Origin of the sequence: Veillonella sp. (assembly GCF_032470285.1) — a bacterium.
Taxonomy (GTDB): Bacteria; Bacillota; Negativicutes; order Veillonellales; family Veillonellaceae; genus Veillonella.
Window position 1 is genome coordinate 1 of record NZ_JAWEKP010000004.1, and the last position, 57,671, is coordinate 57,671.

At 40.2% G+C, this 57,671-nt stretch carries 51 protein-coding genes and 1 other annotated feature (1 of these 52 running past the window's edge); of the genes, 46 read left to right on the forward strand and 5 right to left on the reverse strand.

What is annotated here, in order from left to right:
* The first annotated feature begins 326 nt into the window (after positions 1 to 326).
* The 17 genes from E7B10_RS05615 to E7B10_RS05695 all read left to right on the forward strand — a co-directional run bounded on the left by E7B10_RS05615 (position 327) and on the right by E7B10_RS05695 (position 23,851).
* Positions 327 to 1,217, forward strand: coding sequence for a pirin family protein (locus tag E7B10_RS05615; protein ID WP_316055531.1), 891 nt, complete (start codon positions 327 to 329; stop codon positions 1,215 to 1,217).
* A 124-nt stretch (positions 1,218 to 1,341) separates the two neighbouring features.
* Complete coding sequence (locus tag E7B10_RS05620; RefSeq protein ID WP_012863665.1) at positions 1,342 to 1,713, forward strand: CGGC domain-containing protein; 372 nt, start codon at positions 1,342 to 1,344, stop codon at positions 1,711 to 1,713.
* Positions 1,714 to 1,897: 184 nt separating this feature from the next.
* On the forward strand, positions 1,898 to 3,070 hold the full coding sequence (locus tag E7B10_RS05625) for a M48 family metallopeptidase (protein ID WP_316055532.1): 1,173 nt from the start codon (positions 1,898 to 1,900) through the stop codon (positions 3,068 to 3,070).
* Positions 3,071 to 3,724: 654 nt separating this feature from the next.
* Positions 3,725 to 4,336 (forward strand): MotA/TolQ/ExbB proton channel family protein, encoded by a 612-nt coding sequence (locus tag E7B10_RS05630; protein ID WP_004694376.1) that lies wholly within the window; start codon positions 3,725 to 3,727, stop codon positions 4,334 to 4,336.
* On the forward strand, positions 4,333 to 4,737 hold the full coding sequence (locus tag E7B10_RS05635) for a biopolymer transporter ExbD (protein ID WP_012863667.1): 405 nt from the start codon (positions 4,333 to 4,335) through the stop codon (positions 4,735 to 4,737). The genes E7B10_RS05630 and E7B10_RS05635 overlap by 4 nt, the downstream gene beginning before the upstream one ends.
* 4 nt (positions 4,738 to 4,741) lie before the next feature.
* A complete protein-coding gene (locus E7B10_RS05640; RefSeq protein ID WP_316055533.1) occupies positions 4,742 to 5,488 on the forward strand; it encodes an energy transducer TonB in 747 nt (248 codons plus the stop codon).
* 177 nt (positions 5,489 to 5,665) lie between these two features.
* Positions 5,666 to 7,612: a TonB-dependent receptor gene (locus E7B10_RS05645; protein WP_316055534.1), complete on the forward strand. Its 1,947-nt coding sequence runs from the start codon at positions 5,666 to 5,668 to the stop codon at positions 7,610 to 7,612.
* A 143-nt stretch (positions 7,613 to 7,755) separates the two neighbouring features.
* Complete coding sequence (locus E7B10_RS05650) at positions 7,756 to 9,738, forward strand: TonB-dependent siderophore receptor (RefSeq protein ID WP_278452077.1); 1,983 nt, start codon at positions 7,756 to 7,758, stop codon at positions 9,736 to 9,738.
* Positions 9,739 to 9,781: 43 nt separating this feature from the next.
* Complete coding sequence (locus E7B10_RS05655; protein WP_278452078.1) at positions 9,782 to 10,735, forward strand: ABC transporter substrate-binding protein; 954 nt, start codon at positions 9,782 to 9,784, stop codon at positions 10,733 to 10,735.
* Positions 10,728 to 11,765, forward strand: a complete 1,038-nt coding sequence (locus E7B10_RS05660; RefSeq protein ID WP_278452079.1) for an iron ABC transporter permease — start codon at positions 10,728 to 10,730, stop codon at positions 11,763 to 11,765. Before E7B10_RS05655 ends, E7B10_RS05660 begins: the two co-directional genes overlap by 8 nt.
* Positions 11,765 to 12,610: an ABC transporter ATP-binding protein gene (locus E7B10_RS05665; protein WP_278452080.1), complete on the forward strand. Its 846-nt coding sequence runs from the start codon at positions 11,765 to 11,767 to the stop codon at positions 12,608 to 12,610. Before E7B10_RS05660 ends, E7B10_RS05665 begins: the two co-directional genes overlap by 1 nt.
* Before the next feature lie 97 nt (positions 12,611 to 12,707).
* Positions 12,708 to 13,637: an ATP-binding protein gene (locus tag E7B10_RS05670; RefSeq protein WP_008715104.1), complete on the forward strand. Its 930-nt coding sequence runs from the start codon at positions 12,708 to 12,710 to the stop codon at positions 13,635 to 13,637.
* 2 nt (positions 13,638 to 13,639) lie between these two features.
* Positions 13,640 to 15,661: a VWA domain-containing protein gene (locus E7B10_RS05675; protein WP_278470892.1), complete on the forward strand. Its 2,022-nt coding sequence runs from the start codon at positions 13,640 to 13,642 to the stop codon at positions 15,659 to 15,661.
* Between the two features lie 3 nt (positions 15,662 to 15,664).
* Positions 15,665 to 19,288 (forward strand): cobaltochelatase subunit CobN, encoded by a 3,624-nt coding sequence (cobN, locus tag E7B10_RS05680; RefSeq protein ID WP_316055535.1) that lies wholly within the window; start codon positions 15,665 to 15,667, stop codon positions 19,286 to 19,288.
* 1 nt (position 19,289) lies between these two features.
* A complete protein-coding gene (locus tag E7B10_RS05685) occupies positions 19,290 to 20,201 on the forward strand; it encodes an ABC transporter substrate-binding protein (RefSeq protein WP_287531503.1) in 912 nt (303 codons plus the stop codon).
* A 22-nt stretch (positions 20,202 to 20,223) separates the two neighbouring features.
* Positions 20,224 to 22,092, forward strand: coding sequence for a TonB-dependent receptor (locus tag E7B10_RS05690; protein ID WP_316055536.1), 1,869 nt, complete (start codon positions 20,224 to 20,226; stop codon positions 22,090 to 22,092).
* 436 nt (positions 22,093 to 22,528) lie between these two features.
* Positions 22,529 to 23,851, forward strand: a complete 1,323-nt coding sequence (locus E7B10_RS05695) for a pyridoxal phosphate-dependent aminotransferase (protein WP_004694339.1) — start codon at positions 22,529 to 22,531, stop codon at positions 23,849 to 23,851.
* Positions 23,852 to 24,021: 170 nt separating this feature from the next.
* Here E7B10_RS05695 and E7B10_RS05700 read toward each other — a convergent pair whose 3' ends face one another.
* Entirely contained in the window at positions 24,022 to 24,483 is a 462-nt protein-coding gene (locus E7B10_RS05700) for a helix-turn-helix domain-containing protein (protein ID WP_316055537.1), read from the reverse strand.
* A gap of 388 nt (positions 24,484 to 24,871) precedes the next feature.
* Here E7B10_RS05700 and E7B10_RS05705 point away from each other — a divergent pair, with 388 nt between their 5' ends.
* The 16 genes from E7B10_RS05705 to E7B10_RS05780 all read left to right on the forward strand — a co-directional run bounded on the left by E7B10_RS05705 (position 24,872) and on the right by E7B10_RS05780 (position 40,479).
* Positions 24,872 to 26,179: an FAD-dependent oxidoreductase gene (locus E7B10_RS05705; protein ID WP_316055538.1), complete on the forward strand. Its 1,308-nt coding sequence runs from the start codon at positions 24,872 to 24,874 to the stop codon at positions 26,177 to 26,179.
* Entirely contained in the window at positions 26,176 to 26,454 is a 279-nt protein-coding gene (locus E7B10_RS05710; protein ID WP_024061030.1) for a ferredoxin family protein, read from the forward strand. Before E7B10_RS05705 ends, E7B10_RS05710 begins: the two co-directional genes overlap by 4 nt.
* A 4-nt stretch (positions 26,455 to 26,458) precedes the next feature.
* Positions 26,459 to 27,448, forward strand: coding sequence for an electron transfer flavoprotein subunit beta/FixA family protein (locus tag E7B10_RS05715; protein WP_278452018.1), 990 nt, complete (start codon positions 26,459 to 26,461; stop codon positions 27,446 to 27,448).
* Positions 27,448 to 28,449 carry an electron transfer flavoprotein subunit alpha/FixB family protein gene (locus E7B10_RS05720; protein ID WP_024061032.1) on the forward strand — a complete coding sequence of 334 codons (1,002 nt, stop codon included), beginning with the start codon at positions 27,448 to 27,450 and terminating at the stop codon, positions 28,447 to 28,449. The genes E7B10_RS05715 and E7B10_RS05720 overlap by 1 nt, the downstream gene beginning before the upstream one ends.
* Before the next feature lie 486 nt (positions 28,450 to 28,935).
* Positions 28,936 to 29,694, forward strand: coding sequence for an SDR family NAD(P)-dependent oxidoreductase (locus E7B10_RS05725; protein ID WP_004694327.1), 759 nt, complete (start codon positions 28,936 to 28,938; stop codon positions 29,692 to 29,694).
* A gap of 112 nt (positions 29,695 to 29,806) precedes the next feature.
* The gene (locus tag E7B10_RS05730) at positions 29,807 to 30,568 is read left to right on the forward strand and encodes an SDR family oxidoreductase (RefSeq protein ID WP_118091135.1); all 762 of its coding nucleotides are present in this window, start codon (positions 29,807 to 29,809) and stop codon (positions 30,566 to 30,568) included.
* Positions 30,569 to 30,835: 267 nt separating this feature from the next.
* Positions 30,836 to 31,423, forward strand: a complete 588-nt coding sequence (locus E7B10_RS05735) for a hypothetical protein (RefSeq protein WP_155086496.1) — start codon at positions 30,836 to 30,838, stop codon at positions 31,421 to 31,423.
* Positions 31,424 to 31,667: 244 nt separating this feature from the next.
* Positions 31,668 to 32,618 (forward strand): ABC transporter permease, encoded by a 951-nt coding sequence (locus E7B10_RS05740; protein WP_038150418.1) that lies wholly within the window; start codon positions 31,668 to 31,670, stop codon positions 32,616 to 32,618.
* Complete coding sequence (locus tag E7B10_RS05745; protein WP_004697655.1) at positions 32,611 to 33,420, forward strand: ABC transporter permease; 810 nt, start codon at positions 32,611 to 32,613, stop codon at positions 33,418 to 33,420. The genes E7B10_RS05740 and E7B10_RS05745 overlap by 8 nt, the downstream gene beginning before the upstream one ends.
* Before the next feature lie 66 nt (positions 33,421 to 33,486).
* Positions 33,487 to 35,010 carry an ABC transporter substrate-binding protein gene (locus E7B10_RS05750; RefSeq protein WP_004697952.1) on the forward strand — a complete coding sequence of 508 codons (1,524 nt, stop codon included), beginning with the start codon at positions 33,487 to 33,489 and terminating at the stop codon, positions 35,008 to 35,010.
* On the forward strand, positions 35,003 to 35,770 hold the full coding sequence (locus E7B10_RS05755) for an ABC transporter ATP-binding protein (RefSeq protein ID WP_004697863.1): 768 nt from the start codon (positions 35,003 to 35,005) through the stop codon (positions 35,768 to 35,770). The genes E7B10_RS05750 and E7B10_RS05755 overlap by 8 nt, the downstream gene beginning before the upstream one ends.
* A 1-nt stretch (position 35,771) precedes the next feature.
* Entirely contained in the window at positions 35,772 to 36,512 is a 741-nt protein-coding gene (locus E7B10_RS05760) for an ABC transporter ATP-binding protein (RefSeq protein ID WP_004697689.1), read from the forward strand.
* A 322-nt stretch (positions 36,513 to 36,834) separates the two neighbouring features.
* Entirely contained in the window at positions 36,835 to 37,038 is a 204-nt protein-coding gene (locus E7B10_RS05765) for a hypothetical protein (protein WP_316055539.1), read from the forward strand.
* A gap of 347 nt (positions 37,039 to 37,385) precedes the next feature.
* On the forward strand, positions 37,386 to 38,966 hold the full coding sequence (locus tag E7B10_RS05770) for an ATP-dependent endonuclease (protein WP_004697820.1): 1,581 nt from the start codon (positions 37,386 to 37,388) through the stop codon (positions 38,964 to 38,966).
* Complete coding sequence (locus tag E7B10_RS05775; protein WP_004697927.1) at positions 38,951 to 39,937, forward strand: hypothetical protein; 987 nt, start codon at positions 38,951 to 38,953, stop codon at positions 39,935 to 39,937. Before E7B10_RS05770 ends, E7B10_RS05775 begins: the two co-directional genes overlap by 16 nt.
* A 68-nt stretch (positions 39,938 to 40,005) precedes the next feature.
* Complete coding sequence (locus E7B10_RS05780; RefSeq protein WP_004697861.1) at positions 40,006 to 40,479, forward strand: hypothetical protein; 474 nt, start codon at positions 40,006 to 40,008, stop codon at positions 40,477 to 40,479.
* Positions 40,480 to 40,543: 64 nt separating this feature from the next.
* Here E7B10_RS05780 and E7B10_RS05785 read toward each other — a convergent pair whose 3' ends face one another.
* The 3 genes from E7B10_RS05785 to E7B10_RS05795 form a co-directional block, all read right to left on the reverse strand.
* The gene (locus tag E7B10_RS05785; RefSeq protein ID WP_004697802.1) at positions 40,544 to 40,891 is read right to left on the reverse strand and encodes a hypothetical protein; all 348 of its coding nucleotides are present in this window, start codon (positions 40,889 to 40,891) and stop codon (positions 40,544 to 40,546) included.
* Positions 40,892 to 41,116: 225 nt separating this feature from the next.
* Entirely contained in the window at positions 41,117 to 41,389 is a 273-nt protein-coding gene (locus E7B10_RS05790) for a type II toxin-antitoxin system YafQ family toxin (RefSeq protein WP_004697643.1), read from the reverse strand.
* Positions 41,390 to 41,395: 6 nt separating this feature from the next.
* Positions 41,396 to 41,677 (reverse strand): type II toxin-antitoxin system RelB/DinJ family antitoxin, encoded by a 282-nt coding sequence (locus E7B10_RS05795; RefSeq protein ID WP_316055540.1) that lies wholly within the window; start codon positions 41,675 to 41,677, stop codon positions 41,396 to 41,398.
* Between the two features lie 192 nt (positions 41,678 to 41,869).
* Between E7B10_RS05795 and E7B10_RS05800 the strand changes: the two genes are divergently transcribed.
* Complete coding sequence (locus E7B10_RS05800) at positions 41,870 to 42,499, forward strand: hypothetical protein (protein ID WP_004697902.1); 630 nt, start codon at positions 41,870 to 41,872, stop codon at positions 42,497 to 42,499.
* A gap of 306 nt (positions 42,500 to 42,805) precedes the next feature.
* On the opposite strand, the gene E7B10_RS05805 is transcribed toward E7B10_RS05800, so the two are convergent.
* Positions 42,806 to 43,321, reverse strand: coding sequence for a DUF308 domain-containing protein (locus E7B10_RS05805; protein ID WP_004697874.1), 516 nt, complete (start codon positions 43,319 to 43,321; stop codon positions 42,806 to 42,808).
* Positions 43,322 to 43,477: 156 nt separating this feature from the next.
* Positions 43,478 to 43,681, forward strand: a binding site (T-box leader).
* Between the two features lie 154 nt (positions 43,682 to 43,835).
* On the opposite strand from E7B10_RS05805, the gene E7B10_RS05810 reads away from it, so the two are divergent.
* The 12 genes from E7B10_RS05810 to E7B10_RS05865 all read left to right on the forward strand — a co-directional run.
* Complete coding sequence (locus E7B10_RS05810; RefSeq protein WP_038150391.1) at positions 43,836 to 45,374, forward strand: 2-isopropylmalate synthase; 1,539 nt, start codon at positions 43,836 to 43,838, stop codon at positions 45,372 to 45,374.
* 1 nt (position 45,375) lies between these two features.
* Positions 45,376 to 46,635, forward strand: coding sequence for a 3-isopropylmalate dehydratase large subunit (leuC, locus tag E7B10_RS05815; RefSeq protein ID WP_278604357.1), 1,260 nt, complete (start codon positions 45,376 to 45,378; stop codon positions 46,633 to 46,635).
* A 1-nt stretch (position 46,636) separates the two neighbouring features.
* Complete coding sequence (locus tag E7B10_RS05820) at positions 46,637 to 47,128, forward strand: 3-isopropylmalate dehydratase small subunit (protein WP_008603290.1); 492 nt, start codon at positions 46,637 to 46,639, stop codon at positions 47,126 to 47,128.
* A 286-nt stretch (positions 47,129 to 47,414) separates the two neighbouring features.
* Positions 47,415 to 48,485: a 3-isopropylmalate dehydrogenase gene (leuB, locus tag E7B10_RS05825; protein WP_287510547.1), complete on the forward strand. Its 1,071-nt coding sequence runs from the start codon at positions 47,415 to 47,417 to the stop codon at positions 48,483 to 48,485.
* A 231-nt stretch (positions 48,486 to 48,716) separates the two neighbouring features.
* A complete protein-coding gene (locus E7B10_RS05830; RefSeq protein ID WP_287510545.1) occupies positions 48,717 to 49,256 on the forward strand; it encodes a hypothetical protein in 540 nt (179 codons plus the stop codon).
* 309 nt (positions 49,257 to 49,565) lie between these two features.
* On the forward strand, positions 49,566 to 50,753 hold the full coding sequence (locus E7B10_RS05835) for a flavodoxin domain-containing protein (RefSeq protein ID WP_287510544.1): 1,188 nt from the start codon (positions 49,566 to 49,568) through the stop codon (positions 50,751 to 50,753).
* Between the two features lie 736 nt (positions 50,754 to 51,489).
* Entirely contained in the window at positions 51,490 to 53,220 is a 1,731-nt protein-coding gene (locus E7B10_RS05840; protein ID WP_021147569.1) for an S-layer homology domain-containing protein, read from the forward strand.
* Positions 53,221 to 53,632: 412 nt separating this feature from the next.
* The gene (locus E7B10_RS05845; RefSeq protein ID WP_004694271.1) at positions 53,633 to 54,118 is read left to right on the forward strand and encodes a GNAT family N-acetyltransferase; all 486 of its coding nucleotides are present in this window, start codon (positions 53,633 to 53,635) and stop codon (positions 54,116 to 54,118) included.
* Positions 54,119 to 54,326: 208 nt separating this feature from the next.
* On the forward strand, positions 54,327 to 55,076 hold the full coding sequence (locus E7B10_RS05850; protein ID WP_004694268.1) for a DUF969 domain-containing protein: 750 nt from the start codon (positions 54,327 to 54,329) through the stop codon (positions 55,074 to 55,076).
* Between the two features lies 1 nt (position 55,077).
* Positions 55,078 to 56,007 (forward strand): DUF979 domain-containing protein, encoded by a 930-nt coding sequence (locus E7B10_RS05855; protein WP_004697680.1) that lies wholly within the window; start codon positions 55,078 to 55,080, stop codon positions 56,005 to 56,007.
* A 112-nt stretch (positions 56,008 to 56,119) separates the two neighbouring features.
* A complete protein-coding gene (gene pcp, locus E7B10_RS05860; RefSeq protein ID WP_004694263.1) occupies positions 56,120 to 56,773 on the forward strand; it encodes a pyroglutamyl-peptidase I in 654 nt (217 codons plus the stop codon).
* 264 nt (positions 56,774 to 57,037) lie between these two features.
* Positions 57,038 to 57,671: the 5' portion of a glutathione S-transferase C-terminal domain-containing protein gene (locus E7B10_RS05865; RefSeq protein WP_118091124.1), read on the forward strand. 482 nt of this gene lie beyond the right edge of the window; the window shows 634 of its 1,116 coding nt (coding positions 1-634); its start codon is at positions 57,038 to 57,040; its stop codon lies beyond the right edge, outside the window.

Below are 57,671 nucleotides of genomic sequence, written 5' to 3' on the forward strand. Positions count from 1 at the left end.
GCTGATTAACGAAAAGAAAAAGGTCTACCGAATGGTAGGCCTTTTTCTTTTTGCTCATCTTCGACTAGCTAACCCTGCTAGAACCGTCTCCAGCCAAGGGTGTACAAGTTAAATCTATCTGTATTAATCAATTTTGCAGCACATATCATCAATGGTATTATCGAACCGTAAATTAGTTGAGTAGCTCGAAACTTATGTAAATTACTATTCTAATAGCCCACCCTTGACATATCGAAAAAAATAGATATAATAGTATTGAAATATATGAGCATTTATTCATATATAATACAACTATTATGGATCCTGTTCGATTAAGAGGTGATAGAATGAATCCTGTAAGAACAATTGAAAGAATTATTAAAGCTCCTGATATTCATTGGGTAGGCAATGGATTTAGAGTACGTCAGTACTTCCCTGATGGCGATGAGTCACCTATGCTTGATCGTATGTCTCCATTTTTGTTACTCGACTATAACGAGCCATATTATTTTGAGGCCAGTCCTTTTGATACAGGTGTCACTCCACATCCCCATAAAGGCTTTGAAACGGTAACATTTTCTTTTTCCGGCTCCATTGAACATAAAGATGCAGCTGGTAATAGTGGTGTTATTCACTCTGGTGATGTGCAATGGATGACTGCAGCTAGTGGTGTTTTGCACAAAGAATTTCATGAAAAAGAATATGCAAAGCGGGGACGTTTGTTCCATGCTTTACAATTATGGGTAAATCTACCTGAACGTCATAAAAACGATGTACCTGCATATCAATATATACCTGCTACCACAATGGGGCGGTATCAATCTCTTGATGAAACAATCGATGCCATCGTTTACACCGGTGCTTTCAGACATATAACAGGTCCTGCTAAATCCCATACACCGATGAATATTTACAAAATAAAACTTCAACCTAATTCATGGATCTCTATTTCTGAGAATATGACTTGGAATACAGGCTTCCTTGTGATTAATGGTACAGGTAGTGCCAATGGTGAAAGCATAGAATTTGCAGACTTTGTACTTTTCAACAATGATGGAGAGCGCTTTGAGGTAGAGTCTGGTGATGAAGGCCTTGAAATCTTCGTTCTCGCTGGAGAACCCCTCAATGAACCAGTGGTAAAACAAGGGTCATTTGTTATGACAAATAAAACAGAGCTTCTCCTCGCTTATGGAGAATACAAAAACGGTAAATTTGGCCGCGAAGAAGCTATTATGTAATATAACACCTTGATTTATAATGGCGTACATCAGGGTATTTCTTGTAAGTAATGTATCCTGAGACACATTATTTTATATTGATTATGGTATAATGATTGCGTACAATGTTTTGACAGGAGGTTTTATGTCTAAAAAAATTGCGGTCCTCGTAAATGAGGATACAATGCAACGCTGTTCTTGTGGCGGTTGTTTGAAAGCATTTATGAATAAAGCGGATTCCTTTGAGCGTTATGCTGATGAGGATATTGAGTTGGTGGGGTTCACACATAGTGGTGGGGATCTAGCTAAGAAGATTGAGTCTTTTAAGAAAAAAGGTGTTACTACGGTACATCTTTCTACATGTACGCGTGGTAAGAATGAAAATTATGAAAGCATCGCAGAGCAGTGTGCTGAGGCAGGCTTTGATGTAGTAGGCTATACACATGGTGGCGCTGTTTCTAAAGATGGTAAAGAAGCGGTAGTACTTTCAGCTAAACCAGTAACGACAGATCAATAGTTAGCAATGTTTGAATTAACCATAATAGATTGCACCATCTTATGATAGATGAATGATTGTTCCATTATTCATTCTATATTTATCATGAAGTAATATTATATAGGTAGTGTGGAAATTCTGGCGTTTTCTTACATTCTATATTGTTTTATTATATAGCTATATCATTGTTTAAGAGGTTGAGAGAATGAATAAGAAACTTACAGCGGCTACTTTATCTATTGCTATGGCAGTGACAATGGCACCTACTATGATGCAAACGGCTTCTGTTAATGCTGCTTCTGCTGCGGTACAATCTTTAGCTGGTGGTGCTATTGCTATGGCTTACGTATCTACTGCATTAAATAAAATGGATAATTCTGCAGAGGGGCAACAGGAGAGTTTGGCACGCACAAAAGAGAAAACTGGTTACTTAAACGATAGTGCCGCCCAAGAGCGTGTAAATCGAATTATGAAGACATTAGAGGCTACACCTAGTGTAAAACGTTCCTACGTTGTATATGCGAATCCTGATGAGGAGTTTAATGCGTTTGCCACACTTGGTCGCGTTATGTCCATTAACAAGGGTGCTCTAGATACGCTAGATGATGATCAATTGGCCTATGTAATGGCTCATGAAATCTCTCATGGCGAGCATAAAGATATTATTAATGGCGCTAAGAAGCAAATCGGTCTTTCTACAGCGGTCGGCATTGCTGCTGGCGGTAGTGAAGGTGCGGCTATTTTATCTAATGTGGCAGGTAACTACTTATCCAATCAAGTGTTTACGATGAGTCAAGAAAAAGCCGCTGATGAGTTAGGCTTTAAGATTTTAAGTGAGTCTCCATACAATGTGGGTGGTGCAGCTGGTTCTATGGCAGTACTGCGCAACAAAGTGGGGGAACACTACCGCGAAGGGCTTTCACAAGTGGTAGCACCTAATAACCATCCAAAGTTGTCCGATCGGGTGAACAATAATATTTCTCGTATGTACACATATTCTGGGAATCATGTAAACGTATCGAATGGTACTGTGTACGTAAACGGTGATAATATCTATACTCCAGCAGGTAGTGGCCGCTACACAGGCGAAGAGCGTGCTTATTACATGGCTGGTAAATTGGCACGATTGTATCATAACAATCAAGTGACACCAGGTTCTGCATCCTATAGTGGTGACACTGTAACGGTAGCTGGTCAATCCATTGTTTCTACGCCAAATGCAGACGTAGCATTGCAAGTGGCAACAAATCTTAACAATGCATTTGTAAAGCCTGCAGGTGCTGCTGTTAATGCGAAAAAACCAGTGAAGGTTAAACAAGAAAAACCTAAAAAGGTAAAAGAAAATAAAAAGATAAAAGCTGATAAAGCTAAAAAATAAATGAGAGTTATAAATAGCATATAATTTGCTTTAAGGATTTATGTTATTATAATCAGAATAATCAGAGGACTGAGCCCATGAAGGCTTAGTCCTCTTTTTATATGGATTGTAATTTTTATAGTTTGAGTATAAGTTTATATGTTAATAAGTTTATATGTTAATAAGTTTATAAGATGTATTGAGGGATATACGAGTAAGAAATAGACTGTAAAGATATTGTTGATCATAAGTATAATTATTATTCATGTGTAAATAAATTATATTCATAAAGCAATAATAGATTCATAAAAATACAGAGAATCTTTTGAGAATGGAAAGTGAATTGTAATGGGTTTATACCATGAAATATAAGAAATTATCTTGTTAAACATAGTTGTTATAGAAGGTTTTATTATATTTCTTGTAATATTTATGAATTATTTATGCGATAACTTAGTGTTGTCTATATATGGTGGATAGATGTATATTTAAGGTGGATGAAATATGTAGTTAGAATGGAATCCTATAGAAATACCATAACGGTAGGGGGTATAGGGTTATTGTACTTATACATGCTTTATAGGATAATGTCAATGTTGGTGGTTAATCTAATAATATAGATGACCATTTTTTTGTTAAATAATACGTAATTTTATACATTATATGGAGGCTATGATGGAGTATACAATTCACCTATTTAATGCAGGTGGTTTCGTTATGTATCCACTTGTACTATTCATGTTAGCAGCATGTACTATTTTATTTGAACGTATTCGTACGTACAGAAACATCAATCATGAGTTACAACAGTTGTCCGATAGCATTGATGCAGGTCGTAATAGTAATAATTGGTCTACTCTAGAAAATTCTATAAAAAATAGTGATGACGCATTGAGTAGATTCGTGTCTCCTATCGTGGAGTCTGTATATAGTGCGGAAGGTTTAGAGAACCGTTTACATGATGTGGTAGGTTACATGGATGAACGCTTAAAACGCGGTCTTAACTGGCTTAGCATGATGGTAACAATGGCTCCATTACTTGGACTTTTGGGGACTGTTGTTGGTATGATTCGATCCTTTGCAGCCGTTGGAGGTGATATTGGTGCGCCTACTGTTATCACAGGCGGCGTATCCGAAGCGTTGGTTGCCACTGCAACGGGGCTTTCAGTAGCTATCGTAGCATTAGCTATCCATAGTTGGTGTACAGATAAAGTAAATTCTGATATTGCAAAGTTAGAGCAAAAATTAGGTTCTATTATGGATTTATATATTAGGAGTCAACGATGAAACGTAGTTCAGTAGGCATACAAAAAGAACCTACCATCATGATTATACCTATGATTGATATCGTATTCTTCTTGCTCGTATTTTTTATGATGAGTACGCTATACATGAATACAGAGGAACAAATTCCTCTTAACTTACCAAAGGCCTCCTCTTCCTCTGCGAAGACGATTGAGCCTATCACAATTTCATTAACAGCTACACATAAAATGTATTTGAATGAACGTGAGATTGCCCCTGATCAATTGGGTAATGAAATTCAAGGGATTGTTGCAAAAGAACCTCAACAGGCATTTATTGTACGTGCCTCTGAGGATATTGCATATAAGGACGTTATCAATATTTTAGATAATCTTAAAATTAGTGGTGCTCGGTTTGTTAGCGTAGCTACAGAACGGAAGTGATTCTATGGTAGACAAACGATATGGAATTCCTTTCGTAGCTGCATTGGTATTAAATCTTGTATATTGGGGTGTTGTAGGTGATTGGTTTGGTCATATAAAACCTCCAGAAACACAAAAAAAAGACTTGGTTATCAACCTCGATATGGGGCAGCAAGAACCTCCTCAAGAAAAGAAGGATCCTGAGAAACTAAAGATTCACCCTGACGACAAACCCGTCGCAGGGGGCGGTAAAGCAGGTAGTGTGTTGCCTGATTTATCGGGAAAGCAGACAGAAGGCTTAAAAAATCTGAATCCTTACTTAGGTGGCAATGAGACGGCATCAGTCAATTTGAATGGTAATACTGATAATCCTGTTGGTAATCCAGGCAGTGGCAATGTACCAGGCCCTGGTGGTGGTAACGCTGGCAATGGTGGTAAAGCTAATGATGGGCCAGGCTCAGAAGGGGGAAATCCTGGTACTAGTAATACGGAAGGCACGGGTTACTTTGATGTTTCTGAATACCGAGCTAGCTTAGATGCTAATAAAGTAATGCCGCCACAAGCTGTTCGACGAGGTATTACCGGAGTAGTTACTATTAGAGTTTATTTTGATGGTGAAGGTAATTATGTAAGTGCTAGAATTGAAGAAAGCAGTGGCTCTAGTCTCCTAGATAATGATGCACTTGCACTTGCAGCTAGGTCAGGTGGTGCTATAAATACAACTGGCGAACCTAAATCAGATGTTTTTTATATAAGATATAGCTTTGAGTAGTGATTTGAATAGCTCGATTTAGTTGAAATTGAATCAATGAAAAGCAAATTTAATATGGAAAATATACTATGTAGGGGATATGAGGATACTCGTATCCCCTACACTAAATTGTCCGTTGTTGCAGTATTTAAGCTATAAATTAATAGATTTCAAATAGTTTTTAATAGAAGATATAGGATGATAAATGGAATGAATAAATATGTATATGCGGCCACAATGATAGGTTTATTTAGTGTGACTACTAATGGTTATACTGTAGATGTAACAACTAATCAAAGTCAAGAGGCGGCAAATATTATTAATATAACAGCTAATCGTACAGCGTTATTAGATTTAGATACACCAGTATCGACTTCTGTTATTACTCAAGAGGATATACAAAATAGCGGTGCTAAGACGGCTTTTGATGCGGTCGCTAATGTACCGGGTGTAACCATTAACTCCTTTAGTGCGTCTGGCGCAGATTTTGGTGGCATGGATAGCCGTACGAATATTCGTGGTCTCGATCGCGGTGCACTTGTTCTTGTAAACGGTGTACCTATGAACTTAAATGGTAAGAGCGGAATTGGCTCTATACCTACCAGTGCCATTGAGCGCATCGAAGTTGTAAAGGGGGCGGCCTCTACCTTATATGGCGCAGAAGCTTTAGGTGGCGTTATAAATATTATTACAAAAACGCCGTCAAAAGAGGGCGGTTCTGCTACGGTAGCTGTAGGTAATCGAGGCTCCAAGAGATTTGATATTTCTTATGGTACTGATCGATTCCTCGTTGGTATCGATAGAAAATACTGGGGGACTCAAGATCCATCTACACCGGTGCGGTATGACTATACGGGTCGCAAGGGTTATGATTACTACACTACGCGCAATAAAGGTAACTCCTTAGGTGTGTTCATGAGCGGTAAGCTTTCAGATAAGATAACCTTAAATTATACTCGCGCTGAAAGCCGTTCCTCCTTTGGTTTGATTAGTACAGAAAGAAATCCTGTGAGACAGGCTCGTCATTCTACGACATATCATTACAAGGATGACCGTAATAATGCATCTTTGATTTATAAGGATGATAATACGACGGGAACATTGTTTTATAATGACCGTACTATGCGTGGTGAAAGCCGTGTTCATAGTGCTAAACAGTTCAAGCCGACCGAAACCAGTTATGTAGCTCGTCAATATGGTATAGATGTACAACATGAATGGGACTTTAGAGGCGGTAAGGATTATTTGATTGCCGGTGTTACAGGTAAGCAAGAAACCTATCGTGCCACACAGGTCCCTGTGTATACACGGCCTCATCGTAATACCTATGCGGTGTACAGTAGCTATTCTCGTGAAATCAATCCCAAATGGACTGCTATTTTGGGCTTGCGTTATACAGCCATTAGTGATCCTATTAAGGACCAACATGTGTTAACGCCTCAGTTCCAATTGTTGCACACCATCAATAAAGCTTCCTCCATGTACTTAAATATAGGGAAAGCTTACACGATGCCTAGCTTAAGTGATTCATTCCGTAGCGTGAACCGCCAATACACAGCAGTAAGTGGTAAAAATCTTAAGCCTGAAGAGGGTTGGAACTATGAATTAGGTTATAAACGTCTTAATAAGAAGGATAGCTGGAAGGTGGATGTGTTCTATATGGATTTCAAGAACTTCTTCCAATGGCAACCTGATGTAAATGGTCGCCCAACCGTTCGCGTAAACGGTGGTAAATTCCACAATGTTGGGATTGAAGCTGAGTATAGTAGACATTTGTCAGATCGACTCAAAATGAGTGTAAGTGGTTCTTATTCTAATCCAAAACAAAAGGAAATGAATGAAACCTATTGGAAACAAGCGGCTCCTAAGTTACAGTTTACAACCGGCATTCATTATAAAAGCTCTACTTGGGATGCAGGCACATCTTTGAACTTTGTAACCAAACGTTTGCGCAATCGCGATGGTGGCTTGAACCCTAACATTGCTCTTTGGAATGCTTACGTTGGGTATCACTTTAATAAAGATGCTACATTACGCCTCGATGCACGCAATCTTTTGAATCGTCATAATGTGGTATCCAATGGAGATTATGAATATTGGGATGCACCATTCAATTATGAATTAAGTTATACACAAAAATTTTAATATGTATTAACGATACAATCCCCCGAGAATGCAGTAGTGGTAGGGGTATGGGTTTTGTGCGGTCCAAATAAATGTGTAATAATACAAATATGTAGTTTATATAATTGTGTGAATATATATATGTGTTAAGTGAGGCATTTGGTATGAGACAACAAATTAAGCATCGTATATCTATACTTGTAGGTTTAGCATTGATAGGATTGTCTGTGAATGGATATGCAGCAGAGGTAAGTGCTGATAAGACTCCCACTACAGCTGCATCAAGTGAAACTAATGGAGTATCTGAAATCCATACTATTAATGTAACAGCAAATCGCATGGCTCTTTTAGATTTAGATACGCCGGCTGCGATGGATGTTATTACTCAAAAGGACTTAGCTAATAGTGGTGCCAAAAATGCATTTGATGCGGTTAATATGGTACCCGGCATTACGTCTTTTTCCTATGGTGCATCTGGTCTTGAATATGGGGCTATGGATAGCCGTGTGAATATCCGTGGTCTTGAACGGGGCTCTTTGATTCTCATGAATGGGGTACCGATGAACCTCAATGGCAAGGGCGGACTTAGCTCTATTCCGACTAGCTCTATTGAACGCATTGAAGTATTAAAAGGTGCAGCGTCTGCTTTATATGGCGCTGATGCTATGAGTGGTGTTATCAATGTAATTACTAAGACTCCAAGTAAAGAAGGGGGCTCTGCTACGATAGGTTTTGGTAATATGGGTCGCCAAACTTATAAAATTAACTATGGCACGCCTCGCTTCTTAATTGGTGTGGAACGTAACTTCTTTGGTGCTCAAGATCCAGAAACCCCTATCCGCTCCGATATCGGTGCTTATGCTAGAGGCTATGAATATTATACAGCTCGTAACAAAGGGAATTCCTTAGGTGTATTTATGAGCGGTAAATTAAATGATAAGTTGACTTTGAACTTTAGCCGTTTTGAAGGTAATTCTTCCTTTGGACAGTTGAGTACGGAAACGAATCCTATTAAGCAAAAGCTTCACTCTACAACATATGCTTATAAAGATACTAAAAATAATGCGTCTTTAGTTTATAAAGATGGCAATACTACAGGTACAATCTTCTACAATGATAGAGATTTGTATGGTAAAAGTCGCATACATAGTAAAAAGACATATACGTTGAGTGATAACAACTATATTGCTCGACAATATGGTTTCGATGTGCAACATGAATGGGACTTCCGCGGTGGTAAGGATTATTTCATTGCAGGTGTACTTGGTAAACGAGAAACATATCGCACTAAATCTGGTCCATACTATGGAAATCCACATCGCAATAGTTATGCCATTTATGGTACATACTCCTATCAAATCAATCCTAAATGGACTAGTATTTTAGGCTTGCGTTATTCGGATATTAAAGATCCTGTAAAAAATCAGCGCGTATTAATTCCACAGTTCCAATTACAACATCGTATCAACAAGGAATCATCCATGTACATAAATGTTGGTAAAGCCTTTAGAATGCCGAACTTAAGCGATACTTTCAAGAAAATTAATAAAGGCTATGCCTCTGTTAGTGGACGTAATTTGAAACCTGAAGAAGGTTGGAATTACGAATTAGGCTATAAACACATTACTAACAAAGATAGCTGGAAAGTAGCGCTCTTCTATATGGACTTTAAAAACTTCTTCTCTTGGAAACCGGATAGCAATGGTAAAAACACGATTCGCGTAAATGGTGGTCGCTATAGAAATGTCGGTATCGAAGCCCAATATGGTCGTAAATTAACAGATCACTTAAAAATGACTGTGGGTGCATCGTATTCTAATCCAAAACAACGAGAAATCGATAAGACTTATTGGAAACAAGCTAACCCTAAATTGCAATTTACAGGGGGTATCCATTACAATAGCTCAACCTGGACTGCAGGTAGTAGCATCAACTTTGTCACAAAACGGATGAAGAACCGCGATGGCGGTACAAACCCAAATCTTATAGCTTGGAATGCATACGTAGGCTATCAGTTCAATGAAAACTCATCCTTGCGGCTAGATGCACGTAACTTGTTAAACCGTCATAATGTTATTTCCAACGGCGACTGGGAATACTGGGATGAACCATTTAATTACCAACTCAGCTATACTCAAAAATTCTAGTCTTTATGTAATCACTAATTAGAACTATACAAGGAGTATCATCATGAACAAGAAAATTGGATTTTTCATATGTTTGATGATACTCCTTTGTGTATGTATAGCGGGTTGTGGACCTCAATCGGAGGCAAATGTAACGCCATATACTCGTTATGTTGACAGTCATGATGGCGTTCAAGTTGCTGTTCCAGAGCATCCAAAACGGATTTTATCACTGTCTTCTGCGGTCGACACAATTTTATTAGGACTTATAGAACCAGAGCGTTTAGCAGGCATTAATAAATTGTCTACCTATGAGGAATATTCGCTAGAGGCAAAGCGCGCAAAGTTGGTAAAACCTGTGTTGAGCTCGTATCCTTTGGAGAAAATTATAGCCTTGAAACCGGATCTCGTTATAGCGCCAGATTATATATCGGCTGATGTTATCTATGGTTTACGGCACATGGGTATAGCCACTGTTGTGGTACCTACTCCTTCTACGGTGGACGGAGTGATTCAGAATGTGATGGAGATTGCTCATATTATCGGGGAAGATGAAAAGGGTAGCTTTTACAATCGGAAGATTCACCGTGAAATAGATGAAATAAAGCACCTAGCGGAATCTATTCCACTTGAGCAGCGCAAGACGGTTCTCTTTGTGTCATCTATGGACGGATACACGGGCACAGGAAGCCTTTTTGATGATATGTGTCACTATATGAGCATCTATAATGCACCTGATCGAATTGGTTTACCACCACGAATACCTTTTGGGGAGGAGCGTGTGCTAGCCATGAACCCAGACTATATTTTTATTCCATCCTATAAGGGAATGGACAAAAATTTGGCGGATAGATATTTAAAGAATCCGGCCTTTCAAAATCTACCTGCTATTAAGGAAAATCGAGTTAAACCCTTACCAGCAGCGTACCTGTATACAATGAATCAGCATATTGGTGAAGCGATGCTAGCCATTATGCATACTGTGTATCCTCAATTAGAAAGGAATTCTCATGACTAGACAGAAACAACGCATCATGGCCATAACTCTGATTGGGGTATTGCTATGTATTGTGAGTTTATTGGCACTCCATGTAGGGACCATTATGATCCCTATCGGAGGGGGCGTGCAAAGTATTTTAAATGGCATGGGCATACCTGTGAGCTTCACGGAGCCCATTACGGCTGAACAAGAGGCTGTACTGTGGTATATCCGCATGCCACGCCTTATCATTGGACTTCTCGTGGGAGGCGCCTTGGCATTGGCTGGTGCGGTTATGCAAGGGGTATTCTCCAATCCATTGGCAGATCCAGGTATTATGGGCGTATCCGCTGGGGCATCTCTCGGTGCGGTTATCGCCATTGCTCTTGGCGTAACATCCCTTAGTATGTTTTACATGCCTGCTTTTGCCTTCGTAGGGGCCTTTGTATCCGTTGGAATTACTATTTTGTTAACTTGGCGTAATAACAAGCTCGATACCACAACCTTGTTGCTGGCGGGTGTAGCTGTTAGTATGCTGCTCGGCGCTTTTACATCGGGCATCTTGACCATGATCAATGAGTACCGGTTGCGTGAATTCTTATTCTGGATGGTGGGGGGCCTAGATTTCCGCCGTTGGGATCACGTTTTGCTCGCCGTGGGTCCTATCATGACGGGCAGCGTTATATTGATGATGCTCGGTCGTCACTTGAATGTGCTCGTTCTGGGTGATACAGAGGCGCGTGCCTTAGGCTTGCCTGTTATGGCATATCGCATGGTATTCCTATTTCTAGCATCCGTAGTTACAGCTACCGCTGTATGTGTCAGCGGATCCATCGGCTTTGTAGGTCTTGTAGTACCTCATATTGTACGGCTTTTGGTTGGGCCGGATCATCGAATACTATTGCCTATGGCGGCTGTTGGAGGTGCCTTATTCCTCGTATTCTGCGATACATTAGGCCGCGTCATTGCTCAACCAATTGAGATTCGCGTTGGTATTATGACGGCTCTCTTAGGGGCACCGTATTTTCTTTATTTACTTCATCGCTTGCGTAGTAAAGGAGGGGCCTAATGAAACTAGATGTTCAATCTCTATCCGTCACATTAGGGGAAACCACCATTCTAAAGGATGCGTCCTTTTCTATTGATAGGGGTGAGTTTGTCGGCATTATCGGGCCTAATGGTTCTGGTAAAACGACGTTATTAAAAACCTTGCGTGGTCTCTATCCTACGTCTGGTGGCGATGTTTTGTGGGATGGTAAAAGCATCGCTTCTTTGAGCGACAAGGAAATCGCTCATCATGTGGCGTATATGCAACAGTCCGTAAATGTTTCCTTCGATTATGAAGCCATCGATATTGTGATGACCGCTCGTTATCCGTATCTTAAATGGTGGCAACAAGAGGGACCAGAAGATAAGGTTATCGTTGAACAGGCTATGAAAGAGGTCGGTGTTTATCATCTGCGTAATCGCTCCGTACAAAACCTGAGTGGCGGTGAGCGACAACGGGTATTCTTAGCAAAGGCATTAGCTCAACAAACAGAGGTCTTATTACTAGATGAGCCGACGGCTGCGCTCGATTTAGTGTATGCTGACGATATTTTCCATGAAGGCCGCCGATTATGTGACGAAGGCAAAACGATTTTAATCGTCGTTCATGACTTAGAGTTAGCTGCCAAATATTGCACCAAACTCGTTTTGGTGAGTGATGGTCACATCGTTGATGTAGGTGCACCTCGAGATGTATTGACGGCAGAAAATTTACGAAATGCGTTCCGTTTATCGGCTGCGGTCTATGACGATCCGTACTTTAAACAACAACGTATCTTTGTATTCCCAAAAGGAACTACAAAGATTGATGACTTCAAACAAACCGAAGTTACTTCAGAAATGTCTATTGATCCAAATCTGAAATAGTTAGAATGGATTACGATACTTAGCGTTTTCCTAGGGGTTATTGATTTATTATGTATGGTGATTATTTTGTATTGCGAATCTGAGTGAGGTTAGGTGTATGCTATATCCATTTACTGCTATTGTTGGTCAAGATGAAATGAAATTGGCCTTGTTGCTCAATGCCATAAACCCATCAATCGGCGGTGTGTTAATTGAAGGCGAAAAAGGCACTGCTAAGTCTACGGCTGTACGTGCGTTAGCGAATCTGTTACCTCCTATGGAAACAGGCGCATCAGCGATGTCTGTTGTTGAGCTACCTATCAATGCTACGGAAGATCGTGTTGTAGGATCCATAAATTTGGAAAAGGCATTACAAGAGGGGGTAAAAGCCTTTGAACCGGGTATTTTACATGCAGCCCATCAAAATATTCTCTACGTAGATGAGGTTAATCTATTAGATGACCACATTGTAGATATTTTGTTAGACGTGGCAGCTATGGGGGTGAATACGGTAGAACGGGAAGGGGTGAGCCACTCTCATCCATCTCGTTTTATCCTCGTAGGAACGATGAATCCTGAAGAAGGCGACCTTAGACCTCAGCTGTTAGACCGTTTCGGACTATCTGTTATGGTCTATGGAGAACAGGACCCGGCACAACGTATGGAGGTAATCAAGCGTCGCCTCGCCTTTGGCGACAATGCTGAAAGCTTTGTAGCGTCTTACAAGGAATCAGAACGTAGCCTGCACGAACGTTTATTACAAGCTCGTGAAGTATTGCCAGGCATCATCCCATCTGATGATGTGTTGTTGCAAATAGCGAGTATCAGCATAGGTGTCGGCGTTGATGGACATCGCCCAGACATTACGATGATGCATACGGCTCGTGCTCATGCAGCCTTTCACAGTCGCAACCAAATTACAGCGGAAGACCTCAAGGTGGCGGCACGATTAGCTTTAAAACATCGCTTACGTCGCTTGCCATTTGAAGAACAAGGTTACGATGAGGAGCGCATTGATACAGTGGTATCGGCAGTGCTTGAGGGCTAGTTATGGAAACATCTGTACAAGAGGCCCTCAAAATAGGCCTTGTAAACGACCAGATTCATACCATTGTTATTTCTGGAGGTACCGGTGTTGGTAAAAGCTATGTACTTCGTCAGTGCCTCGAGAAATGGCAAATTCCATATCGTTTGATACCTGTTTATATAGATACTTCACAACTACAAGAGTCCATCGATTTTGAAGCATCCCTTGCACAGGGTAAGATGGTTATGGCATCTGGCTTATTAGGTGATACGAGTAATCGATGCTGGGTTGTCGATGATGCTCACGTTCTGTCGCCTGAAGTCCGTCATACACTATTGGTAGAAGCGAAACTTCGTCAAATACTACTCATTATGACCGTAAACCATGAGGATGGAACCTTAGATGATGCGGAGTGGGAACTCGTAGATGTGCATGTATCTATGGACGCACCTACACTACAATCTAAAGTGAAGGTGTTACAACGAATGCGAGATGAAATTGAGCCTTCATCTGAGGATATATTAAGCCTAATAGATCCTAAACGAGTTCAATCTATATTTGTTTCTGATGCTATGCTTTCACTGGCTATATCCTATGCATTGCAAGCTCGAACCGTAGGTCATGATGCAGAATATGTATTGTTACAAGTTATGAAATCTCTAGCAGTTCTTGATGGCAGTTCTTACTGTAAGCCTTTACATGCAGAACAAGCAGCTCTTTATGTATTGCCGCACCGTATGAAGCGCAATGATATACCTGAATCTCAGACCTCACAAGGAGAGGAATCAAATAGTGCAAGTGATCAAAATCAGTCGCAGAAGAGTACGGAAACAACGGATGATTCCGATGGAGATAACTTGAATAACGCTGATTCCGGAGACTCCAAGTGTGATGAATCCAATTCTAACGAGCTAAACTCTAATGGACAGGACAATTCAAATGCTGATGGACATGACTCAAACGATATAGATTTTGATGATGGTAAATCAAGTGGGTCCAATGCTCTAGAAACATCGGATTCTACACAGAATGAGTCAGAGGATTCTGATTCAATGAATACTCAAGGTGACCTATCTAATAGAATATCTTCTTCATGTTTGCCAGATACTGTTGCCCGTATAGCTAACCAATTTTTTCAGTGGAAACTGCAATCTTCTAAAACAGTAGACCGTCAGTACCGTAAGGGTTCCGGTCGGCGCCTCATGACTAAAACAAAGGACATTAGAGGGCGCATGATTCGAGCCTATCAAGATGAACGTGCTTTAGAGGATTTAGCTTTAATTGATACATTACGTGCAGCCGCACCGTATCAACGATTGCGAGCCGTTGAAAGGGTAACGCCATTACAGGCAGATACCCCATTAAATGTGGTAGAGCGATCTGTTACATCGGAATGCTTATGTCAAAGGGCCCCACAAGCAGAGCGTCATGATTTAAAAGGGCTATCTATTGTAGTAAAACCCCAAGATTACCGCCGAAAAGCTCGTGAAAAGCGGATCGGTGCGTACCAGCTTTTTGTAGTGGATGCCAGTGGCTCTATGGCGGCACGACATCGCATGGAGGCGACAAAAGGTGCAATTTTGAGCCTATTGCGAGACTCCTATATTCACCGTGATTCGGTGGGACTCATTGCATTTCGCAAGGATTCAGCAGAGGTACTATTACCTTTCACTCGTAGCGTAGAGCGAGCAGAGCGATTGTTAGCAAAATTGCCAACAGGGGGAAAGACCCCTTTAGCTCAAGGTTTACGAGTAGCCTATACTATGTGCGATAGATTGTTGCGTGCCCATCGGGCGGAACGAATTCAGATTATATGTATCACCGATGGTCGAGCTACGTCGGGTGATTCTGAGGACCCTGTAGCGGAGTCCAAGCAATGGGCTCGTATCCTTGGCACTTTGCCTGTAGATTGTATCGTTATTGATACGGAAACGGGCTTTATCAAGCTCGGCCTAGCTAAGGAATTGTGTAAATTGATGAATGGCAGTTATTATGCCATGGATTCCATTACATCAGATAGTATTTTGAGCGTATCGCGGAGGTAGATCATGAGTCGTCTCATGTATATTTCTAATTTAGGAAAACAAATCCAATATATAGAAAAGGCTGTTGCGACCTATCCGGAACTCTTACAAGGCGAGGTAGACCTTTGCAATATGAAAAAGCCTCCTCAATGGGACGCTGACTTTGAAAGTCGCTTACGCGCTGCCGATGTAGTTCTGGTAACGAATATGGGGGTTGGTTTAGACTCGCCCTTCTTAGAACGTCTGGAACGCTGGTTATATGCACATCATCCTAAATACTGGATTGATGTAGTAGAACCTAAGAAAACAGATATTTTATATCGCAATTTGGATGAGGATAAACGGGTTCTTCTTGAAAGCTACCGCCGAACCAGTGGGGTCATGAATTATGTACGCTTAATCAACGGTGCTTTCAGTACAAAACCTACCTCTGAATGGGAAGAGCCAGATCCTATTCCTTGGCAAGCCATTATGGGTCGAGAAGGCAATATCTACGAAACCTATGATGAGTTTATGGATGCCGAAGGGCATCGAGATTGGCCATCTATAGCGGTCTACTTTTACCGTGACGAATGGATCATGGGGGATATTGAGTATCAACAGGCCTTATTTGAAGAGATTTACAAACATCAGTACAATCCGATTATCTTTTATGGTCAGTATGGCTCGAATCCGCGCGTAGGTATTCCGAATATGAAGCTGTCCATGAACCATCTTTTTGGGAAGGATGAATTCCCCTTTGATGTGCTCATAAATACTTGTAAATTTTCCTTTCAGTCCTTAGGGGCTCAAACCTTGGAGGAGTTAAAGCTACAGGATGTTCCTATCGTTCAGGGTTATACCATATACATGGATGAGAAATCTTGGGCCGAGAATCCACAAGGTGTAACACCTTTAGACGTGAATTTATCTATATCTCAGCCTGAGCTAGATGGGGTTATTCAAGGCGGTGTTGTGGCATGCCAAACCTATGATGAGCGTGGACACTATGTGTACTTGCCTGTGAAAGAACGCATCGCTGCTATTGTACAACGAGCTATTAAATGGTCTACATTGCTCCATATCCCTGTATCGGAGCGAAAAGTGGCCGTTATATTACATAACTATCCGCCTAAGAACTCCAACATTGGCTCTGCCGCAGGTCTTGATACACCTGAGTCGGTGCTACGGTTATTGCGAGATATGAAGGCGGAAGGTTATACCATCGACACGATGCCAGAAACAAGTGCAGACTTGATGGATGTGGTAACGTCTCATATGACGAATGACCGCTCCATGCTCACCGATGAACTACTAGCCTCTGCAGAAGGTCGCTTAAGTAGCGATGATTACAAATCATATTTTGCTACGCTGCCGGAAGATACGCAGGTGGCGATGATTAAATCTTGGGGCGAAGCCCCAGGGGATGTATTCGTCTACGATGATGACGTGATTATCCCAGGTTTCTCCAATGGCAATCTGTGGATTACGGTACAGCCACCCCGTGGATTTGGGGAGAATGTATCGGCCATTTATCACGATCCTTGCTTGCCTCCACCACATCAATACTTAGCGTTTTATCACTGGGTGCGCGATGTCTTTGAAGCTGATGCAGTTATCCATGTTGGTACCCATGGCTCTCTAGAATGGCTGCCCGGTAAAGGGGCTGGACTCAGCGCTAGTTGTTATCCGGAAATCGGCATTTCCAGTTTGCCAAATATTTACCCGTATTGGACAACCATTATTGGGGAAGGCATACAAGCCAAGCGGCGTAGTTCGGCTTGCTTAGTGGGTCACTTGTCGCCGCCGATGACGACAGCGGGCCTCTATGATGAGTTCGAAGAATTAGAGGCCTTACTCGATGAACATAGTCATTTTGAGCGGGAACATCCTGAAAGTGTCTCTACTCTAGGTGAAGTGATTCGAGAAAAGGCCATGGAGTGCCATCTCATCGATAAAGAACGAGGTTCTACCATGACGGTGGACGATATAATTACAGAGGTCCACGAAAAGCTGAGCGACTTGAAACATATGCAGATGCGCAATGGTTTGCACATCTTGGGGCAAGGTCCTGAAGGGGAAGCATTAGAAGAGTTTATTACTGCTATTGTAAGCACTCCTCAAGGTGAAATCGCGTCAGGCCTTGCCACCATCGCAGAAGAATTAGGTTATGATTGGTCTTATATGGCGGAACATGCTGGCGAAATTCATTTAGATGGTATACGATATAGTGTTACCATAGATCGAATTTGGAATGAATTGCGTAGCTTTGTAAGGCATGTGATCAATATACCAGATTATACAGTGCTCGAACGGTTAGAACCTTTGGCGAATGCGATCGTTCGAGAGTATATTCCAAAATTAGGTGACACCAAGAACGAGCTAACCTCTATTTCAAATGCCTTACAGGGCAGATATGTAGAGCCCGGTCCAGGTGGAGCCCCCTCGAGCGGTCAAGTCGACGTACTGCCTACGGGGCGTAACTTCTATGGTTTAGATGAAAGAGCTTTACCGACGAAGATAGCCTATCAATTAGGCATAGAGTTAGCAGATCAAGTTATCGCTGACTATATTTTGAATGAACAACGGTATCCTGAGACGATTGGCATCATCCTATGGGCTACTAGCAATTCTAGAAGTCATGGTCAGTGCTTGGGTGAGTTCCTTTACTTGTTAGGAGTTCGACCTAAATGGCAATCGGGCGGTCGCGTGTCAGGTTTAGAAGTGATTCCTTTAGAGGAATTGCAGCGCCCTCGCATCGATGTGATGGGCCGCATCAGTGGCCTCATTCGAGATATGATGCCTACTGCTATCGGCTGGCTCGACAAAGCCGTTGAAATGGTGGCAGAATTAGATGAGTCGTTGGAAGACAACTACGTGAAAAAGCATATTCACGATGATGTGGACTGGCTCGTTGAGCAAGGTGAGGACCCTCTATTGGCTACTAAAAAGGCTAGACTCCGCATCTTTGGCGATCCGCCCCAAGCTTATGGCACGGGTGTAGGTGCCTTGATTGAAGGCAAAAACTGGGAGTCTTTACAAGATATTGCTCAAGTTTATAGCCAGTGGAGTAGCTTTCACCTGCACAAGGACATTCCTCAGGACATGAGGCTATTCCAACGTCGATTAACCACGATGGATGTGACCATTAAGAACGAAGATAATCGAGAAACCCATATTATGAGTGCCGACGATTATTATAGCTATCACGGTGGTCTCATTGCGGCGGTGCGCACCGCAAAGGGCAGTGCGCCGCGCGCCTATGTGGGGGATAGCTCAGACCGCAGTCGTGTTGTGATGAGGCCTTTAGGTGACGAAATTCGCCGCGTCGTGCAAGGGGAAACGCAGAACCCTAAATTTATTCAAGCCATGATGAAACATGGCTATAAAGGGGCATCGGATATGTCGAATGTCGTATCCCATACATTTGGTTGGGATGCTACGAGTGATGTCGTACCAGACTGGGTCTATGAAGGGTATGCTAATAAGTATGCTTTAGACAAGACAGTACAAGACTGGATGCGCAATGTAAATCCTTGGGCCTTACAGCGCATTACAGAAACCTTGCTAGAGGCTTCTCAACGTGGCTATTGGAATGCATCGCCTGAAATATTACAGGATTTGCAATCATTATTTATTTCCATGGAAGGGGTTATAGAAGGTCGTTAGTATGAAGCACAGAATATCTATTATATGTACCATAGTAATGATGGTACTTCTAGTGGTCGGTTGTGGTCCTACGCAGACGGGGACTACGGGCACGACACATCAGGTTACGGATGGCACTGGTGTAACTGTTACGGTGCCTAGTGAGCCGAAGCGAATCGTCCCTATTGCTGCGAGTACAGAGGATATAGTGTTATCCTTGGTTGATCCGAGCCGAGTGGCAGCCGTTGGCACCGTGCCTAATAATGTACCTGATGAGTCTGCCAAGGTGGGGACGCATGTGAAAGCAACTGCTGAATCCATGCTTTCTGTACAACCTGATTTAGTATTAGTTCCAAACTGGATATCTCCAGATGCAATTGGGGAAATGCGGAATATGCAGATTCCCGTTTACGTCTATAAGACTCCGACTACGGTAGAAGAAGCAAAAGCTGTTATCCATGAAATTGCAAGTCTTTTACACGCATCGGATGAAAAGATGATTGCTAGTATGGATGCAGATTTGAAAACTGTCGAAGAATTAGCCAATAAACATGCCGGTGAACGTCCTGTAGTAGCATTTTATACGCAATTTGGTTTAACCGGTGGCAAGGGGTCAACCTTTGATGATATGACTAAATATCTGAAGGTTACCAATGCGGCCGCCCAATTAGGCTTGGGGCCTTTTGATAATGGGACGCGAGAGGATTTAATTAAAGCGAATCCAGACATTATCATCATCCCATCGGTAGCTTATACCTCGGATGGCACTACGCCAGCAACGGCAGAACAACTCTATTCTGATCCTGCTTTGCAAGGTGTTAAGGCCATCGCCAATCGTCGTGTGTTCCTCGTAGATTCCTCGCAGGTCATGAGTTATTCTCAATTTATGACCCGTGCAATGGTTTCTATGGCACAAAATATATATAACAAATGATTTAGTGTGTGTGGAGGTTTTTATGAAAGTATCAAGAATGCAACGATTATCCATGTACGTAGGGTTAGCTCTCGTGTTTGGTAGTACTTTGAGTGCACCTAGTGTGTTAGCTGTTGACGCTAGTGATGCAAAGGAAGCGCATACCATTGTTGTTACGGCGACTCGTAGTGAACAACAGCTTTCAGAAGTGCCAGCTAGTGTAGGCGTAGTAACAGGTGACGATATTCGTGAGCGCCATGCTACGAATATGAACGAAGCCTTGAACATCGTACCGGGCGTAGATATTAATACGTATGGTGGTGGCGTAGGTTACACGAACTCCAATGCATTCCGCATCAATGGGTCTGACCAAGTATTGTATTTGGTAGATGGCATCAATATGGGGGCGGCTGGTGTGAATCCGCCGATGACTATTTTGAAAGATATGTCTAGTATTGATCGCATTGAAGTTCAACGTGGTGCAGGCTCTACATTGTATGGTTCCGGTGCCATCGGTGGTGTAGTAAACGTAATCACTGCAAAACCTGAGCAAGGTGTACAAACTAAGCTTCGTGTGATGGGTGGCAGTAATGATTTAGAGCAATACGCAATTACCAATGAAGGCAGCCAAAACAATTGGTATTGGCGTGTAGGCGTACAAAAAGATATCATTGGTTCTTACAAAGATGGTCATGGTGTGCGCGTTCCTCAACATGGCAATAGCCATACTGCATCTTTCATGGTGGGCAATAAAATCAATGATAAGAACGATGTAAAAATATCTTACGATACATATCGTGGTGATGTAATGTATTCCGACCATTTGGGTGCCCTCAACCATATTCGTTATGGTAATGAAGCGAATGATTCCTTACGCGCGATTTGGAAGAACAAAATCAGCAATCGTTGGAGCCATCAATTATACTTGATGAACAATCATTATAAAACAACATACGATGGGTACTTAACAGATGTGAAGACTCGTGGTATTGGCGATCAAGTTACGTATAAAGCAAAAGACCATACTGTAGTAGGCGGCTTTGACTGGAGACAAGATAAGGTGCTTAATATGGGCGGCGTGAAGCTTACGAACACATCATACTTCATTCAAGATGAATGGAAATTTGCTCCTAAGTGGACTGTAACACCTGGTATCCGCGTTGACCATCATTCCTCCTTCGGTACGCATACATCTCCATCCATCAGCCTTGGCTATGATGTAAATGAGAAGACAAATGTGTATGCTGCGTATAAAGAGTACTTCTTAGCCCCTACACCATACCAATTATTTGATGGCTTCAATGGCAACCGCAATTTGAAACCGGAAACAGGTCATGAATTTGATTTAGGTGTACACCACAAATTCGGTAAAACATGGAATAGTAATCTTAGTTTCTTCAGCCGTAGTACGAAGGATAAAATCGGTTGGGTTATGACAGATCCAGCAAATTTTACAGGCCAATATCGCAATTTTGACACTGAAAAAGCTCGTGGTATCAATGCGGATGTGCGTAAACAATTGACGAACCACTTGTCCGCACGCCTTGGCTATACGTATACTCATATTGATGCGACACCAACTCGCAAAGCAAATCGCGATGGGTATGTGCCAAAACATGCTGTTAATGCAGGCCTTGATTACAACGATGCTAAATGGGATGCTCATTTGGATATCCGCGGTATCATTAATCGTCCTGGCCCTGCAGATAATGTATTCCCACGTAAAACGTACTGGTTGGCGGATATCAGCGCTAACTATCGTGTACGCGAAAATGTTACTATATTTGGTCGTATCAATAATATCTTTGATACATACTATGCAGAACAATCTAGCGTTCGTTGGGGCAACCCTGGTGACTGGTGGCCAGGTCAAGGTCGCAACTTCCGTCTAGGTGTAGAAGTGACTATCTAATAGATATAACTACTGCAATGGCTAATAGATATAACTACTGTAATCGTTCGATTATAAAGCTATACTAATAATTGACAATTACATCATAGTTATTTGTATAGCTTCAAAATGTAATCTATATCATGGTGAAAGAGCCTCTTATGGGGCTCTTTCATTTTTATTATAATTTTTGATGATATATTGAGACCGCACTAAGCACCATGAGAGTTATTTTCAATAACCGATAAATTAGGTATAGGTAAATAAGTATATGTTATAAAACTATAGATTTTCTATAGTAAAAGCTCTATAATATTATGTATCTATCTATAGGTATTCATAGTTTATGTTTTGTGATGTACACATATATTTGCTTGTATAGTAAATGTTTTGTTACTTTCACAGTTATCAAAACCTTCCCATGGAGAAGGTTGATTTTTAGAGGAGTTGGATCGAAATGAAACAACCAGAATTATCGCCGTATATGATGGCTCGCAAGCCGTCTGGCATTCGCCTAGGACAAATTAAATTCTTGGAACGTAAGAACCCACCTATCTTGGTGAATGGTTCTATTGGCAATGTAATGCGTCCTATGCATCCCGCCATGCAGCGTCGGTTGTTTGATTTGGGTGGTGTTAATAGTCCGTTCCACAATGGCATTGTGCCATATGTACCAACTACGGGCACTGATGAATGCCGTGAAGCATTTCTACATATTTTGCGCAGTCAAGGTTTTGATACGACAGGTCTTGATGTACTCGTGACAGACGGTGCATCCATGGCGATGGAAATTATCATGCTTGGCGTATGTGGTGGTGCCGGCGAAGAGGAACGCCCTCTCTTGATGTTCAATCCTTCCTATACAAATTATGATGCAGTAGGTCTTCGCATAGGCCGTAAAACCGTAACAGTAGAACGGGAGCTCAATGAAAATGGTGAGTTCGAATTGCCGTCTGTAGAGACTGTAGAGAAGCGCATTATCGACACCAAACCTGGTGCGTTGCTCATCATTCCTTATGACAATCCGACTGGTCAATTATTTAGCAAGGAAACGCTTATTGAATATACTAAATTGTGCGTTAAACATAATTTATGGATTATCTCTGACGAAGCGTACCGTGAATTGGCTTATGAAAAGGGGAAAGAAACATCTAGTATTTGGGCTTTAACCGATAAAGATGTGCCTGGCATCGAAGGTCGCCGTATTAGCCTTGAAACAGCTAGTAAGGTTTGGAATGCGTGTGGGCTTCGCATTGGAGCCATCATTACGGATAATAAATTATGCTATGAAAAATCTGTTGCGGAGTATACGGCAAACCTTAGCGCTAATACATTGGGCCAATATATCTTTGGCGCTTTGAAGCACGAGTCCTATGCGCAGTTGCATAACTGGTATGAGCAACAACGCGACTACTATCGTCAAATGATCTTTGAACTCCATAAAGGCTTTAAAGAGGTAGAACCGGACTTTATCGTGTCTCGCCCTGAAGCATCTATTTACTTTGTAATCGACGTGAGAAAGGTGGCAAAACCTGGCTTTGACGGCGTAGAGTTCGCGTCCTGGTGCGCCGAACACGGTGCAGTGAGCCTTGATGATGGTAAGGAATATACACTCCTCATGGCGCCGCTCAATGGTTTCTATAGCGGTAAAAATGGTGATAATAACCCTGGTAAAACACAATTGCGCGTGTCCTTCTGTGAAAATCCAGATTTATTGCGCTTGGCTCCTGAATTATTATCTAAACTATTCAGAGCTTATGAAGCACAACGAAATGTATAAACGTAAAGAGTGCCATTCCCAAAGGGAAGGCACTCTTTTTGCATTGTAAGTTATCATCATGAGTCATATAGATACTATGTATGGTATAGTATTACATAAAAAAGAGCTATAATATTCAAAATTATAGCTCTTTTCGTTTTTCCCTAGATATGGTAAGTAGGGAAGGTCTTTTATTTACTTTCTTCATCATGATGCGGTCCCTTAGTACGTATTTCGACTGCCAGTTGCTCGCTAGGTATGGAGCGTTCCTCAGTTGCTGGATATGAAGTGTCTTCTAAGATAACCGTTTCTAATAATTTGTCAATTTCATCAGACTGGATGGATACTTCTTTGTTGTACCATTCGCCAAATTCGCGAATAACTTCTTCGTTGCGACGGAAATAGGTATATTGGTCGATTTTACGAGATTCTACAAGTTCAGCATTTTCTAAAATGCTCATAAATGTAGAAATAGAAGATTGAGATACACCGCAGCGCTTTTGTATACTCTTAACGCTTACACTATATGGAAAGTCGATAAGCGTATTAGCGTGTACTTGTACACCGAATTCTTTCTCTGGGTGTTTTAGCCACAATATAATATCTAACCGATGCGGATTTGATAATGCTTTCAAGATTTTTAACGGGTCCATAGGGCCTCCTCTTAATTAAAAAATAACGAGTTCCCAACCTTGACCGTGGACTTGCATTATGCGGTCGTATTATACGCGTCTTGCTCCGTATAGGGTTTTTGCTACTTTTATCATACGCTACTTTCACCGTGAAAGCTAGGCTTACTTATAAATTTCACGAATTGATGAATTTTATTGCACTTATTTAGAACGGAAAGTATACATTAGTATTAATATATAATGAGTATATATACAACCTGTAGAGACTTTTATAATATATTTCTGAAAAATATAGAATATATTCATCTTTCTGTGATAATTTTTAAAGGTATTTTGGTTCTAAATAGAGAAATATATATACTATATGAACTTATGTAAGTCTAAGCTTTCATTTAAAGGAGCTGAGTATATGGCAATTGATCGCAATGAAACATTTGATGTTATCGTTGTTGGCGCAGGGCCAGCGGGTTCTGCGGCAGCATTACGCTTAGCGGAGCAGAGGGTAAAAGTTTTACTTATCGAACGTGGAACCGCACCAGGTGCTAAAAATATGATGGGTGGACGCATCTATACACATTCTTTGGAGCGTCTTGTACCGGACTTTAGAGACCGTGCGCCGTTGGAACGAAAGGTAACAAAAGAGCGCATTTCTATAGGCACAGGTAATGAAGTGACTACCATCGAGTATAGTTACGAAGATGGTGAACCTAATGAAGAATCCTACGTAGTATTGCGTGCTAAATTTGATAAATGGCTAGCAGAAGAGGCAGAGAAAAAAGGGGCTCTCCTCGTATCTAATGTACAGGTAACAGAGCTTATTACCGAAGGCGAAGGAAAACATCGCCGCGTAATAGGGGTTCGTTGTCACGATGACGAAGTATATGCAAAACTAGTTGTCATCGCAGAAGGTTCTAATACATTATTATTGGAACAGGCTGGTCTTACAGGTCCTACAGATCCAAGAACAATGGCTGTAGGGGTAAAAGAGGTATATAAACTCAAAAAAGAGGATCTTGAAAATCGCCTTATGCTATCTGGCGATGAGGGGATGGCGTGGCTTACATTGGGCGATATGACCGATGGCCTATTAGGTGGTGGCTTTATTTATACGAATAAAGACAGCCTTTCCGTAGGTATGGTTGTAGGCCTTGAAGATATCGGCAAAGCTACTAAATCGGTAGATGATATGCTGTTAGCTTTCACAAACCATCCAAGAATCGCACCACTATTAAAAAATGGTCAATTGAAGGAGCATAGTGCGCATCTCGTGCCAGAAGGCGGATTTAAAGCGCTGCCTAAGTTGGGCGGTAATGGGTATGTTATCGTCGGTGATGCGGCGCGCATGTGTATGAACCTGGGGTATACCATTCGTGGGATGGACCTCGCCATCGAATCTGGTATGTGTGCAGCGGATGCGGTTAACGTAGCCTTGCGCGATGAGAACATGGAGCGCGTTGCTAAATTGTATGAACGTCAAATCAAGAATTCTTGGCTATATAAGGACATGAAACTTTATAAAAATATGCCTGCCTTCCTCGCATCCAACCCTCGTATATTCAAAGAGTATCCAGCTCTTGTGAATAATGTGATGCGCGATGTATTCACTGTAAACGGTGATGGGGCAGTACCAATGATGAAAAAATTGATGAGTAGTGTAAGTGATGTAGGTTTAGTTACCTTGATTCGTGATGCCTGGAAAGGGGTGCGTTCCCTATGAAATTAGAAGAGCGCTTGGGCGCCAATAAATACTATGTAGATGAAACGTCTCCTCATATCATTGTGGATGGCGTTGGCTTTGGTCTGGAAGAGAAAATGAAACTCGTAAATGGCTGTCCTGCTGGTTTATATACATTACAAGAGAATGGCGATTTAGCCTTTGATTTCGCTGGTTGCCTTGAATGCGGTACCTGCCGTGTTCTCTGTGGCGAAACTATCGTAAAAACTTGGAAATATCCACGTAACGCTAAGGGCGTAGAATTTAGACAGGGGTGAGTGTATGGAGTTATTAGTATGTATCAAACAGGTTCCAGATACATCTGAGATTAAGCTGGATCCGGAAACGAATAATCTCATCCGCACAGGTCTGCCTAGTATTGTAAACCCTTATGATATGCATGCGTTAGAGGCAGCTCTTGCGGTAAAAGATCAATATGAAGGTAGCCGTGTAACCGTTGTCACTATGGGTCCTCCACAAGCAGAGGCGGCACTGCGCGAGTGTTTATCCCTCGGTGCAGATGATGCGGTGCTCATTACAGACCGTGCTTTTGGCGGTGCTGATACATTGGCGACAAGCTATACAATTGCCTCTGCCATTCGTCATATTCAACGTACCATGAATCGTGAGTTCCAAATCATTTTCTGCGGCAAGCAGGCTATCGATGGTGATACGGCTCAGGTAGGGCCTCAAATTGCGGAGGAATTGGGCATGGCGCAAGCTACCTATGCTTGTGAATTATCCGTAGACCAAGTAGCTCAAAAGGCGATTGTAAAACGAGAACATGAAAATGGTTATGAAATTGTGGAAGTTCCATTACCTTTATTGGTAACGGCTACGGCTGAACTCAATGAGCCGCGCCAACCAGGTCTTTGGAGCTCGATTTACGCTAAACGGTATACGATTACACATATTACATTGCGAGATATGCCGCATATTGATGAAAGCCGTATTGGTCTCAATGGCTCTCCTACACGTGTGCGCAAGGTATACCAACCACCGCTTCGAGGCAAGGTAGAAATGCTTTCATCCGTAGACGAAGGCGCTAAGAAAATTCTTGAATTAGCTTATAATATCAAGCCAGAAAAGTTTTCTCATCTATTAGTGCCCAGCGAAGATCTGGTTGAAGAGCCTCTAGATACCAACGATGAGGGCGTAGATGTAAAAGATCCTGTGCAGCGGGCTGCCTCTGTTGAAAGTGTATCCTCCAGTGAGTTTAAGGTTTTAGCAGCTGTTAAAGGTGAAGAAGGTTCCAAAGGAGGTGATCGATAATGGGAGTGACAAATTTTGATGAATATAGAGACGTCTTTGTCGTAGCGGATACCATCGATGACGTAGTGCATCCAGTTACGTACGAACTTATCGGTCAAGCTCGCCGTATTGCTAAGGAATTGGGTCAACTCGTTCAAGTTATGCTGCTTGGTGAGAATGTTCAATCCGAGGCGGAGGAACTTGTGGCACATGGTGCCGATATTGTTCACGTTTTTGAAAGCCCTCTTTTGAAATACTATACAACGGACGGCTATACAAAGGTTTTGACGGACTTCTTTGAAGATCATAAGCCTAATATTCTTTTGATTGGTGCAACAAATAATGGTCGTGACCTAGCACCTCGTATGTCTGGTCGCATGAAAAACGGCGTCGTAGCTGACTGTACTATTTTGACAGTAGATACTGAGGAAGGCCTTGTAGAATGGACACGCCCTGCCTTGGGGGGAAATATTTTAGCTGAAATTATTTCCCCAAATCACCGTCCACAAATGGGCTCTGTCCGTCCTAATGTATTTAAAAAGCCTGAACGCATTGCAGATAGTTGGGGCCGCATTCAAATTGAACCATTCGACCTTAAACCTGAAGACATTCGTATGAAGCGTCTTGATTTCATTCCGTTCAGCAAAGCTGGGTACAACATTCAAGAAGCGGATATCATCGTAGCCGGCGGTCGCGGCATGGGGTCTAAAGAAAACTTTGATAAGCTTTACGAACTTGCCGATGCTATCGGCGGCGTTGTAGGTGCTACACGTCCCCTCGTTGAAAAGGGTTGGATTGAATTGCCATACCAAGTAGGCCAAACAGGGAAAACTGTAAGCCCTAAACTATACTTGGCATTCGGTATCTCTGGTGCTATTCAACACGTGAGCGGTATCTCTGGTGCTGACACAATCGTGGCTATCAACAACGATCCAAATGCAGAAATCTTCCAACACGCTAACTATGGAATCGTGGGGGATTGCATGGAAGTGTTAAATGATATGTTGGCGCATTTGAAATAAAAGATGTGCATAAAGTGGCATTAGAATTGTAATACAATAAGGAAAGAGGATACCCTTCCCGAAAGCCTCCAAAGCGAGCTAAGTCGGTTTCAGAAAGGGTATCCTCTTTTTATTATCATATTCCTTAATCCATATGCCACTTTATGTGTTCTTTTAAATACCACCTGCGCCGACATATCATTTTAGCGCGAAGGGAGAAGCGCCCAAGGCGGCTTCGAATAGGTATCCCTATTTGGCTTACTGCTGTTGTAGAGCTCAAATATTAGTGTATTATAAACAAATGCTCCGACATATTATTTATACAAAGGGAAAGTTGCTTCTAGAACGGTAATCCTTTTTCATTTCTATGCGTTTTACCTTAAAATGCGTCAATATGTCATTTTGGGGAGTAGGAGCGTGTGGTACGCGTATCGCCCTAGAGTCCATTACATATTAAAGTGGTATAATTAGAGTATAGATTTAGTTCGGATTGATAAGGAGGTTTTTATGGCTCGTAATGTTTTTGTTACTGGTGCAACGTCTGGTATTGGTCTTTGTATTGCTGAGGCGTATGCAAAGTATGGCGATAATGTTTTGATTTCTGGCCGTCGTGCTGAGGTATTGGCTGAGGTACAGGCTCGTTTGTCTAAGGAATACGGTGTGCGCGTTGAGACTTTGGTTCTTGATGTGCGTAGTCGTGAGGATGTTGAAAGTAAGGTCCCCGCAGCAATTGAGGCTTTTGGTGGCGTTGATGTCCTCGTAAATAACGCTGGCCTTGCACAAGGTTTAGATCCTTTCCAAGATAGTACTGTCGATGATGCGGTGACTATGATCGATACGAATGTGAAAGGTCTTTTATATGTAACAAAAGCCGTACTACCTTATATGATTGATAAAAATGCAGGTCATATTGTGAATATGGGCTCTACTGCTGGTATTTACGCATATCCCGGTGGTGCGGTTTACTGTGCTACAAAGGCGGCTGTTAAGATGTTGAGCGACGGTATTCGGATGGATACGATTGCAACGGATATTAAGGTCACAACCATTCAACCGGGCATTGTAGAGACTCCGTTTAGTGAAGTTCGCTTTCACGGTGATGCGGAAAGAGCTAAAGCTGTCTATGCCGGCATCGATGCGATCCAACCTGAGGATGTGGCGGATGTTGTACTATACGTAACAAACCAACCTAAACGCTTACAAATCTCTGATGTCACAATCATGGCTAACCAACAAGCAGCTGGGTTTATGGTGCATAAGAAATAAGACATCCTATGATTTAATGTGAAGCTGAGTAAAGGTCTCGTATGTTAACTAAGGAGGCAAAGCAAGTGCAATAAAGCCGGATACTCTTATTTATAAAGGAAAGGCATAAAAAATGAAAAAGTATATCGTTGTTACGGGAGCAAGTTCAGGCATAGGAGCAGCTACGGCAAAAGCTTTTGCACGCCGTGGAGAAAATTTGATCGTTATTGCACGTAGAGCAGAATTATTAGAAAATTTGAAAGGCGAGATTGCTAACATTTCGCCTGATTCAGACGTTATTGTAAAACCTTGTGATCTCTCGCGTAGCGAAAACGTTTTAGCGCTTTGGGATGACCTTAAAAGCTATGAGTTAAAGGCACTTATTAATAATGCAGGCTTTGGTGATTTTGGATTCATGGGCAATCATGATATTCAAAAAATGGTAAAAATGATAGATTTAAATGTAACTGCACTTGCGATACTTTCCAGTTTATTCGTGCGAGATTATAAATGTAAACAAACACAGTTGATAAATGTTTCCTCCGTGGGTGGATATTTTTTAGCGCCCGGAGTAGTACCATATTGTGGCACAAAATTTTTTGTAAGTGCCTTCACAGAGGGCTTATATCATGAGCTTGCACAGGATGTAGATGCTAAAATGCAGGCTAAAATCTTAGCGCCTGCTGCTACTAAAAGCGAGTTCTGCGATGTAGCTTCAGGTAAAAGCGGATTTGATTACGATGCTTCATTTGAAAAGTATCATAGCAGTGAACAGACCGCAGATTTTTTGCTCACCCTTTATGATAGCGATGCATGTGTTGGCGAGGTGGATTTAACTAGCTTTGAGTTTAAGCTCAGCGGGCCAAAATTTAATTACCTAGCTGCTGCCAAATAGTAGATAGGGATGGATTATATATAAACATAGATACTCCTGATGAGCGTCTTAGCATCTATTTTGAATATATGTTTGTATAGTAGCTAATATAGAACTCAGGATTTTATATCAAAAATAACTACTTGAAATTCCCTATCATTTAGGGTATAATTATAAAATAAGTTTTGATAAAGAATATTTTGTAAAATATATTTATAAATTATAATATTCTTAATACATGTGTTGTGTTTGTACAGATGTATATGTAAAAGAGCGGAGATTATAATCATGTTGAAGAAATTTGTATTGATGGCTGTTGCTTGTGCTTGTGTAGGTTCTTATACTGTTGCGGGTGCTCAAGGTACTGTTGATGTAAAACCAAATCAACCTAAATCTGTGGTAGCTCAACAAGAAGCGCCAATGGTTGGCATGTCAAGCCCGTTTCATGAGTTTTCTACTGTAGATGAAGCGGCTAAATATATGAACATTACACCTCAAATGCCTAAGGTATTGCCTGTAGGTTATAACATTGAATCTGTAAGCACTATTGATAAGGATGTATTGCAAGTGGTTTATGTTTACCAACCTGGTGAAGATGCTACTCGTAATCAAGCTGCAGGCAAACGCATCGTGTATCGCGTATCTAATGAAATAAAAGAAGATATTAGCGGCGATTATAGCGATTTTCGTGTAACAGCTAATGAAAAAGTAAACGGCACAAAGGTTATTTTCAAAGGTGGCAATAAAATGGTATATCTCATAGGTTGGACCAAAGACGGCCAAACTCATGGGATGTATTTCGAACGCCCTATAACTCGCGACATGGCGAAAGCAATCGTTGCTAATACAGTAGCTCCAAAACAACATACAAAATAATATACAAATTAATATACAAGTCCAGGCCTAATGGGATAGGCATGCGAGTTGTAGTGAAGCACTCGCATGGACACTGTAAGGGTTTTATATAGAACGGCTCCTCATATGAGGGGCCGTTTTTGTTGGTATGCAAAACTTTCATAATGATAATGATTCTAAATACCCATATGGGTATATCTATCTAAGTATTACATTGATAGAATATAAATATAGCTATTTTGTGATAAAGAAGGCAGGTGATGTATTGTATCGATTAATACTACAGCGTTTGGCGAGTATTGTAGGTATTTTATTTGTTGTTACCATCGGTACATTTGTATTGATAAAATTATCTCCTATCGATCCCGTGTCGATGAAGTTTAATCTTGTAGGGGCTACACCAGATCCAGTTGTAGTTGCACAGATACGAGAGCAGTTAGGTCTCAATGACCCTTGGTGGCAGCAATACCTACGTTGGTTAGGTCAAATTGTACAAGGGGACTTTGGTGAGTCCATTCTGTACGCTTTACCAGTGGCGACTATTCTTGGTGGCGCCTTGCCTAATACCTTGGGGCTAGTATCCTTAGCTCTTGTTATGGGAATCGTGGTGACCATACCGCTCGGTATGTTATCTGCAAAGTATCAAGACTCATGGATTGATCATGGGGTTCGTCTCGTTACATTCCTAGCATTAGCAATCCCTGGATTCTGGGTCGGTTTATTATTACTGTACTTATTCGGTGTTAAATTACAGCTAGTGTCGGTAACGAATACCAATGGCTTTTCTGCCTATGTATTGCCCGCGGTAACCCTTGCTTTATGGATATGTGGTCTCTACATTCGTCGATTGCGCAATGCTATTTTAGAAGTGTCGCGACAGCCCTTTGTACAGGGGGCGCGAGCATTGGGCTTGCCAGAATGGATGGTCTACACCCGTTACATATTCCCTCATGTGGGACTTATGTTGTTGCCTATGATGGGCGTAACCATGGGGGCCATGCTTGGGGGTTCTGCCGTTATTGAAACGGTATTCTCCATTAAAGGAATCGGCTACATGATGGTGCAGGGTATTATGGCTCGCGATTATGTATTGATGCAAGGCTATATCATCTGGATTACCTTGGTGTTCATCGTGATAAATATCATCATTGATGTATTGGGTGTTTGGCTGAATCCGAAGCGAAGAGTCGCTATAAAAGGAGGCTCTTATGAATAGACAAAAGCCCTATACTTTATACGCTATGTTAGTATTAGCAGCTCTGTGGATCGTATTTTTCTTATGTGCTCCCTATATAGCACCCTTTGATCCTGAAACGACGAGTATTGCGGACCGCTTACAAGACATTAGTAGTACCCATCTATTAGGTACTGACCAACTCGGTCGTGATGTGTGGTCTCGTATTCTGTACGGTGGTAAAGCCTCTTTAGGGATTGCTTTCACCATCATTGGCATTAGTGGGGCCATCGGTATCGCTATTGGTGGGTTAGCAGGATTCTCTACACCTAGCATTGACCGTTGGTTATCTCGCTTGATTGATTTGGTACTAGGGTTCCCGAACATGGTGATTGCCATTGCTTTCATCGGTATTATGGGACCTAGCATAACGAATGTAATCATTTCCTTGTGCATTACGAAATGGGCGGAATATGCCCGTATCACTAGAGGCCTCGTACAGATTGAACGCTACGCGGAGTACATTACCTTTGCTCGTATGTCAGGTGCTTCAAATCTACGAATTCTGTGGCGCTATATTCTGCCGAATGTATTGCCACCGTTGGTGATCGTTATTATTCAACATTTAGGGGACGCCATCATTTTGGTAGCCAGTTTTTCGCTCATCGGCATCGGTGTACAACCGCCGGATCCGGAGTGGGGCGCTATCTTGTTGAGCTCCCGAGATTTTCTACAAACGGCACCGTGGCTGCTAATTTATCCGGGGCTCGCTATTTTTATTACCGTTGTTTTATTTAACTATATTGGTGATGCGTTGCGCGATGCCCTTGATGTATCTCGTTAACCGTGCTGTGTATAGATTTTTTATGGTGAAAGCCTCGACGAGGCAATGTATTTTAAAGGAGATATTATGAAACGTTGGTTGTTAGCATGTTTGTCCATGCTATGCATGGTAGCTCTCTTGGTTGGCTGTGGCAATGATACTGCTAAAGATGGCAAACAAGGGAAGCATATGAATGTTGGTTTGTATTGGTTTGGTGAAACATTAGACCCAACTCACGAATGGGATGCGTGGACATTGACTCGTATCGGTGCAGGTGAAACCTTAGCCGTTGTAACACCGGATATGAAATTTGCCCCACAATTGGCAGATTCTTGGGAAAATGTAGACCCTACAACATGGAAATTCCACATCCGTGAAAACGTAAAATTCCACAATGGTACTCCGATGACACCTCAAAAGGTAAAAGAGTCCATTGAGTATACGATGAAACAAAGTGCTCGTTCCGCTAAAGCTGTTAAAATCGAGTCCATCACAGTAGATGGTCAAAACTTGATTATTAAGACTACAGAGCCTAATGGTTCCTTGTTATCTAGCTTGACTGAACCTGCTTTTGTTATCATGGATACTGCAGATCTTAAAGATGTAGCATCTAAACCAGTTCTTACAGGCCCTTATAAAATCACTGCTTTCAAAAAAGGTGAAACAATTGAACTTGCAGCCTTCGCAGATTACTGGGGTGGCAAACCAGGTCTTGATACTGTAACTGTAAAAGACATCGAAGACAATAACAAACGCGCTATGGCGTTGCAATCTAAAGACGTAGACGTAATTCAAAAAGTGGACTCTGCTAACCGCAGCTTGTTCAAAGACGGTTTTAATATTCAAGACGTTGCTGGCGTTCGTGTGTTTATGTTGAAAGCAAACCACACAGAAGCATCTCCATTGCATGATAAAGCTGTGCGTTCCGCTATTGCTCATATCATTAACTATGATTCCATGGCTAAAATCATCGGCAATGGCTCTACACCAGGGGCAGCACCATTCCCTCCATCTGCCAATTTAGGTTATGATGCGATTGCTAATAAACCGATGACAGATGTAGCAAAAGCTGACCAAATCTTGACTCAAGCTGGTTACGCTAAGAATGCAAACGGCATGTATGCAAAAGATGGCAAAGAATTAGCGATTACTATTGCTATTTGGGGTAAAGACACAAGCTTATACGAAGAAATTCAACAAGAATTGAAAAAAGCAGGTATTGCTGTAACTCTTAAGAAATTACAAAGCCCTGATGAAGTAGATACACTTGGTACAGATGGTTTTGATTTAGTAGAACGCAATGTAGTGACTATGTCTACAAACGATCCTTACTGGTTCCTCAGCTTATTCTACAAAACTGGTGCGAAAGCAAACGTTGGTGGCTACTCTAACCCTCAAGTAGATGCGTTAATCGACCAATTGTCAGTAACATTTGATCAAAACGAACGCTCTAATATTGCAAAACAAGCACAACAAATCTTAGTTGATGACGTAGCAGATATCTATTTGTTGTATCCAAGTGCAACAGTTGTATCTACTACAAAAGTTAAAAATGTACCGGTACATCCAATCGATTACTACTTATTAACAAAGGATTCTACTATTGAATAAATCTGATTGTATCGTATTTGATAAGGTTACAATTTCATATGGTGCGGAGCAAGCGGTACGCGATGTATCCTTCTCCGTGCCCAATGGTGAGGTCTTTGCCATCGTTGGTGAAAGCGGCTCTGGTAAATCTACGTTAGTTCGTGCCGCCTTTGGCATGTTAAAACAAGCTAGCATTAGCGGCCAAATTTTGCTAAATGGCACCGATGTTTCTACATTGAGTGATGGTGATTGGCGACAATTGCGGGGCGCGAAGATTTCTATGATCTTTCAAAATCCCAGCGCCTATCTAAATCCAAATCGCACCGTAGAAAATCACTTCAAAGATTTATTCCGTGCTCATGGTGAAAGCTATGATGTAAGCCGCGTTATAGATATGCTTAATCTTGTTCACTTAACTGACGGAGAGCGTATCTTGCAGTCCTATCCGTTTCAATTGAGCGGTGGTATGCAACAACGGTTAGCAATAGCCTTGAGCCTCATCTTGAAACCTAGCATTGTGTTTGCCGACGAACCGACTAGTGCCTTAGATATGCTGGTGCAAGCCTCTGTATTGGACCTTATGAAAGAGGTAACGCAGGCTCTTGGGGCAACGGTGATTATTGTAACCCATAATATCAAGGCGGCTGCTCGCATTGCCAATAGCATTGGGGTTATGAATAAAGGCCAACTCGTTGAAGTAGGCTCCACCGAAGAGGTCATGGCGCATCCAAAGGATAAGTATACTCGCGTCTTGTTAGATTCCGTAATGAAAGTGGTGTAGTATGATTCAACTCGAGAATATATGTAAACAATATACGAACCACAATCATACGGTCCGCGCCGTTGATAACGTATCCTTTTCCGTGGCTCCCAATGAACGAGTAGGCATTGCTGGAGGTAGTGGTTCTGGTAAAAGCACTCTACTTAGATTGATTGCCTTATTGGAAAAGCCTACCTCTGGTAATCTGTGGCTCTTTGGTAAAGACGTAACATCCATTCAAAACCATACAGAAATATATCGTTCTATGCAGATGATGTTCCAAAATCCCTTGGCGGTGAGTCCACCAAGGATGAACTTAGAAGCATTTCTCTTAGAGCCGTATATTAACTATGGTCTTATGGATGTGGCGGCAGCAAAGGACGATATCCGTAAGTGGATTCAACATGTAGACCTACCTGAAACGATTGTTAACAAATACCCGCATGAGGTCAGCGGCGGTCAATTGCAACGCGTTGTATTAGCACGAATTATGCTGATGAACCCAAAACTAGTACTCTTTGATGAACCTACATCAGCCCTTGATGTGGTGAACCAAAAACTAGTGCTAGACCTCCTACAAAAACTTCATACGGAACAACCCTTCGGCTACGTATTCGTCAGCCATGACATCGGCCTATTACAAGCCGTAACAGACCGAATCATCGTCATGAAAGACGGACAAATCGTAGAGATTATCGAATCAAAACGACTTAAAGAAGCGGTACATCCATATACACAAGCACTGGTTAGTGCTGGTGAATAAGGAAAGGCCCCTGTTTGAAACAGGGGCCTTTTGCTATATATTTATTGTTTAAGTATGTAAGTGTTGGTAAAGCAATTGCAATAACTTATATAAGAGGTCAAAATATTTTGTTACTATATAAGATTTGGTTTAGTTGTAGTTCTTCTAATAGTGAGTCCAGTATAGATTAGTTACATATGCTTATTTAATATTATAAAAAAGTGGTTATATCGTAGGCGATGTCTTCAGCGAAGAAGCGGCTTGTGATGTTGTAGAAAACTACACTGATATCATCACAGTAGGTCGTGGTACTTTGGTAGATCCTGAATTTGGTCATAAAATTATGACTGGAAAAGGCGATACTATCGTTCGCGAAGTAACACCGGAACATGTGCCAAATATGCACCTAACACCAGGTCTATTCGAAGCCTTCACACGCACTGACTCCTTGGGCTTGTCACCATTACCAGATGCAGAATCTATCCATGACCAACACAGAGGTACATACGATAACCATCCGCTAGCCATTCCATATGCGGAACAATAAAAAGCAAATACAACTAAAATAGTAAAAACATTTAGTAAATGATTTCGTAAATAATTACGTAAATAACTTCATAAAAAAACACAGATTGTTAAGTAAAATTTTTAGTTAAATAATCGAATCACAATACATTAAAACTATACACCCATAAAAACTTGTGAAGCGAGTTTGTAGAAAAAAGAGCCCCTGTTTGAACAGGGGCTTTTGTTTAGTTGAAAAATATATACTAAGTAATATAATGAACATAAGATTAAGTGTGTGAGTATTAATTTATATGCTGATTAGCATTTAATATATTGAGATTATATTTTTAGATACTAAGGGTGTGTTCTTTAGGAGGGTTAATTGTTATGATTGAACGTGTTATACTAAAAAATTATCGACAGTTTGAAGAATTGGAATTTAATTGCAATCTTAATAGAAATATTTTTATTGGTGATAACGGTGCGGGAAAGAGTACGATACTTGAAGCTATTAGGCTTGTTTTAAGTGGAAGCTTTTCAGGTATTAGTAAGGTTGGTATTCATAACCTCTTTAATTGTAATACTATTGAGAATTTTCTATCGGCCTATTTAGATAACAAAGAGGCAGAGCTGCCTATTATTCTAGTTGAAGTATATCTTGATTCTCATAGTGATAAGGTTAAAGATATTTTTAAATTAGAAGGAAAACATAATTCTAAGAATCGAAACTTATATGGAATGAGATTAGTGATTGAGCTTGATGAGGATTATAGGCAGGATTTTTATAATTGTCTTGATGGCAATCAAAAAATTTTTCCATTTGAGTATTATACTGTAAGGTATTCTACTTTTTCTGATGAGCCTTACAATAGCTTTAAAAAGCCTTTTAAGTATAACTGGGAATTTATCAATACTAGTGAGATAAATGTTGAAATAGCATTGAAACATTATGTTGCCCATATATTTGAATCAGTAACAGAAGAAGGTGATCGTGCTCGGATTTTTAATGGTTTACGTACAAAAAGTAAAGAGTATATTGGAGAGCTTTATAACGAAAATAAAATTAAAGAAGGAGAGTATAGAATAGATGTTGACGGGGTATATTCTTCAGATATTTGTAATTTTCTAACCGTGAAAAAGGATAATATTGATATTAATAGCCTAGGTCAAGGTGAAAAACTATTATTAAGTTTATTTAAGTATGAAGCAACTCAAGATATAGATGTATTGCTTATTGAAGAACCAGAAAATCATTTGAGTTTTGGAAATATGCAGTTATTGATTCAACTACTTGAAAAGTTAACTTGTGCACAATGTTTTCTTTCAACTCATTCTAATATGATTGCGACAAAATTAGAACTTAGTAATAGTTTTATTTTAGGTAATAATAAAATTACTAAGCTTAATCAATTAGATAAAGACACTGAAAAGTTTTTTGTAAAATTGACAAATCAAAATGTACTTAACTTTATTCTTTCATCTAAAGTAATTTTGGTTGAAGGTGCAGCTGAATATATTCTTATAGATGATATGTATAATTATTTTACTGATAATAGTTCTAGTCTATATGATGATAAAATTACTCTTATTAGCTGTAATGGATTGAGCTTTGAGCGTTATCTTGCAATTTCTAATCTTATAAAGAATAAAGTTGCCGTAATAACTGATAATGATCATGACTATAATCATAAAGTTATTGAGAAGTATAGAGCTTATGATACTAATTTTATTAAAGCTTTTTCTGATGAAAATAATGATCGATATACGTTTGAGGTATGTTTGTTTAATGATAATCAAGAATGGTTAGAGAAAAATAGAATTTCTAGGAGTGAGGATATACAGTCTTTCTTATTAAATCAAAAAGCTGAAGCCGCTTATAGGATTTCATCTAAATTAAGTTGTGAAAATGAATCAGAATTTATTATTCCTAAATATATAAAAGAGGCTTTCGAATGGATAAAAGAATAATTCATGCTGTTGCAGGTAGTGGTAAGACAAGATATATTATTGAATCCTTAGACTTAGATACGCGTATAGCAATAATTACTTATACTATTACAAACCAAATAGAACTGAAGAATAGAATAATAAAGAAATTTGGTAGACTACCAGATAATATTCATGTTTTTGGATTATTTCAATTTTTATACTCTTTTTGTTTACGTCCTTATTATTGTGAAAAAAAGCTCAAAGGAATTGATTTTAATAACAATAATACTTTTAGAGATTTTAATGGTGACTATATTTATAGCAATAAAATATCTAAAGTGCTTATTAATGGGGAACGTGAATATATCAATCGAATTAATCGTTTTTTTGATGTGATTTATATTGATGAGTTTCAGGATTTAACAGCATATGATTTTGAATTTGCATTAAGTCTAATTGAATGTTCCATAAAGGTTGTTTTTCTAGGTGATTTCTTTCAAAAAACGTATAGCTCATCTCAAGTAGGGAATAAAGGATCTAGAATTCATAGTAGTTTTGAATTGTGGAAGAAAAAACTATCTGCTTTTGAATGGGAGGACAGAATTCTTTCTAACTCTGTACGATGCCCAATAAAAGTTTGTGATTTTATTAGAAATGAAATGGGGATTAATATTAAAGGGACGAAAGATTTACCGATAGAGATTAAGGAGCTTACAGAAATAGATGAAATAGTTACTGTACTAGAAGATGATGCTATAAAAAAATTATTTTATCAGAAGTCTTATGAGTACCCCTGTAATGCTAAGAACTGGGGAGATAGTAAAGGCTCTGAATATGAATCAGTTTGTGTTGTTATAAATAATACTACTTATAAGGCTTATCAAAAAAATAATTTATCTTCACTTGTGCCGCAGACACTATCTAAATTTTATGTTGCATGTACACGGACAAAGGGAAATTTATATTTTATTGAAGAGAAAAAAGTAAAGAACTATTATAAGGATAATTAATTTAATACTTTAAGCGTTTTATAAAGTTTATACGATAAATTTCATATTAAGTAAGGTGGATAACTACAATGAATCAGGATATAGTAATGACTATAATAGCTACAGCATTAGATTTTTTATATGATAATGACCAATATTTAATAAGTAATGGGGAACGGTATTATGTCAGCGAACGATCTATCGCTCATAAACTGGGGTGCTATTTGTCTCAACTAATTCAAGAATATGATGTTGATTGTGAGTTTAGTAGAGATTTGGATGCAATTAAGCAAATGGGATGTGATAAGATAGTTCCGGATATCATTGTTCATAAGAGAGGGAATAATGATGATAACTTAATTGTTATTGAAGTTAAACCATGGTGGAACGATAAGAGCAAAGCATTTATAAAGGATGAAAATAAACTAACATACTTAACTAATTACAATAATCAATATAAATATAAGTATGGGTTTAGTTTAATTATTAACAAAAACAGAGAAGATACTGAAGTAAAAATATTTATTGATGGCAAAACTGATGATATTTACCATAAAATATAAAGATAATGAGTATAATGTAAAAAAAGTAGCTTCTTATATAAGGAGCTACTTTCATTTTTATTGATTATTTAATCTCTGCTTTCAAATCAATAATATTTTTAGCAGCTACGCAACCAGGGCAATCACAGAATTCTGCACCTTGTGCTTTAATGGATTTAGCGTGTTGTAATAGGTTAGTAGCACCTTCTTCGCCAAGAATTTGTACAGCGAGTTCAGAGCCTGCAAAGCCGATTGTTTCATCGATGAGGGCAATGTTTTGCTCTGCTACGGATACGAGTTGTTTTGTAAGCTCTGCTTGTTTTTCTGTGCCTTCTGCATCGAGCCAAAATTGAGCAAATTCTTTTACTTTAGGATTACTTTGTGGTGCATCTAATAACGCTTGTACGAGTTGTGTTAATTGTGTATGTGTCATGATTATTTCCTCCATATAACTACTAACTATAGTTTTGGAATAGTGCATTTAGTATCATATGAGCACCTGTTCCTTTTGTTGAGTTCATTATAGCACCTACAGTTATTTTGAATAGTAGAATAATTTGCGATAGATACTATCAAATATGATAGATTTATGATGATAGCTGGTTTAATTTTTGGAGCATAAAAAAGAGGAATGCTTTCGCACCCCTCTTTAACTTGGTTAGAATAAATCTGAGTGGCTACCTGTGCGAGTTAAAGATAATACTAAAATATCATCTTTAATTGCATAAATTAGAAGCCAATCTGGCTCGATGTGTAATTCTCTAAAGCCTTCGTAGTTTCCTGTTAATGGATGATCTTTATAACTAGGATCTAATAGCGTTTGATTCTGTAATTTAGTGATGATTGAATAGAGTTTATTGAGATTTTTACCGCGTTTCTTGGTGCGCTTTAGGTCCTTTTTGAACTTACTGCTAAGCACTAATCTCAACATAACTAATTACTCCAATCCTAAATCCTCAATCATTTCTTTTACATTAGCATATGATTTTGCTTTTACTTTTCCTGCTAATATATCTTTCGTTTCTTGAATAGCAGCTTCTGTTTCTGCATTATAACGAGGTTGTTTAGGTTGAAATGGAAATCCACCTTCCATTAGTGATGTATGGAGAAAAATATTAATCGCATCAGTTACGGATATGCCAAAGCTAGCATATAATGCTTCTAATTGTGCTTTTACAGCTGGCTCGATAGGCAAACTGATAGAGGCTGTTTTAGCCATAGTATCACCTCCTGTTACTTATATTGTATTGCAAATACTTTATATTAGCAATCATATGATTACAATTTGCAAGCAAAATGCTTTTCCTTTTCTGGATAGAAAATCCTTATAAATATAAGAATATAAAAATATTAGGATTTTAGGTGATATAATTTACTTAATAAATGTAGTTTGTTTACAGGGGAATGTATTATGAAAAAGGTTGTATGTGCACTGGCTGTGTTAGCTTTCATAGGTTCCATCAATGTTGTCGCAGCAGATGAGTTGATGCGGTTTCGTCTTAATGGTAATTCTATTTATGACCAGCCCTATGGTGACAGAAATGAGTTTCCATGTCCAGACAGACTTGGCAGTTGTACTATAACTGATAGCGATTATAAAAGCACTCGTAAAGGTCAATTGCTAGAGGTGTTTGATGCTCTATATGAGGCTAAGCAACATTTGAACTTTAAAGCGCAGTTGCCAAGTGGATTAGAAGGATTACGTCCTGTACATGTATCCATTGTGGATCACGATGTATTACAAGTAGTGTATGCCTATAATGAGCTTTTAAAAGGAGCATATTATGACAGTGTAGATGATATGCCTAAATATATTAAGTATCGTGTATCGACTCTATCAGGTAATATCGCAGGCGATTATAAGGATTACTTGTCTCAAAAAACAGATGTTGTAAATGGGATGACGGTAACCTATCGAATGGTGGATGACGCCGTTTACTTAGCATCTTGGGAACATGAGGGGCAAAACCATGTATTTTTATTTAATGAGCCAGTTTCTGTTGAGCGAGTTAGAGAATTGATTAACGGTGTAAAATATTGAAAAAACACTTTAAGTGTAGTATATTATAGATAGACAATCGATAGTTGTGCAATTAACTATAAAATCCCTCGGAGCGGCAACTCCGAGGGATTTTTTACATTATTACGCTAATGCTAGAGCGTTGGACTAGTTGCTAAATAAAAGGGCTAGAAAAGCGTCTAACCACTTGCAAATGTAGTAGGCGAATACATTTACCATACGGCTAGCCAAAATAAATAAAATAGCTGTCACAAATACGAAATAGACATCGTAATTTATGACAGCTGCTTTGGCAGTACATGGTCAATCTAACAGTGTATTGTTATTTTATTTTTTAAAAGCCTCACTGATGGAATAAATTCCGTCAAATAAGAAACCGAAAGCGATGAAATAGATAAATGCTTCACCAGAAGCGATCGGCTCGAATATAAGTAACAGGCCTAATAGTAACAGAACAAGTGCGAGCCATTTTGCACTGCCTCCCAGTAGTGATACCATGGAGTCGGCATTTCTGGATTTAATGAAAATGATGATAGCATCGATTACCATCCAGATGCCGATTGTGATCGGGAATACTAACGGTAGGAATGCAAATCCGCCGCATACGAGAAAGATACCGAATAGAGCATTGATAATACCGCTGATGAGATACCAGCCGCTACGCAATTCAGGGGGTAACATAAAATAATTTATAATGGAGCTGACTGCACTGACAAAAAAGATAATAGAAAATAGCCAGGCAAAAGCCATGAGATTAATAACGGGGTTTAATAGTAAGAATATCCCCAGGATAATGCTTACAATACCCGATACAATAAAGAAGAATTTGCTTGAACCACTCATAATCATTCCTCCAATCTTTGGTACTGCCTATTTTCAGTATGCGTGAAATCATGGGGAATGTCAAATTGTAACGATAAAACTGTGCTTTCACAAAACTCACATGTCCATCCTGTTGACACAGTTCTATAGAATGCCGTATAATACCCTTATATCTTAAAACAAGCTATGAATGGGTATAAAGGTTTACAGATCCTACTTTCAGAGAGTTGCCGGCTGGTGCGAGGCAATAGAGGTTGTACGCTGACACTCTCCCGTGAGCTTTGATGGCGAATACAGCAGTAGTCATTGACGGTGGTTCCGTTATACCCGAAACGAGTCCCAATTAGGGTGGTACCGTGTTATGAATATAACGCCCCTTTGAGCAACGACAGTTGTTCTGAGGGGCTTTTTTATTTGTGAAAGTCTAGTAAGTCACAGATTATATATGGTGTCGACATTGGCGATTTTACAAACTTTCACTATGGATAGATATAATAAAGTGTTATGTTTTATGAGGATAGAAAAGGTGGCTATTATGGAACAGAATCGCGTATATTTCTTTGATACAACGCTTCGTGATGGGGAACAAACACCAGGTGTATCTTTACAAACTCCTGAAAAAATTGAAATTGCGAAAGGCCTAGTACGCCTCGGCATCGACGTAATCGAGGCTGGCTTCCCAGCTGCATCCCCTGGAGATTTTGAAGCGGTACAAACGATTGCTCGCGAGGTTAAAGGCACAACTATTTGTGGCTTGGCCCGTGCCAACGAAAAGGATGTGCAAAAGGTGGCTGATGCGTTGAAAGATGCAGAGCGCAGCCGTTTGCATGTGTTTATCGCTACATCCGAAATCCACATGAAATATAAATTGAAAATGACTCGTCAAGAGGTATTGGATCGCGTTGAATCTATCTTGGAATTTGCAAAAGGCAAATTTGATGAAATCGAGTTCTCTGGTGAAGATGCGGCTCGTACAGACTTAGATTTCTTGTGTGAAGTATTCGGCGTGGCTATCGCTGGTGGCGCTACAATTATTAACGTACCAGATACAGTAGGTTATATGAACCCTAATGAGTTCGGTGATAAAATCCGCTACATCAAAGAACATACATCAGGAATTGAAAATGCAATTATCTCTGTTCACTGCCATGACGACTTAGGCCTTGCCAATGCGAATACGTTAGCCGCTATTAAAGCAGGTGCACGCCAAGTAGAAGGCACAATTAATGGTCTGGGTGAACGGGCTGGTAACGTAGCGATTGAAGAAGTGGTAATGGCTCTTAAAACACGCCATGATTATTTCGATGACCTTCAAGTGAACATCGATACAAAACAATTTACGAAAGTATCTAAACTTGTGAGCCGTTTAACAGGTGTTGTAGTTCCTCCAAATAAAGCAATCGTTGGTTCTAACGCCTTTGCTCATGAGTCCGGTATCCATCAACATGGTATGATGAGCAACCCTGAAACGTATGAAATCATGACTCCTGAGTCCGTAGGGGCTGAAAAAACAGATCTCGTATTGGGCAAACACTCCGGTCGTCATGCTTTCGCAGATCATTTGGCAAAACTTGGTTTCCAATCTTTTGCAGAAGAGAAAATCAACGATCTTTTCGCTAAGTTTAAAGAGTTGGCAGACCGCAAAAAACAGGTATACGACGATGATATCGTAGCCCTTGTTGTAGATAATCTTCATCACAAAAAAGCATTCGAGCTCGTGGCTCAATACTATAAATTGGGTGAGAAAGGCTATGCCTATGCTGACGTTCGTCTCATGACTCCAGAAGGTGAAAAAGCTGATGCAGCCGTTGGTGATGGCCCAGTAGACGCATCCCTTAAAGCGGTTGAACGTGTGGTTGGCTTGCCAATCAGCTTAAAAGACTACCAAATCCGTGCTATCACAGCCGGTAAAGATGCCCTTGGGGAAGCAACCCTTAAGGTAGAATACAACGGTCGCTTGTACCATGGTCGTGGTATTAGCACAGATATCGTTAAATCAAGTGTGAATGCATATATTAATGCAGTTAACTCAGTATTCCTAGCTATGGAGCTAGAACAACAGGAGGAAGAATAATATGGGTATGACCATTACTGAAAAGAATATGGCTCGCCACGCGGGTCTTGATGTTGTAAAGCCAGGCCAAATCATCGAATGTCATTTGGACGCTGTTTTGATGAACGACATCACATTCCCACCGGCGCGTAAAGAGTTCTTAAAAATCGGCAAACCTGTATTTGACCGTCATAAAATCTACTTGGTGCCGGATCATTTCACACCAAATAAAGATATTCAATCCGCTACACAAGCGAAAGTAATGCGCGACTTCGTACGCGAACATGGCATTACAAACTACTTTGAAGTCGGTAGAATGGGTATTGAGCACGTTATTTTGCCAGAAAAAGGCCTTATCGGCCCCGGGGAAATGATGATCGGTGCTGACTCCCACACTTGTACATATGGTGCGGTAAATGCATTCTCCACAGGCGTAGGCTCCACTGATGCAGGCGTTGCTATGGCAGAAGGTAAAACTTGGTTCAAAGTACCTGAAACAATTAAGGTTGAGCTTATCGGCAAACCTAACAAATGGGTAACTGGTAAAGACGTAATCCTTGATTTGATCGGTCAAATCGGCGTAGACGGTGCTCGTTACATGGCCCTTGAATTCGCCGGCGAAGGCGTACAACACATGACTATGGCTGACCGCCTCACAATCTGTAACATGGCTATCGAAGCTGGTGGTAAATGTGGTGTATTCCCTTACGATGCAATTACTGAAGAATATATCAAAGGCCGCGTAAATCGCCCTGTTGAACCAATCGCTCCAGATGCTGATGCGGTATATGCTCAAACTATTACAATCGACTTGTCCAAATTGCAACCAGTGGTAGCGTTCCCTCATTTGCCATCCAACACACATTACATCAACGAAATCGACAAAGATATCAAGATTGACCAAGTTATCATCGGTTCCTGTACAAATGGCCGTTACGAAGACTTGGTGGCAGCTGCAGAAATCTTCAAAGGTCGCAAGGTGGCTCCATTCGTTCGTTGTATCGTAATTCCTGGTTCCCAAGATGTATACGATCAAGCTATGAAAGATGGTTTATTGGACATCTTCATCCAAGCTGACTGCGCAGTGTCCACGCCAACATGTGGTCCTTGCCTAGGTGGTTACATGGGCATCATGGCTGAAGGGGAGCGCACAGTTTCCACAACAAACCGTAACTTCCGTGGTCGTATGGGTCACGTTGATTCTGAGGTATACTTGGCAAGCCCATACGTGGCGGCAGCAAGTGCTGTATTAGGCCGCATTGCAGGCCCTGAGGAGGTTTAAAATGGATTTTGAAAGCAAAAAAATCTGGCGCTACGGAGACGATGTAGATACAGATGTAATCATTCCGGCTCGTTACTTGGCGATTGCTGATTGGAATGAATTGGCTGAACATGCGATGGAAGATATTGATACTACATTCGCTCCTAATGTGAAAGCTGGCGAAATCATGGTAGCAGGCAAAAACTTTGGTTGTGGTTCCTCTCGTGAACACGCCCCAGGCGTTATCAAAGCAAAAGGTGTACCTGTTATCATTGCCCACTCCTTTGCACGTATTTTCTTCCGTAATGCTATCAACATCGGTTTACCAGTTGTGGAAATTGGTGAACAAGTTGATCGTATCGATGCAGGTGATGCAATCGGTGTAGACTTGTCTAAAGGTATCGTGTACAACTTGACGAAAAACGAACAATACCAAGGGACTGAGTTGCCACAATTCATTCAAGACATTGCGGCAGCTGGCGGTCTTGTAAGTTTTGCTAAAAACCGTAAGTAGCAGAATGAAACGAAACACGTATCTCAAGCCTCCAAAGCGAGCTAAGTCGGTTTCGACACGTGTTTCGTTTCCAACCATTCTACTTTTGTGTAGCAAAACTTAAAATTCCTCTAGCTAACAATATCTTGAATGGATTTGTGGCAGAGGGGGAATGAGGAGCGAGCTAAGTCAGTCTTAAGGGATATGCCAGCTCTTGTCCCATTAAGTTCTATTGCGATTTCTTCGCAAAGGGCACTGAGGGAGAGCATGAGGTTTGCAATCTTTTACTATATATTGGAGAGGTAAGATGAGCGAAAAGAATATTGTATTGATTCCTGGTGATGGTATCGGTACTGAGATTATTGCAGCAGCGAAGGCTGTGTGTGATGTGGCTTTTGAGAAAGCCAGTGTAAAGGTTAATTGGATTGATAAGAAAGCGGGCGGTGCGTCTATTGATGCATACGGCGTGCCTTTGACTGAGGATACTATCGAGGCTTGTAAAAATGCTGATGCTGTATTGCTTGGTGCTGTTGGCGGTCCAAAATGGGATAATGTAGATCCGTCTATCCGTCCTGAAAAGGCAATCCTAGGCCTTCGCAAGGAGCTTGGTTTGTTCTGCAACTTGCGTCCTGTGAAAATTTATCCATCTTTACAAGAGTATTCTCCGCTTAAAAAGGAGCTCGTACAAGATGTAGATTTCGTCATCGTTCGTGAGTTGACTGGTGGTATTTACTTTGGTGAACGGGAAGAGGCACAAGGTGAAGGTGCTAACGAATTCGCTTGGGATAAAGAAACATACAGCCGTTATGAAGTAGAACGCATCATGGATATCGCTATGGAAACAGCTCGTAAACGTAACAAAAAGGTCGTATCCGTAGATAAAGCAAACGTATTGGCGTCTTCTCGTTTGTGGCGTAAAATCGCGCAAGAGAAAGCGGCTGCTAATCCAGACATCGCAACAGATTACTTCTATGTAGATAACACAGCGATGCAACTCGTTGTAAATCCTGCACAATTTGACGTTATCGTTACGACAAATTTGTTCGGCGATATCTTGTCCGACGAAGGCGCTGTTATCTCTGGTTCTATCGGGCTTTTACCATCTGCATCCATGGGTACTGGTACTGCATTGTACGAGCCAATTCACGGCTCTGCACCAGACATCATGGGTCAAAATTTGGCGAACCCATTGGGCACAATCTTGTCTGCAGCTATGATGTGCCGTCATTCCCTTGATTTACCTCAAGTGGCTGATGCTATTGAAAATGCTGTTGAACAAGTGCTTGTTGATGGGTATCGTACAGGAGACATCTACCGCGAAGGCTTAAAACGAGTTGGTACCACAGAAATGGCGCAAGCTGTAATCGAACGTTTATAAAAGCAATGAATTAAGATTCCTCAAATTTATTAACGTGAGTTACGTCATTTTCAAAATCGTATCATAAGTGTTAAAATACAGATATTATAATATATTTGTCTAATTAAATAAGAGAGGGTTGTAAGGCCCTCTCTTTTTTGTAGGACGCCTAGCGGTATGTGTAGTTGCTCTTCATATATCAGAGTGCTATATTGGTAGATGTGTGGGAAGATAGTCCTTAAGGAGGCCTTTATGAATTCTTCGATGTATCGAAATTTAACCATTACTGCTTTATTGATGGCATTAGCCATTATGATTCCTATTGTGATGCCTTTGAAAGTTGTGATTCCACCGGCATCGTATACATTGGCGAGTCATGTTCCTATATTCCTGGCTATGTTCTTATCTAGAAAGATGGCGGCTTGTGTTGTCATAGGTTCTACGCTCGGCTTCTTTGTAGCAGGCTTCCCACTTGTTATCGTTATGCGTGCTGCATCTCATATCATCTTTGCCTTGATGGGGGCTTACTATATTAAACATCATCCAGGCGTATTAACAGGGGCTCTATCCTTTGTTGCGTTTAACCTTACTTGTGCTATCGTTCACGCTATTGGTGAGGTACTAGCATGCCTATTGTTCTATACTACAACTACGATGCCAAACATTGATCTCATCTACGTTGTATTTGTTCTTGTAGGCGGCGGCACCATCGTTCATAGTTTGGTTGATGGATATATTGCATTATATATCTATAAAGCTATCCCTGGACTATCTAAATCGGGTAATAAATAATCATATAATTACATATACTCGTAACCACTCATGGGAAATCGATGTGTACTAATGTACGGCATATGATTACCTATGAGTGGTTTTTATAATAATTCTCAAATCTGTACCTACAGGTACAGACTTCATTATGTGATGTCCGTATAATAGAACCATAGTTAATGACCGATTTGTGTTGTATCTATTGATACAACATGGGGCCATATATTGGGTAATACCGGTGAAAGTTGCTCCTCTCATCTGTGGGCCTTTATAGACTCATTAAAAGATATGAGGTGAGTATATTTACTTTCACAGAACATGGAGGTTATTATGAGAAAGCACATTAAAAACAACGTATCATGGGTTGGTAAAATCGACTGGGAATTGCAAGAGTTTCACGGTTCTGATTACACCATTAATAATGGGTCTAGCCAAAATGCCTATTTGATTGAAGAGGAGAAGACGGTCCTCATCGATACTGTATGGAAACCTCATTCCTCTGAGTTCATTGATAATTTGGAATCTGAAATTGATTTGAATGCGATTGATTTCATCGTATGTAACCATGGCGAAGTGGATCACAGCGGTTCCTTGCCTGCATTGATGGAAAAAATCCCTAATACGCCTATTTATTGTACGGAAAATGCTGTTAAGTCCTTGGTTGGTCAATATCATCACCCTGAATGGAACTTTAAAACCGTTAAAACAGGGGACTCCGTAGATATTGGGAATGGAAAATCCCTGGTGTTCGTAGAAATGCGCATGCTCCACTGGCCTGATTCTATGGCGACGTACATGACTGGGGATAATATCTTGTTCTCCAACGATGCATTCGGTCAACATTTCGCTGTAGAGGAATTATGGGCAGATAAGGCTGATCAATGCCGTCTATGGGAAGAGGCAATGAAGTATTACGCTAATATTTTGAATCCGTTCTCTCCATTGGTAAAAGCTAAAGTTGAAGAAATTCAAAAGCTTAATTTGCCAATTGATATCATCGCTACAAGTCATGGTGCAATTTGGCGTGAAAATCCAATGCAAATCGTAGAAAAATACTATGAATGGTCGCAAGCATATCAAGAGAATCAAATCACAATAGTATACGACACTATGTGGGACGGCACCAAGAAGTTGGCACATAAGATTGCTGAAGAAATTGCGAAACAATCCCCTGATACACGTGTTAAGATTTTCAATATTAGTAAAACCAATAAAAATGACATCATGACAGAAGTCTTTAAGTCTAAAGCTATTGCTGTAGGGTCTCCAACAGTAGGTAATAGCGTATTATCTTCCGTAGCTGGTTGGCTCGATTTCTTGCGTGAGTTGAAATTTAAAAATAAAAAAGCCGCTGTATTTGGTACCTATGGTTGGTCTGGTGAATCTACAAAGGTACTCCGTGAAGAGTTGACTAAATATGGATTCTCTGTAGTAGAACCTGAAATCAAATGCAACTGGAACCCAGAAGAATCCGATTTTAATAAAGCAGAAGCACTTGTAAGCGCCTTATTAGCATAATTACATATAATAAAGAAAGATTCTTGTTATAAAACCCCTATTTTTGATATGTACCCCCTTTACTGGATAATCAGTAAAAGGGGTATTTTCATGAAGAATAGGGGCCTTCTTTTTTTAAACATATACATAAAATATTAGTCAATATAAATTGTATTTGTCATGTTTATTCTCATAACATTCTCGTTAGCGTTTTTTGGGGCACCGATTTGCATTGATAGATACTGGCGCTATAGAAATATAAAATTATAATAAAATGTTAAGTTGTTGATTAAATATACAAAACAGTTTAATTCACATATAATTCATGAATTAAGTGTGAATGTGAATTAATGAGGATATAAGGTATATTTTGCGTACTTATAAGGTGGTTATTTATTTATAAGTTATACAGTTTGTTATATGAGAAAAGTTTACAAAGTTGCGAAAAATTTAACTCATAAGGGGAAATAATGAGTAAAATTTATTTCCCTGTAAAGCTAGGAATAAAGCGGATTTTGATAGGTATAAAGACTTGGTAATTTGGTTTGTGTTAGAAAAAAGGGTTGTGTATATCGTAAAACTTTGATATGCTATGCGGGTAATCGACAATATAAATTTTTCTTAAACTGATTAGGGGTATTTCTTTATGCTAATTTAGAATATGCGCCTGTTCAGACCGAGGTGAGAGACGGAACATAGAGAGAATGAAAAATTGTATTGTAATTTGGATGATTTTTTAATTTAGTGAGGGTGTAAGATGAGAGAAATGAAACATTCCAAAAAATTAGCGTTTGCTGTATTAGCTGCTGTCACTGCTGTTGGTGCGAATGTTAATCCGGTAGACGCTGCTTCTGTTGTAATGGACAACACTAATGTTGTTACAGGTGCTAATAATGCAGTTGCGTATGGTAGCGGTAATACTGTAAAAGAATCTGATGCAAACTTCCGTGATCGTGATTATGAAAATGAGCCAGATGATGCTACAAAGAAAACTGGTGACTGGAAAAGTAATTCCGTCGCTATTGGTGTTAATAATACTGCAGCAGGTACCTCTGCATTAGCAATGGGTAATTCTTCCAAAGCGTTGATGAATGAATCTATTGCCATTGGTCATTCTGCTGAAGCACAACGTACATGGTCTACTGCTATTGGTACACGTGCAAAGGCTTCCGAAGTTCGCTCACAAGCTATTGGCTATGAAGCGTTAGCATCTGGCTATAAATCTAATGCGATTGGTTCTAGCGCACAAGCAACCAATAATCATTCTGTTGCTATGGGTTCCTCTGCCCTTGCATCTGGTGATCATGCTCAAGCATTTGGCGCAGGTGCACAGGCAACTAACGTGCGTTCTAATGCGTTTGGTTCTGATGCAAGTGCTACAGCTGACTACGCTATGGCGATTGGTGATCATGCAAATGCAACACACTTAAATTCTATTGCTTTAGGTACAGGTTCTACTACAAGCGAAGCTACAGCACAAAGTAGTGCAACAATCGCTGGCCATACCTTTGGTGGCTTTGCTGGCGTAGGTTCTGCAGCTAATGGTTCTGTGTCTGTAGGTAAAGCTGGTGCTGAGCGTCAAATTAAAAATGTTGCGGCTGGGGAAATCTCCGCTACTTCTACAGATGCTGTAAACGGTAGCCAATTATATTCCGTAGCTAATGATTTACAAACACAAATCAACAATTCCACACCTGGCCAAATTAATAACAATATTAAGAACTTGACTAATCGTGTTGGTACTGTTGAAAGACGTGTTAACAAAGTAGGCGCAGGTTCCGCTGCATTGGCTGCATTGCATCCATTGGACTTCAACCCTGATGACAAATGGACAATTGCTGCTGGTTATGGTCACTACCATAATGCTAACTCCGCTGCGTTGGGTGCGTTCTACCGTCCTAACGAAGATACAATGTTCTCCGTTGGTGGCACTGTAGGTACTGGCGAAACTCAATTGAACGCAGGTGTATCTATTCGCCTTGGTAAACGTTCCCCTGAATCCCGTTCTCGCGTAGCTATGGGTCGTGAAATTGCTGAATTGAATGCACGCCTTCAAGATATGGAAAACAAATATAACAACTTGTTACAAATCTTGACTCCACATGCAATTGATCCTAGCAAAACTGCTGAATTCCCAGACGTTCCTCGCAACCATTGGGCTTACCAATATATTAGCCAATTGGCTGGTAATGGTATCCTTGTTGGTTACCCTGATGGTACATTCAAAGGCGATGTTAAGATGACTCGTTACGAATTCGCTACCATGTTGTACCGTGCACTTCAAAATGGTGCTCCTATTGACGAAAACATGAAACGTGCATTGAATGAATTCGGTCCTGAATTACAAAATATTCGTCTTAACCACTTCCGTGTTGACCGTATTTCTGGTGATGATAACGATCGTCATAAAACTGAACGTGTTCGCGTTAACAACGAACCTAAAAACGAACGTGACGTATACGGTTCCCGTATATACAATAATCAATAGAATTAACTTTTCTAGCGTTTGTAAAAGTTCAAAACAGGATGTATCTTTGATACATCCTGTTTTTTTGTCTAAATTTTTTTGTGGTATTGTGCTTATTTTATAGGAATTCGTCAATTATGGTTAGACGGAATGAAATCATTGACTGAAATTTAAATTGTATTCTGCTTATTTTTATACAAATACTCTTTCGGTTGAGAATTTGGACCTTTTATTTATTTGATACTTAGTATGGTTGAGGGTTGGTCTATATATTACATTATTGCATATAAGATTTCCTTTATAGATATTATGATTTCATATAATATTTATGTAAATATATTGCAAATAAATACATATAGGTGTATAATTACTTTCACAAAGTGAATTAATATTCGTAGTTTGTGAATAAAAATATAGATATGAGGGAAAGACCATGAAAGAATTTAGACAATTAACAGTTGCAGACACAGCAGAATATCATAAGGTATTAATCGATGGTTACGCAGCTATAAAAGACTATCCCATTAGCTTCGACGCTATTGATTTTACGGAAGAGGAGTCTAAGGAGTGGATTGAAAATTATCCTGTATACGGCTTGTATATTGATGGGCAATTAGTTAGTTCTATTACGTTTTGTATGCCTTGGGTGAAATACTCAACGCCGGATAAATATCCGCATATTGCTCATTTTGTAACGGCACCAGCTTTCAAAGGTAAAGGATATGCACGGGAAGTCTTGGGCTATGCAGAGGAGCTTTTAAAAGAACAGTTTAAAACACATATTGTTACATTAGGAACGGCTAAGGAGCATCCGTGGTTGCCTAAAATGTATGAATCCTTTGGGTTTACGGCGTATGATAAGGTTCATTTTAGAGGAAAACAGCATACAACTATATTATTCAAGAAAGAATTAAATTAATTAAGAAAGCGTTATATTAATTACGTAAATTACCTTGTACTCTATTTGAGTGTTTTATGCTCTGATCGCAGATCAGGGACATTCACTAAATTTGGATACAAGGTATTTTTTTGTGTAAGATTATGACTATTCAGTATATAATATATACATATAACGTATCTTTATGGTTATATGTGTTATGGATGATTTGTAGAAAGGATGTGTCCATATGTTGATTTTGTCTGGTATTTTAGTGATGGTCATCGGTCTGATGCTGCGCTTTAATGCCTTGTTAGTTGTCGTAGCCGCAGGCTTTGTAACGGGCCTGGCAGGTGGTCTCAGTATTAACGATATCGTTGGTGCTATTGGAGAGGCCTTTGTTAAAAATCGTTATATGTCATTATTTATTTTGATTTTACCTGTTATCGGTCTTATGGAACGTCACGGCTTACGTGAACGGGCAGAAATTTTGATTGGCAAGATCAACGCTGCTACGGCAGGTCGTATCTTTATGATTTACTTATTTGTGCGTCAAGTAACTGTAGCCTTTGGCATTAACATGTCCGGTATGGTTGCTATGGTTCGTCCATTGATTGCTCCTATGAGTGAAGCTGCGGTAGCTCAAGGCCGTCCAGTATCTCAACGTACGCTTGATAAGGTGCGCGGTGTGGCTGCTTCTGCAGATAATATAGGTAACTTCTTCGGTCAAAACTTATTCCTTGCTGCTGGTGGGTTATTACTCATCAAAGGCGTTATGGAACAATTAGGTTATTCTGTAGAATTAACAGATATGGTATTGTACGGATTGCCAACTGCTGTTTGTGCCTATATCGTTAACTTTATTCGCTTTATTATCTTTGATAAAACAATTCAAGCCTCTGTAGCTCGTGACGAAGCGGATATGAAAGCTGGTAAATTAGTACCTAATGAGTTAAATATTCTTGTTACACCAGAAGAATTGAAGAAGGAGGCTGAATAATATGTTAGAAATATTCTATAAAATGCAGCCCTTAGATTATGTATATCTTCTCGTAGGGATTATTCTATTTATCTTTGCTATTCAATCATTTCTAGATAAAGAACATAAATATCGCATTGGTACAGGCTTATTTTGGCTCTTATATAGCGTATCCTTTATCTTTGGTTCTTATCTCTCCAAGGAAATTAATGGTTGGCTTGTCATTGCTATGGCGGCTATTGTATTAGTAAAACAACTCGGCAAAGGCCATTACTTTGAATCTCCTATTGAATTTAAAAAAGGCGAAGCGGTTCGCATTGGTAATGTTATCTTCGTACCAGCGTTACTTGTTGGTATTATTACATTCTTCATTGGTTTCTTTACTAAGTTAGGCGCTCTTGTTGGTCTAGGTATTGCCGCAATCATAGCTATGTGTGCTGCTCTTTTTATTACAAAGGGCGAACTTAACCAAGGTTTCCATGAAGGCCGTCGACTTATCGATGCTATCAGTTGGACTGCTATTTTGTCCCAGTTATTAGCGGCTCTTGGGTATCTATTTAATTTGGCTGGCGTTGGTAAACTTATCTCCAGTGCAGTCGCAAGTGTAGTACCAGCAGATAATGTATTCCTCGTTGTTGTGGCTTACTGCATCGGTATGGTTATCTTCACAATGATCATGGGTAACGCATTTGCCGCATTTGCGATGATTACAAGTGCCATCGGTATCCCAATGCTCGTTGTAGCTCATGGTGCGAACCCAGCAGCTGTCGGTGCTATAGCAATGCTTGCAGGCTATTGCGGTACTTTGATGACACCTATGGCTGCCAACTTTAACATCGTACCGGTAGCGCTCCTTGAAATGCGCGACCAATACGGCGTTATTAAAGCACAACTTCCAATTGCATTAATCATGCTCGTATTGAATATTCTATTAATGTATTACTTTATTTAACCCTTTTGTGAAAGTACGATATGCTTATGAAACTATATGATATATCTTGTAAGGTTATGTATCATGCTTGATTATTCTAATGAACCATAAGATATCGTTATGAGGTAGTGTGATGAAAACAATTTTAATTACCGGTTTTGATCCATTTGGCGGTGAACCTATTAATCCGGCTTGGGAAGCGGTCAAAACAATGGATGGTTATACCGATGGTGATTACAAGGTAGTGACACAAATGGTTCCTACCATTCGTTATAAATCTGTTGATACTGTAAAAGCAGCAGCTGAACAGTGCCAACCAGATTTTATCCTGTGTGTAGGTCAAGCAGGTGGTCGTCCTGATATTACAGTGGAACGCGTTGCTATTAACTGCGACGATTTTCGCATCCCAGATAATGGGGGCAACCAACCGGAAGATGAGCCTGTTGTAGCCGATGGCCCTAGTGCCTATTTTGCGACATTGCCCATAAAAAATATCGTCAATGCGTTACATCAAAACGGTATTCCTGCTAAGGTCTCCAATACAGCGGGAACCTTCGTATGCAACCACTTGATGTATGGTGTATGTCACTATGCCGCGCAAAAGGGCAATATTAAGGCGGGCTTTATGCACATCCCATACTTGCCATCCCAAGTGGTGGATAAACCAAATCAACCAAGCATGGCTGTTGAAACTGTACGTGCCACATTGGAAACCATCGTTCATGTATTAGCTCATGGTGAAAGTTACAAGGCACAAGATATTAACTATACAACACCTCACGAATAAAAATATTACCAATACTAGTGTTTGTTTAATACACATAATTTAAATAAAGCTCGAGTTATATCTAGAAACGATATAACTCGAGATTTTTGTTTGTAATAGATATTATAAATTTTAAATACCCACTATTGACATAGGTTTTTAAATAATATAATATAGGCTTATATTCATATTAAGTTAGTAGGAATAATTGAGGAATATCACAGAAGCTTTCACCATGAAAAGTGGAATAAAGCTAATGGGGATGACCTTTATAAGGAGTATAGAATGAGTGAACACGTAGATGTAAGTAAAATCAAGGATCCTACCATTGCGGCGGCTCGAAAAGAAGTTGAGTTTCAACGCGCTATGAATCCTTGTCCTATCGATTTTTCTGAGTTTCAATCTAGTAACCCTCGTTCTCAAGGGGAGCAGAAGGAGTATGAAGGTAAAGATGCATCGAATTTTAACCGTCGTCAAAAATATTCTGATAGCGAAGAACCTCAATTCACAACACCTTTTGGCAGTGAACCAGGGTTTCTACCTGTAGAGAAAGACCGTTATCGTCTTGTATGGTCTAAGCATTGTCCTTGGGCCCATCGCATTGCAATTGCCATCGATTTACTTGGCTTAGATAAAGTGATTTCAAAAGGCACGGTTGATCCATTGCGTCCTGCAGGTGTAATTGCAGACTGGTTCTTTACCCTTGATAAGGATGAAAAGGACCCTGTATTGGGTATTCACTCCTTAGGTGAAGCGTACCGCAAAGGCGACCCTAACTACGATGCACGCTCCACAGTACCAGCTATCGTAGATGTTACAACAGGTGCTGTTGTAAATAATGACTACCATGCGTTGACTACAGAATTAGCATTAGGTTTTAAAGATTTTGTGTCCCCTGATGCGCCAGATATTTATCCTG

Bases quoted from the DNA above. Each gene is read 5' to 3' on its own strand.
- E7B10_RS05615 (WP_316055531.1), top strand. From the start codon at position 327: ATGAATCCTGTAAGAACAATTGAAAGAATTATTAAAGCTCCTGATATT.
- E7B10_RS05620 (WP_012863665.1), top strand. From the start codon at position 1,342: ATGTCTAAAAAAATTGCGGTCCTCGTAAATGAGGATACAATGCAACGC.
- E7B10_RS05625 (WP_316055532.1), top strand. From the start codon at position 1,898: ATGAATAAGAAACTTACAGCGGCTACTTTATCTATTGCTATGGCAGTG.
- E7B10_RS05630 (WP_004694376.1), top strand. From the start codon at position 3,725: ATGGAGTATACAATTCACCTATTTAATGCAGGTGGTTTCGTTATGTAT.
- E7B10_RS05635 (WP_012863667.1), top strand. From the start codon at position 4,333: ATGAAACGTAGTTCAGTAGGCATACAAAAAGAACCTACCATCATGATT.
- E7B10_RS05640 (WP_316055533.1), top strand. From the start codon at position 4,742: ATGGTAGACAAACGATATGGAATTCCTTTCGTAGCTGCATTGGTATTA.
- E7B10_RS05645 (WP_316055534.1), top strand. From the start codon at position 5,666: ATGATAAATGGAATGAATAAATATGTATATGCGGCCACAATGATAGGT.
- E7B10_RS05650 (WP_278452077.1), top strand. From the start codon at position 7,756: ATGAGACAACAAATTAAGCATCGTATATCTATACTTGTAGGTTTAGCA.
- E7B10_RS05655 (WP_278452078.1), top strand. From the start codon at position 9,782: ATGAACAAGAAAATTGGATTTTTCATATGTTTGATGATACTCCTTTGT.
- E7B10_RS05660 (WP_278452079.1), top strand. From the start codon at position 10,728: ATGACTAGACAGAAACAACGCATCATGGCCATAACTCTGATTGGGGTA.
- E7B10_RS05665 (WP_278452080.1), top strand. From the start codon at position 11,765: ATGAAACTAGATGTTCAATCTCTATCCGTCACATTAGGGGAAACCACC.
- E7B10_RS05670 (WP_008715104.1), top strand. From the start codon at position 12,708: ATGCTATATCCATTTACTGCTATTGTTGGTCAAGATGAAATGAAATTG.
- E7B10_RS05675 (WP_278470892.1), top strand. From the start codon at position 13,640: ATGGAAACATCTGTACAAGAGGCCCTCAAAATAGGCCTTGTAAACGAC.
- cobN (WP_316055535.1), top strand. From the start codon at position 15,665: ATGAGTCGTCTCATGTATATTTCTAATTTAGGAAAACAAATCCAATAT.
- E7B10_RS05685 (WP_287531503.1), top strand. From the start codon at position 19,290: ATGAAGCACAGAATATCTATTATATGTACCATAGTAATGATGGTACTT.
- E7B10_RS05690 (WP_316055536.1), top strand. From the start codon at position 20,224: ATGAAAGTATCAAGAATGCAACGATTATCCATGTACGTAGGGTTAGCT.
- E7B10_RS05695 (WP_004694339.1), top strand. From the start codon at position 22,529: ATGAAACAACCAGAATTATCGCCGTATATGATGGCTCGCAAGCCGTCT.
- E7B10_RS05700 (WP_316055537.1), bottom strand. From the start codon at position 24,483: ATGGACCCGTTAAAAATCTTGAAAGCATTATCAAATCCGCATCGGTTA.
- E7B10_RS05705 (WP_316055538.1), top strand. From the start codon at position 24,872: ATGGCAATTGATCGCAATGAAACATTTGATGTTATCGTTGTTGGCGCA.
- E7B10_RS05710 (WP_024061030.1), top strand. From the start codon at position 26,176: ATGAAATTAGAAGAGCGCTTGGGCGCCAATAAATACTATGTAGATGAA.
- E7B10_RS05715 (WP_278452018.1), top strand. From the start codon at position 26,459: ATGGAGTTATTAGTATGTATCAAACAGGTTCCAGATACATCTGAGATT.
- E7B10_RS05720 (WP_024061032.1), top strand. From the start codon at position 27,448: ATGGGAGTGACAAATTTTGATGAATATAGAGACGTCTTTGTCGTAGCG.
- E7B10_RS05725 (WP_004694327.1), top strand. From the start codon at position 28,936: ATGGCTCGTAATGTTTTTGTTACTGGTGCAACGTCTGGTATTGGTCTT.
- E7B10_RS05730 (WP_118091135.1), top strand. From the start codon at position 29,807: ATGAAAAAGTATATCGTTGTTACGGGAGCAAGTTCAGGCATAGGAGCA.
- E7B10_RS05735 (WP_155086496.1), top strand. From the start codon at position 30,836: ATGTTGAAGAAATTTGTATTGATGGCTGTTGCTTGTGCTTGTGTAGGT.
- E7B10_RS05745 (WP_004697655.1), top strand. From the start codon at position 32,611: ATGAATAGACAAAAGCCCTATACTTTATACGCTATGTTAGTATTAGCA.
- E7B10_RS05750 (WP_004697952.1), top strand. From the start codon at position 33,487: ATGAAACGTTGGTTGTTAGCATGTTTGTCCATGCTATGCATGGTAGCT.
- E7B10_RS05760 (WP_004697689.1), top strand. From the start codon at position 35,772: ATGATTCAACTCGAGAATATATGTAAACAATATACGAACCACAATCAT.
- E7B10_RS05765 (WP_316055539.1), top strand. From the start codon at position 36,835: ATGACTGGAAAAGGCGATACTATCGTTCGCGAAGTAACACCGGAACAT.
- E7B10_RS05770 (WP_004697820.1), top strand. From the start codon at position 37,386: ATGATTGAACGTGTTATACTAAAAAATTATCGACAGTTTGAAGAATTG.
- E7B10_RS05775 (WP_004697927.1), top strand. From the start codon at position 38,951: ATGGATAAAAGAATAATTCATGCTGTTGCAGGTAGTGGTAAGACAAGA.
- E7B10_RS05780 (WP_004697861.1), top strand. From the start codon at position 40,006: ATGAATCAGGATATAGTAATGACTATAATAGCTACAGCATTAGATTTT.
- E7B10_RS05785 (WP_004697802.1), bottom strand. From the start codon at position 40,891: ATGACACATACACAATTAACACAACTCGTACAAGCGTTATTAGATGCA.
- E7B10_RS05790 (WP_004697643.1), bottom strand. From the start codon at position 41,389: ATGTTGAGATTAGTGCTTAGCAGTAAGTTCAAAAAGGACCTAAAGCGC.
- E7B10_RS05795 (WP_316055540.1), bottom strand. From the start codon at position 41,677: ATGGCTAAAACAGCCTCTATCAGTTTGCCTATCGAGCCAGCTGTAAAA.
- E7B10_RS05800 (WP_004697902.1), top strand. From the start codon at position 41,870: ATGAAAAAGGTTGTATGTGCACTGGCTGTGTTAGCTTTCATAGGTTCC.
- E7B10_RS05805 (WP_004697874.1), bottom strand. From the start codon at position 43,321: ATGAGTGGTTCAAGCAAATTCTTCTTTATTGTATCGGGTATTGTAAGC.
- E7B10_RS05810 (WP_038150391.1), top strand. From the start codon at position 43,836: ATGGAACAGAATCGCGTATATTTCTTTGATACAACGCTTCGTGATGGG.
- leuC (WP_278604357.1), top strand. From the start codon at position 45,376: ATGGGTATGACCATTACTGAAAAGAATATGGCTCGCCACGCGGGTCTT.
- E7B10_RS05820 (WP_008603290.1), top strand. From the start codon at position 46,637: ATGGATTTTGAAAGCAAAAAAATCTGGCGCTACGGAGACGATGTAGAT.
- leuB (WP_287510547.1), top strand. From the start codon at position 47,415: ATGAGCGAAAAGAATATTGTATTGATTCCTGGTGATGGTATCGGTACT.
- E7B10_RS05830 (WP_287510545.1), top strand. From the start codon at position 48,717: ATGAATTCTTCGATGTATCGAAATTTAACCATTACTGCTTTATTGATG.
- E7B10_RS05835 (WP_287510544.1), top strand. From the start codon at position 49,566: ATGAGAAAGCACATTAAAAACAACGTATCATGGGTTGGTAAAATCGAC.
- E7B10_RS05840 (WP_021147569.1), top strand. From the start codon at position 51,490: ATGAGAGAAATGAAACATTCCAAAAAATTAGCGTTTGCTGTATTAGCT.
- E7B10_RS05845 (WP_004694271.1), top strand. From the start codon at position 53,633: ATGAAAGAATTTAGACAATTAACAGTTGCAGACACAGCAGAATATCAT.
- E7B10_RS05850 (WP_004694268.1), top strand. From the start codon at position 54,327: ATGTTGATTTTGTCTGGTATTTTAGTGATGGTCATCGGTCTGATGCTG.
- E7B10_RS05855 (WP_004697680.1), top strand. From the start codon at position 55,078: ATGTTAGAAATATTCTATAAAATGCAGCCCTTAGATTATGTATATCTT.
- pcp (WP_004694263.1), top strand. From the start codon at position 56,120: ATGAAAACAATTTTAATTACCGGTTTTGATCCATTTGGCGGTGAACCT.